Raw genomic sequence first — 52,616 nt, forward strand, 5'->3', positions numbered from 1 at the left:
AATACCTACGAATTCGAGAATATCTCCAAAGTGCCAAGACTCGCCATCACGATGGGCATCAGCACCATCATGCAGGCAAAAAAAATATTGCTGATGGCCTGGGGCTCCAAAGCCACTATCGTTGCACGCTCGGTGGAAGGGCATGTAACAGAACAGGTGCCCGCCAGTCTTTTGCAGCAGCATCCCGACTGCACATTCATTATCGACGAGCCGGCGTCTTCCGACCTTACCAGGGTAAAATCGCCCTGGCTTACCGGCGACTGTGTTTGGTTGCCAAAGATGATACGCCGTGCGGTGGTGCAGATGGCATTAAAACTCGGCAAACCCGTGCTGAGTCTTACCGCAGACGATTATGTTGAGCAGGGCTTATCAGACCTGCTGATCGAAAAAGGCGATGCCTACGAGATCAACCTGCAGGTATATTACATGCTGCGCGATTCCATCACGGGCTGGCCCGGTGGTAAACCCGGCGCCGTAATACCCGCGCATCCGGAACGCAGCGAGCCGCATCCCAAACGCTGCCTGATCTTCTCTCCTCACCCCGACGATGATATCATCAGCATGGGCGGCACTTTTATGCGCTTGCACGACCAGGGACATGAAGTGCATGTTGCCTACCAGACCAGCGGCAATATTGCCGTTACCGACGAATTCGTTACCCGTTTCATCGATTTTGCCGTTGGTTTCGAAGACATGTTCGGTATCGACAACCACAAAAGCCAGGAGATATTAAGCGCGGCGCGCAAATACATCGCCACCAAAAAGAAAGACCAGACGGATACAGCCGAGATCCGTTCCATCAAGGGACTGATCAGGAGATGCGAGGCAAAAGCCACCTGCCGGTATGTGGGGCTTACAGATGACCGGGCGCATTTTATGAACCTGCCCTTCTACGAAACGGGCACCATCGAGAAAAAACCGATGGGCGAAGAAGACGTGCTGATCACCATGGAACTGCTGCGCAGGATCCAGCCCCACCAGGTGTACTGTGCGGGCGACCTCGCCGATCCGCATGGCACACACAAGGTTTGCCTGGATATTGTTTTTGAAAGTCTGCGCAGACTCAAAGCAGAAGGCGAGCCCTGGATAAACGACTGCTGGGTTTGGCTCTACAAAGGCGCATGGCAGGAATGGGATATTTCCGAAATCGAAATGGCCATACCCATGAGTCCCGACCAGGTAATGAAAAAACGTTTCGGCATATTCATACACCAGTCGCAAAAAGACATGGTGCCTTTTCAGGGAAGCGACAGCCGCGAATTCTGGCAAAGGGCCGAGGACCGCAATGCCAACACTGCCGAATTATACGCTTCGCTCGGTATGACCAAATACGCCGCGATGGAAGCATTTGTAAGATGGCATTATTAGGAGCGAAAAATGAGCCGTGAAATGTGAAAGGATACCATGTCCTTTCTTCCCATTTTTCATCTCGCACTTTTCACTTTCCCCTTACATTTGCCGGATGCAAGGGGAAAAGTCTGCAATTGCTTTGGCATGGAAAGAGGCGTGGACCGATAAACGGTTCAGGCTGATCACCATCATTGGCAGTGTGCTGTTGTTTGTGATACTGGCCAGTTTTCCTTTTTTCTTTACCTATATTGAAACAAGACCGGGTACGCAGCTGCACGACCGTCTGCTGTTGTTGCTGCCGCCGCGCGATGTATCCGTTCCCACTTTTGTGATCATCTGGTCGATGACGGCATTGCTCTGGATCAGGTGTGTTCAGGATCCATCTGTTTTTATTGTTTTTCTTTGCAGCTTCATCCTGCTGTCGGTGACCCGGATGATCACCATCATGCTGGTGCCGCTTGATCCGCCGCAGGGACTGATCCCGCTGAAAGACCCGTTAAGCAGTATTTTTTACGGGGGAATGGACGTGTTTATCCAGAAAGACCTTTTTTACTCGGGCCACACTTCCATACAGTTGCTGATGTTTTTCACTTTCAAAAAGAAATCAGATAAATTCCTGGCTTTTTTTTCCTCACTCGCCATCGCATCGTTTGTATTGCTGCAGCATGTGCATTATACCATCGATGTGCTGGGCGCCCTGCTGTTCAGTTTTTTCGTTCACAGGGCCAGCAAAAAAATCACGGGGTATTAGCAGCCCAACGCCGAACGGGTACCGGCTCTCCGCATCTCCTGCTTTTGACTTTTAAATTTATCAAAACGCCTCTCCAATCTGCAGGTAAAGCCCATTGTTCTTTCCGCCGCCGGTGCCGTAATCGATACGGAGGTTGAGCTTTTCTTTTTTGTCGAGTGCCACCCGCAAACCCGCGCCCATGGAATGCCTGAGGTCATCGAGCGCATACTCCCGCCAGTTGGCGGCCACACTGCCTGTTCCGGCAAACAGGGCCAGTCCAAAACGTCCTTTTACATGCAGGCGGTATTCTCCCTGCAATACCAGTTGGTTTATATCGCGGTACCTGCCCTCGTAAAATCCGCGCATCCGGCTGGCGCCGCCAAGCGCTGCCAGGCTCCTGATAGGCACTTCCCTGCCCGTGTTATTAAAACTGTAGAGCTGGAAGGCAAGCACCTGCTTTTTTGTGAGCGACAGGTATTTGCGAAGGTCAACGAGTATATTGGTGTAATTATAATCCGATCCCCAAATGGCATCGAAATGATCTATGAACAGCTGTCCAAAAAATCCTTTATCGGGAGAGAAGGCATTGTTGCGGCTGTCGTAAGTGAAACTGCCGCCGAAACCGGCTATTTTGTATCCTTTTCTTCCCTGCACATCCTGTTTGTCAAATGCGCCCCCGCTGAGGTACTCGATATTCCATACTTTCTGGTTCTCGAATATGATACCGGCAAACAGGTGCCTGGCCACTTTCCGCATCAGGTGCGCGTATACATAGTACTGCTGGAACCGGTACGGCTCTTCTGCAGTAACAGGCGTTTGTTTACCGAGCCCCCAGAATTTATCGGGAAAGGAACTGTACGAAAACTGCTCGTTCAGTATATACTTTTCTTTCCGGAAATACTGGGCACCGTTAATGGCCATCACCAGTTGCTTCTTGGTGGAGTACAAAGCAAGGGCCTGCATGCTGGAGGTGCGCGAACCGGTATCATCCGGAAAAATGCGGAAAGTAAAGGAGCTTGCCGTTCCGAAGGCCCAGCCTGTTTCAACGGATTTGGATATGACAGGAAGGATCAGCAGTTTTGTTTTTTTTGCGGAATCCGGTTGCGCCATCGCGTAAGCAATACATCCGCAGACTGCCATAAAACAGTAAAAAAAACGAAGTGCGTATCTCTGATTGCGGCTCATAAAGCCTCGAAATTAACCGCTTATAACATATTGCCACAAAATCCTTAGATTAATTTGCTTAGATTTGCCTGTTTTTTGGACACATTGTCTTACTAATTTCATAATAATTAATTAACATTACATTCTAACGTATAGAGTAAGATGAAAAAATGGGAGAGCCACTTTCAGCTTGGTGATACAGTAACACAGGAGCAGGTTGATTTTTTTGACAAACACGGTGTAATCGTATTCCGCAACTTTATCAATAGGGAAAAGGTTGACCTTTATCTCAGCGAACTGAAGCGCCTGGAAACGGAATGGCTGAGCGAAAACAAGGATAAAGTCAACGGCATTCCGCTCAAACACGGCAAAGACGAACATGGCAACAGAACCATCCAGCGGCTTTGTTTTACTTCCTTATACAGCGATGCCCTGCACCAGCTTTTGGAAGAATCCAGGTTAAAAAACCTCATGGCCTTCCTGCATCCCTACGAAGGCAGAATCGGCGAAAATGAGAAAGACGGCCTGGTCATCAACAACTACATCAATACCCCCAACAGCACTTTTACCCAGATGGGCTGGCATACCGATGCGCCGCGCGACCTGTTCCTCGGCCAGAAGATCATGCCCATGCTGAACGTAGGTATCCATCTCGACGACTGCAAATTCGAGAACGGCGGTCTGCGGGTACTGCCCGGTACGCATAAACAAAGCGTGCTGAAACTGCTGTTTGGCAAAAAATATTTTATCGATAACAACGACGACGACCGCGAAGTGGGATTCGACCTGCATGCCGGTGATCTTTCCGTTCACGACGGCCGTTTATGGCACAGGGTGAAACAATCCCCGCTGTACGGCGAGGCCAGCCGCCGCCGGGTTATGTACATTCCGTTCATCACGGGCAAATACAAACCCAAAGACGAGAACAGCAAAACACCGTTCTATCACCGGTTCACTTCCAAAGTGCACCATTGATCAAATCATACAAAAAGGCCGGCCAAAGCCGGTTTTTTTATGCCCGCACGCTTCCCAAATGCCATCCATCCATTTCTAATCATTTTCCAATCTGCCGGTAGCCGCCCATTTCCTAATTTTAGGGCCGCAAAATGTATGTAAAAAAATTATATACGGTTATCAGGCCGGCATTGTTTTCCCTTATGCTGATTACGCTGGGGGTTTGCCTGCTGTCGTTTGCCAGTTGCGACAATACCCATAGCTACACCGGCTATTCCGTGCAGCAAGACGGGTGTTTTCATTTGATCGACAGACCCGGCGATACCGGTCAGCCCGAACTCACCAAAACAGATCCCGATCAGGAAGGCCATTCCCGGGTATTTATCCGCACCCGCGGCACATTGAAATCCTTTATCAGGAACCAGCCTGTATTTGCCGAAGCATATGCAGCCTTCCCTCCTGTTCTGTCAGATAACAACAAACCCAGCTATGGCACCCCGCTGATCAGACCGGCTTACTACCGGTTCCTGTTCCGTTACCAGTTGTTCTGACATCCTCTTTGCTTTCTTCCCTTTACCTGTTCGTATCAGCCGCCTGTTTGTTTACCCGGTAAACAGCGGCACATCATTGTATCACCTATAACACCAATTCATGCGCCTACCCATAGCTGTTTGCCTTTTTATGGCAACGACCTTTCTGTATTCCTGTTCGCAGAACAAGGCCTCAGACAATAACCCGCCCGATTACACCGTACCCGTGATCAGCATCGTTGAGAAAAACGTGAACCTCGATAAAATTTATGTATCCGATATCCAGGCCGTTCAGAACGTGGAACTGAGAAGCAGGATACCCGGTTTTCTCGACAGGATTTATGTTGATGAAGGACAGACCGTACAAAAAGGCCAGCTGCTTTTCAGCATCAGCAACGAAGAATACAGGGCCCAGGTGGCACAGGCCAAAGCCAGCCTGAACAGCGTGATCGCCGACGGCAAAACAGCAGAGCTGGAAATGGAACGGATCAGGCTGCTGGTGGATAAAAAAATATTATCCTCCACAGAACTTGCGCTGGCACAGGCAAAACTGCGTTTTGCAAAAGCCAAGATCGAAGAAGCGCAGGCCGCACTTGACCACGCGCATACCCGGTTATCGTATACCAGTGTGCGCGCGCCCTACGACGGCGTGCTGGACCGCATACCGCTGAAAGTGGGCAGCCTGCTGGAAGAAGGCACCCTGCTGACCAGTGTTTCCGATATCGGTTCCGTATACGCCTACTTCAATGTGTCGGAGAACGAATACCTGGACTACCTGCGCGAAAAACAGCAGAAAGGCACCACGGATAAGGAAGTGTCGCTGCTGCTGGCAGACGGGCAGGAATATCCGCTGCCGGGGAAAATCGAAACGGTGGTAAGCGAGTTTGAACAGGCCACCGGGTCTATCGCATTCAGGGCAAGGTTTCCCAATCCTCATCGTTTGCTGAAACACAAAGCCACCGGCAAGGTATGCCTGTCGCGCAACGTGGAAAAAGCGCTGATGCTGCCGCAGAAATCAGTGTTCGAGATACAGGACAGAAACTATGTATACGTGGTTGACGCCGGTAATACCGTTCGCATGAAAAGCTTTGTACCGCGCGCAAGGTTCGAAAAATTCTACGTGGTATCATCGGGACTAAGCAAGGGAGAAAAAGTGGTGTACGAAGGAATCCAGAATATCAAGGAAGGCATGCAGGTACGCCCTGCGGTTGTTGCGATCGACAGCCTGCTTACAAAAAACATTTTCTAAGGCTGTAAATCCCCAACATAACTATGTTCGATAAATTTATTAAGCGACCGGTATTGTCGCTTGTGATCTCATTACTGATCGTGCTGCTGGGTGTGCTTTCGCTGTTCTCGCTGCCCGTAACGCAGTTCCCTGATATTGTACCGCCTTCGGTTATCGTTACCGCCAATTATACGGGCGCCAACGCCGAAGTGTGTACCAAAGCGGTGGCAACACCGCTGGAACGCGCCATCAACGGCGTTCCGGGTATGACGTATATGTCCACCGTTACCAGCAACAACGGTCTTACCATCATCCAGATTTATTTTAAAGTGGGTACCGATCCCGATATCGCTGCGGTGAATGTGCAGAACAGGGTAACCACCGTACTCGATGAACTGCCCGAAGAAGTGATCAAGGCGGGCGTTACCACGGAGAAGGAAGTAAACAGCATGCTGATGTACCTGAACATCATCAGTTCGGATACCGCACTGGATGAAAAATTCATTTACAATTTCGCCGATATCAATGTACTCAAGGAACTGAAACGCATAGAAGGCGTAGGTTTTGCCGAGATCATGGGCGCAAGGGACTACGCGATGCGTGTATGGCTGAAGCCCGACAGGATGCATGCCTACCAGGTATCGGCCGACGAGGCCATCGCCGCCGTACGTGCGCAGAATGTGGAAGCCGCGCCCGGCAAAACAGGGGAAAGCTCGGGTAAACAGGTGCAGCCGCTGCAATATGTGCTGCGTTACAAAGGCAAATACACAAAACCGGAAGAATACGGCAACCTGGTATTGCGCGCCGAAAAAGACGGGTCTGTGCTGCGTCTGAAAGACATTGCCGATATCGAATTCGGATCGCTGGATTATGATATGACATCGATGACGAACGGACGTCCTTCTGCATCAATCATGCTGAAACAGCGACCGGGATCAAATGCCAAAGCGGTTATCGACAACATCAAAACACGTATGGCGGAACTGAAAGAATCCTCGTTCCCGCCAGGTATGACTTTCAATATCAGCTACGATGTATCCCGGTTTCTCGATGCCTCCATAGAGGAAGTATTGCGGACGCTGGTGGAGGCCTTCCTGCTGGTATTCGTGGTGGTGTTTATCTTTCTGCAGGATTTCCGGTCTACGCTCATACCCGCACTGGCTGTTCCCGTTGCACTGATAGGCACTTTGTTCTTTATGCAGGTGCTCGGGTTTTCGATCAACCTGCTAACACTCTTTGCGCTGGTGCTGGCCATCGGCATCGTGGTAGACAATGCCATCGTGGTGGTGGAAGCGGTGCATGCCAATATGGAGGAAAAACACCTGTCGCCTATGGATGCGACAATTTTCGCCATGAAGGATATCGGCAGCGCCATCATCGCCATTACACTGGTTATGTCTGCGGTATTTGTGCCCGTTGCGTTTATGTCGGGGCCGGTGGGTGTGTTCTACCGCCAGTTCTCGCTTACCCTGGCGATCGCCATCGTGATTTCGGGTATCAACGCGCTTACGCTTACACCGGCATTATGCGCCATCCTTCTCCGGCATACCGACAAGAACAAAAAGAAACGCTCGATACTGCAGAGATTCTTTGACGGGTTCAACAGACTATACAACCGGCTGGCCGGCCGCTATGCCGGTCTTATCTCCCGTATTGCCGGGAGAAAAACGATCACCTTCGCCATGCTGGGTCTGTTCTTTTTTGCCACCTGGGGATTCAATGCCATACTGCCCAGCGGATTTATTCCCACAGAAGACCAGGGTATGATCTACGTGAACGTAACAACGCCGCCCGGAGCCACGCTCGAGAGAACGGAGGAAGTGCTGAACGAAGTGGAGAAAGCCGCATCAAAAATGGGACCGGTGGAATCGGTGTCCACACTGGCGGGTTTCAGCCTGATGAGCGATATGGCCGGCGCCTCCTACGGCATGGGTATGATCAACCTGAAAAGCTGGGACAAACGAAAGGAATCGATAGCGGATGTTATCAAAGAACTCGACAAAGCCTCGCGGCAGATATCCGATGCAAGCATACAGTTCTTTCCGCCGCCCACGGTGCCCGGATTTGGCAACGCCAGCGGCTTTGAAGTAAGGCTGCTCGATAAGAGCGGCACCGACGATCTGCAGAAAACAGCGGAGGTAACCGCCAAATTCGTGAGCGCGCTGGGCAAAACGCCCGGTGTGGCCAATGTATTCACCGGGTTTGATCCCAATTTCCCGCAGTACCTGATCCATGTTGACCAGGAAATGGCGGCAAAAAAAGGCGTTACCATCGATAATGCACTGAGTACGCTGCAGACCCTGCTGGGCAGTTATTATACCACCAATTTTATCCGCTTCGGCCAGATGTACAAGGTGATGCTGCAGGCTGCCCCGCAGTACCGGGCCAAACCGGAAGACGTGCTCACGCTCTACGTTAAAAACAGGGAGGGCGAGATGGTGCCGTTCTCTACGTTCATCAGGCTCGAAAGGGTGTATGGCCCCGAACAGCTGATGCGTTACAACATGTACACTTCCGCAATGATCAACGGCGAGGCAGCCGAAGGTTACAGCAGCGGCGACGCCATCGAAGCCGTGGAGAAAACAGCGAAGGAAACGCTGCCAAAAGGGTATGGCATCGAATGGTCGGGTATGACACGCGAACAGATCCTGTCCGGCAACCAGGCGCTGTACATCTTCCTGGTCTGTCTTGTGTTTGTATACCTGCTGCTGGCCGCGCAGTATGAAAGCATGCTGCTGCCTCTGTCGGTGATCTTTTCCCTGCCAACCGGGATCTTTGGTTCGTTCCTGTTCCTGAAACTGGCCAGGCTGGAAAACAATATCTATGCGCAGGTGGCCCTTGTGATGCTGATCGGTTTGCTTGGCAAGAACGCGATACTGATTGTGGAATTTGCGATACAAAGAAACAAGGAAGGGCTTAGCATACTGCAATCGGCGGTGGCCGGTGCTGCGTCGAGACTGCGGCCGATACTGATGACTTCGTTTGCCTTTATCGCCGGACTGATACCCCTGTGCATCGCCAGCGGCGCGGGCGCCATGGGCAACCGCTCCATCGGCACTGCGGCGGCGGGCGGTATGCTGACAGGCACACTGTTCGGCATCATCATCGTTCCGGGGTTGTATGTATTGTTTGCCGGCATCGCGCAAAAAATGCGGAAACCCAAACACACCGCGCAGCATTTACCTGTTAACAACGATTCGTATCCATCTTAATGATTTCTGTTCATGAATAAATATATTCTTATCAACCGTAACCGTATCATCGTGGCCGCGATCGCCGCTGCGGTCTTATTCGGCTGCAAGGCCATACAGCCGGCAGCCTATACAAAACCCGCACTGGCCGTTCCCGATAGTTTTCAGACATCCGGGCCGGTTCACAGCGGTGAGCGCATCACCAAACAGCTGGTGTTTACCGATACCCTGCTTGTTGCACTGATCAATACCGCCATTGCCCAGAACCCCGACATACTGATCGCGATGCAAAGGATCGAAGCCATGCGGGGGCAACTGGCTGCGCGCAAAGGGGCCATGGCGCCTGTTGTTGGGGCAGACATCAGCGCTTCCGCGCAACGGTATGGCGATTATACGATGGAAGGCGTGGGAAATTTTGACACCAATCTTTCGGGCAATATCAAAGCCAGCCAGAAAGCGCCGGTGCCTGTTACGCCGAATTATTTCACAGGACTGAGAAGCAGCTGGGAAATCGATCTCTGGGGTAAACTGAAACAACAGAAACGATCGGCTTACCTGCAGCTGCTTGCCTCGGAACAGGGAAAGAAATTCGTGATCACCTCGCTTGTGTCCGAGATCGCCGGCAGGTATTATGCGCTGCAAGCGCTGGATGCAAAACTGGCGATCATACAATCCAATATTGCCCTGCAGGACAGTGTGGTGAGTATATCGCAGGTGCAGAAAGAAGCCGGCAGAACAACGGAGCTGGGCGTGCAGCAGTTTAAGGCCCAGGCACTGCGTACCAGGAGCATGACGGCCGAAATAGCAGCCGAACGTATCCGTATAGAAAACGAGCTCGCCTACCTGATGGGCGGTTACCCGCAAAAGATACAACCGCAGCCGGTGGCTCCCGAAATGCGGATGGTGACCAGGCTTTCGGGCGCACCGCAGGACCTGATCGACCTGCGGCCGGATGTGGCGGAAGCGGAATTGCTGTTACAGGCAAAAGGTGCGGACCTGGTTGCCGCAAGGGCCGAGATGCTGCCTTCGCTGAACCTGGGCGCCTTTCTTGGTTTCAATGCTTTCAGCGGCGCATTGCTTTTTCAGACGGGTTCGGTTGCATACGGACTGGCGGGCGGGCTGACGGCTCCCCTGCTGAACAAGCGGGCCATCAAAGGACAGATAACCCGTACCGAGGCGGAGAAACAGCAGGCGCTGCAGCAGTACCGCAAAACCGTTCTGCTTGCATTTGGTGAGATACAGACCTCATTGCAAACCATCGAACAGCTGGAGAAAATGTATGCACTGAACAAACAGGAAACAACGGTATTATCGGGCGCGATCAATATTTCGAACGAACTGTACAAAGCCGGCTATGCCTCGTACCTGGAAGTGATCACTGCGCAGAAGACGGCGCTGGAGGCGGAGCTCAATCTTATCGAAACCCAAAAACGCATGTACGGCTCATTGATCGGGCTGTACCGTGCCGTTGGCGGGGGATGGTGAGTGGAAACCTCAGTTATATGGTTGTATTGTTATATGGCTGTATTGTTGAATGGTTTGATCGTTGCAGCGCATGATGGGCAATAAAACAGTAAAACCATTTAACCATGCAGCCAATTATTCCTTTTAATCCCCTGCCAAAAGAGACAGCTTTGATTTTAGACCACAACGTATCTTCGCAGTCAATTCAAACAGAATAGTATGTCGTATGCATTGGTGACGGGCGCCAGTAAAGGGATCGGCAGGGCGATCGCCGAAGAACTGGCCGCAAGAAAAGTGGACCTGCTGCTGGTGGCCAGGAGTTCAGACGCACTGCAGCAGCTGGCACAGGAACTGGGAATCCGCTATTCGGTAAAGACGGCCTGGCTGGCCGCAGACCTGTCATCGGCCGATGCGCCCGAAAAGATCGGCGCATGGATCAGCCGGGAAAATTACCCGGTACATATCCTGGTGAACAATGCGGGTTACGGACTCAGCGGGCCATTTGACAAATACACGGCAAAAGACTATGCCGATATGCTGCGTGTGAACGTGCAGGCGCCGATGGAACTGACCGCCCTGCTGCTGCCGCTGCTCAAACAGCAGCCGCAGGCCTACCTGCTTAATATCGTCAGTTCTGCGGCTTACCAGGCGGTGCCCGGACTGGCTGCCTATTCGGCCAGCAAGGCTTTTATGCTGAATTTTACCCGGGGGTTACGGTTCGAGTTAAGGAATACGAATATTTCGGTGACGGCGGTGAGTCCGGGCGCAACTGATACGGGTTTTGCCAACAGGGCGCAGATCGTGAATGAAAAAGCGGTGAAGGCGGCGGAAAGATTCAATATGACACCCCGCAAAGTGGCCAGGCTCTCCGTAGACGCCATGTATGCGCGGAAAGCCGAGGTGATCACCGGTTTTGTAAATAAACTGGCTGCTTTTTTTGTATGGCTGCTTCCCAAATCCGTCAGCGAAAAAACGGCCGCCGGGCTATACGGACTGGATTAATTCAGTTTTCGTTTGGGTGGTAAAAAGGGATAGCTTATATTTGCACCCCCAAACGGGAATGGCTGCGTAGCTCAACTGAATAGAGCATCTGACTACGGATCAGAAGGTTTCAGGTTTGAATCCTGACGCGGTCACTTTGAAAATAAAGCTGTTACAACCTTGTGACAGCTTTTTCTTTTAATCCATCAAAAGCCATTAGTAAGATCCCTTTGGGCTGGCTTTTGGATAGATACCCACCAAAAGCCGCAAAAAAAACGGACTGCCGGGCCTTTGCAGCCTTTTTACTTATCAATCGCAGCTTGCTGACTGTCTTTAAAAAACCGTAACACCTGGAATTTGAACCTATGAAAATCGATCAGCAGTAATGCATTGTTAAGTATCTCATGTGCCAAAATGATTTTCAGGACAAGACTGCACATCAGGGTTCCGGCCATTCCGGGTACAATTCCAAGTACGCCATTGTCACTGCAGCTGGGTACATCCTCCGGCTTGGGTGGCTCTGGATAAAGATCTCGCAGGTTCTTACCGCCCTGGTAATTAAAAACTGCAACCTGGGCTTCGAAATTTAAAACACTACCGTATACCAATGGCTTACCCAGTAGCACACAGGCATCGTTCACAATATACCTTGTCCGAAAGTTATCCGTTCCATCCACCACAATATCAAATTGGCTGATGATGGCCCGCGCATTTTCTTCACACAATAATTTGTCAAAAACAAGCAGCTCGCAATGAGGGTTTTGCGCCCGAAGCCTTTCTGCTGCCACAACAGCTTTTTTTTTCCCTATATCATTCGTAGTGTATAACACCTGCCGGTGCAGGTTATGTATCTCCACCTGGTCAAAATCCAGGATACCAATGGAGCCTACACCCGCGCCTGCCAGGTATTGCAATACGGGGCATCCAAGCCCCCCGGCGCCAATCACCAATACTTTGGCAGTTTTTATTTTTAACTGCCCTTCGGGACCAATATCCGACTGGAACAACTGGCGGCTATACCGGTTTATTTCTTCGATTGTCAGCATAAGCATTTAATAAAATCTATCCCAATCCTTCCACACGGCTTCGTAACCTTTTGCACCGATGGCCGCTGCCACCTGCGCCGGTGAACGTTCATCACTGATCTCAAACTGTTCCAGCGTTTCAGGGTCAACGCTATACCCCCCGGGGTTGGTTTTTGAACCGGCACTCAATGTGGTTGCCCCCAGAGAAAGTATTTGATCACGGAATTTTTCCGTTTCCCGGGTAGAGATGGAAATTTCCAGCTCCTGGTTCCATAAACGGTAGGCACAGATCAGTTGCACCAGTTCAGCATCACTTACAGGATGCCTGGCCTGGTCTGCTCCTTCTGCCGGACGGATCCGTGGAAAGGAAACCGAATATTTGGTCTGCCAGTAATGCTTCTGGAGATAATCCAAATGAAGCGCACAGAAAAAACTATCCGTACGCCAGTCCACCAGCCCCAGTAATACACCTAAACCGATTTTGTGAATACCAGCCGCCCCGATACGATCCGGTGTATGTAAGCGGTAATGGAAATTGGTTTTTTTTCCCTTTGTATGGTATTCTTTGTACACCTCCGGATGGTAAGTTTCCTGGTAAACCAACACCGAATGGACGCCTGCGGCATGCAGGGTCTTGTATTCCTCTTCTTCAAGTGGCTGTACTTCGATCGAGATATTTGAAAACTGAGGCCTGAGAATTTGCAAAGCCTGTAAAAGATAGTCCACATGTACCGTGGCATTGGCTTCGCCTGTTACCAGCAGTATATGTTCAAAGCCATGCCTTTTGATTTCATTGGTTTCCTGCAGTATTTCCGCAGCCGATAATGTCTTCCGTTTGATCTTATGATCAAAGCTAAAACCACAATAGGTACAGATATTATTGCACTCATTACTCAAATACATCGGCGCAAACAGCTGGATCGTATGGCCAAATCTTTTTTGGGTAAGCTGCTGGCTTATATGTGCCATTTCTTCCAGGTAAGGTATGGCTGCAGGGGAAAGCAATGCCTTAAAATCTTCCAGGGAACGATGATCGGCGTGCAAAGCCGTTTCCACATCCGCTGTCGTCTTGGTACTGATAGATGCCTGTACCTCGGCCCAGGCATACCGGTTAAATACTTCTTTAAAATTGTTCATGTAAAAATGCAGTTAGCGGGCTGGAGGCATTGGCCCGGTTATTTTGTTTCGCGAGTTTTGCTTCATAGGCCATTCGCCCCGCTTCCGTGGCCAGCCTGCAGGCGGTTGCCATTCGGACCGGATCACCCGCCGCAGCAATGGCTGTATTCACCAGCACAGCATCCGCTCCCATCTCCATGGCCTTTGCTGCATCAGAAGGCGCGCCGATACCCGCATCAATAATGACAGGCACTTTACTTTGCGCCAGTATGATTTCCAAAAAGTCAAAAGTTCTTAACCCTTTATTACTGCCGATGGGTGCACCCAGCGGCATCACCGCCGCGGTACCTGCATCTTCCAGCCGTTTGCACAAAACGGGATCCGCATGTATATAAGGCAGTACAACAAAGCCCAGGCGGACCAGTTCTTCAGTGGCTTTGAGCGTTTCGACGGGATCCGGTAAAAGGTACCTGGGGTCTGGGTGAATTTCCAGTTTGATCCAATGCGTCTCTAAAGCTTCTCTTGCCAGTTGGGCTGCAAATACTGCTTCTTTGGCAGTGCGTGCACCCGAGGTATTAGGCAGTAAATGAATATGGGGATGGCAGAGATGGGATAATAAAGCATCCGTATCCGTTTCCCGGTCCACGCGCTTTAAAGCCACCGTTACCAGTTCAGTACCCGACGCCAGCACTGCGTCGCGCATTTGTGCAGGCGACCCGAATTTTCCCGTACCCATAAACAACCTCGACTGAAAACTTTTATCAGCGATGATCAGTGGCTCCATACAACAAATGGTTTAATTGTGTGATAATCTGATTTTTCCGGAAATGCCGGGAGATCACTCCCGATACTGCAATACCGTAAACGCCTGTTTGCAGAATGGCTGGTATGTCTGCAGGAAGAATGCCGCCAATTGCAAAAACAGGCACAGTCAATTGCTCTTGTTTCATCCGGGAAAGAATCCTTTCATAGCCTCCGGTACCCAGAATGGGACTTAACTTATCCTTTGTGGCAGTAAAACGGAAAGGGCCAACACCGATATACCGGCAACCTTCTTCACAGCGCTGCCTGACCTGTTCAAAAGTGTTGGCTGTTCCGCCAATGATCTTTGCATCTCCCAAAATAATTCTTGCCTTACTTACAGGCATATCCTCCAGCCCCAGATGAACGCCATCTGCATCGATCGCTTTGGCGATAGCAACATGATCGTTAATAATAAAAGTGGCACCATACGTAAGACACAGCCTCCTGGCTTTTTCAGCAGTGGCAAGAATTTCTTTTTCATTTGCCTTTTTAAGACGCAATTGTATCCATTGGCAGCCCCCGTCAAGTGCTTCCCTGATATTTTCCAGGTGTTCAATCAGATCTCTGCCCTGGGAAATGTATTGAAGTCTGTTATGCATGATAGCCTAATAAAGATGGATTGGTTACTAAAAAGGACTCTGTATATTTTTTTGCATTCCTGACGGCATTGGTCAGTTCATAGCCAATAGCGAGGTTAGCTGTAATAGAAGAAGCAAGTACACAACCTGATCCGTGTTTGGGAAATACCAACCCACTTATGGGCAAGAGCCTGGAGACACTGTTACGGGTAAACAGATAATCCACCCCGGGCTCGTCCGGATTATGCCCTCCTTTTAACAGGACATTGCAGTAATCAGCGATTTTTTTTGCTGCTTTCCGTGTATCAGGTTCATTCTCCAATTGAACCAGTTCCTGGCAATTGGGTGTGAGTAAATCAATTTTTTTAAATATTTCGCATAGGAGTTCCTGCCCGGCCTCTTTCTCCCAGAAAGGAAAACCCGTAGAAGAACGGATAACGGGATCCACAATAATTTTGGCGCCCGTGTGAAACCTGCGAATAGTGGTCACAATCTGAAATAGGCTTTTCAGGTTTTCAACAATGCCAATTTTTACCGCTTCCACCCGGTAATGGGTACACATCACTTCGATTGCCTGCAGTATGGCTTCCTGGTTCTCCCAGCGAATGACATGAAAACTTTCTTCTGTTTGCAGGGTAATGGCTGTAGGAACAGCTAATCCATATACCTTATGCTGCTCAAAGGTCTTGATGTCTGCAAACAGGCCGGCGCCGCCGCAGGGGTCTATTCCGCCAATGCTCATTACGATGGGGCGACTTAACTGCATGCCTCTCTGATTTGTTGGAAATTTTTAATCGGCATCCCGTTTTGCCAGATAAATCCCAGTGTCGCTACCCCGTCGAAACCCATATCCAGTGCAGCTTTTGCGTTAGCAGCATTGATCCCGCCAATGGCAATTAATTTTGTCCTTCCCCCGGGCAATACGGAATCTCCAGGCATTACAGAAATGTATCCCGGCTTGGAAATACTGTTAAAGACAGGGCCCAGGAAGCAGTATTCAAAACAAGGATCTATTTTTTTTGCTTCTTCTATCTTATGAATGGAAGTGGATAAACGGTACCCCAGTTCCTGCAGCACCGGCCATAAATCCGGAGCTGTGTTCATTTGCTTCGCTTCGGTATAATGTAACCTTCGCAACCCGAATAATCCAACCAGCCTGTGATGCGAATGCAAGGCAATTTTTGACAGATGCCGTGGGTGGATCGCTTCGAGAAACGACTGTAACTCTTCCATACCTGTTGCAGGCTTACGCAGATGAAAAATCTCCAGTCCTTCTTCGAACATCGCATTGACACAGGCGGCTTCCCCTTTGTAAAACCCGGTATCTGAAACTACAATGAGCATCCTACTGATAAATTTCCCTGCTTCCTGTAATAAATTCCTCCGCCTTATCCCGCATGCCCTGTTCTGCAAAATCCCTGATCTCCTGGCTGATCTGCATCGAGCAGAATTTCGGGCCGCACATCGAGCAGAAATGCGCCAGCTTAGCTCCTTCCGCAGGAAGTGTCTCGTCGTGAAAATCTTTTGCTGTATCAGGATCGAGAGATAGATGAAACTGGTCGTTCCATCGAAACTCAAACCTTGCCTTACTCAACGCATTATCGCGGTACTGTGCACCAGGATGGCCCTTGGCAAGATCGGCCGCATGTGCTGCAAGCTTGTACGTGATCACGCCTGCTTTAACATCATTTTTATTCGGCAATCCCAGGTGTTCTTTGGGTGTGACATAACAAAGCATGGCCGTACCATACCAGCCAATCATCGCCGCCCCGATCGCGGAGGTAATATGATCATATCCGGGAGCGATATCCGTAGTCAGCGGCCCAAGCGTATAAAAGGGCGCTTCCTTACAGTATTCGAGTTGCTTTTCCATATTCTCCCTGATCAGGTGCATGGGAACGTGGCCTGGTCCTTCATTCATTACCTGCACATCATGCTTCCAGGCAATTTGATTGAGTTCGCCTTGAGTCTTTAATTCAGCAAACTGTGCCGTATCATTGGCATCCGCAATGGATCCGGGTCGAAGGCCATCCCCCAGTGAAAAAGACACATCATAGGCTTTCATGATTTCGCAGATCTCCTCAAAATGTGTGTACAGGAAATTTTCCCGGTGATGGGCAAGGCACCATTTCGCCATAATGGATCCCCCGCGCGATACAATTCCGGTAATCCTGTTTGCAGTAAGCGGAATATAACGCAGAAGCACTCCTGCGTGAATGGTAAAATAATCCACCCCCTGCTCTGCCTGTTCGATAAGGGTATCTCTAAAAATCTGCCAGTTCAGTTCTTCCGCCTTTCCCCCCACTTTTTCGAGTGCCTGGTAGATCGGCACCGTTCCGATCGGAACCGGCGAATTACGCAGGATCCATTCACGGGTTTCGTGAATGTTCTTTCCTGTGGAAAGATCCATGATCGTATCGGCACCCCAGCGGCAGGCCCAGACAGCTTTTTCAACCTCTTCCTCGATACTGGAGCTTACTGCACTGTTCCCGATATTGGCATTGATCTTGACCAGAAAATTCCTCCCGATGATCATGGGCTCCGCTTCGGGATGATTGATATTACAGGGAATGATGGCCCGGCCCGCTGCCACTTCCTGCCGCACAAATTCCGGCGTAATAATACCCCTGGGTGTAGCTGCGCCAAAGCTTTCACCTGCATGCTGTTTGCCCAGCAGGGTTTTATGCGCTATATCGCTCTGGAGCAAGATTTCCTGGCACTGGTTTTCCCGTATTGAGATATATTCCATCTCGGGAGTAATCATTCCCTTCCTGGCATAATGCAGCTGTGTGACCGCATCGCCGTTTTTAGAACGCATTGGACGAGGAACAGGGCCAAATCGAAAATTATCCGGTAACGGGTCGTCCTTTCTTTGTTTTGCATAGGCCGAACCACTCTCAACCAGTTCGAGTACATCGTTCCGCTGGCGTACCCATGCATCGCGCAAACGTGGAAGCCCGTTTTTTATATCAATAGAAATCGCAGGATCGGTGTACGGACCACTGGTATCATATACCACTACGGGTTCATTTTGTTCTATTTTTCCATTGGTATGCCGGGTGGGTGAAACAGAGATTTCACGCATCGCAACCCGCACATTATGCATATGACCTTGTACATACATTTTTCTGGATGCAGGGAATGGCGTTGTAGAGATCAGGTTGCGCTCAGGTGTGGCTTCGGCTGTTTTCATAAAAAATATTTGCGTGATGGGCTATCCGCCCTGCGTTGCTTTAATGATTAAAATGGAGTCGTTGGCCTGGATCATATGGCTGTTCCAGGAGGATTTGGGAACTACGCTCTCGTTGACAGCAACCGCAATACCATTTTGCTTGTCGCCAATATGATCATTCAGTAATTGCCGGATGGAAGAGGGAGAAATAATTTCTCTTTTCTGATGATTAAGCAGGATTTCCATTCCCATTGAGGTTTAAAAGTGAAACTTCAGGAATGGACGAAATAGAAATAATTCGTGCGGATCGCTTTTCCCTTCGCTGGCATTATCCAGATCAGGTTCGAGGGTATCATCTCAGCCTTTCGGCACCCCTAAAGTCTGAGCAAACCTAATTGTAAAAAATGAAAAATAAAAAATCTTTTCTAAAAATTATTTCGCCACGGCAGCAATCGGGTGCTCTTCAAGGATATAGCAACTTGCACACCTACCCTGAAAAACCAACAGAGATTCACCTATATCAGGTCTCAGAGATAACCGAATTGTCTTTAGCTGCCGCTTAACCATCAAAAATCAGGTATTTTCAGATTAAATAGCAACTAACATAAATAATACACCGCGTGAAGTTGTTCCGATGTTATTTTTTCTGTTGCAATGAATCCTGTGTGTCGCTGATCCATTGTATGATCAGGTTCTTTTGCGCATCTTCTAATCTTGCCTTCGCATGCATCCATTTGTAAGACGTTAACGGCATCGTTCCTTTTTTGATTGATTTTGCCATTGAATTCAATTTGTTGTGCCGCCTTTTTGAGGTATACGCACCAAAGTTGCTGAAGTTCAGTTCTTCCTTTCCGTCTTGTATATGCAGGTCAAGCCAAAGCCTGAAAGGCTGGATATTGGAATACCAGGGATAACGGGTGTTGTTGCTGTGACAATCATAGCAGGCCTCCTGAAAAATGGATTGCACTTCAACAGGTATGGCGTAAATCTTTGCAAAATCGGTTGAAACTGCCTGGTCGCTTTTATTTACCGTCCGGGGAATGAATTGAAGCAACGCAAAAATGACCAGTAAGCCCATCAATATCCTGCGAAGTATCCGCATGCCATTTACATTTTCATATTACCCATATCATGACCAGCCATCGGGTTCGCCCCTTTTTTAAAAATATATTCGCTGTTTAACAGGTAAGCGCCGCTTATAGCCACTGCATCACCTTCTTTTAAACCGCTTTTTATTTCAATCCTGTCATCGCTTTCCAAACCGATATCCACCATAACGCTTTTAAAAGTGTTTTTATCGATCTGTATCCAAACCGTGTTCATCGTTCCATTTCGTATCACCGCGTCAATGGGCAATGTAAGTGATCTGCGCACACGGTTCTTTACAACAACATAGGCCTGCATTCCGGGTTTTAATTGGTTATTGAAGTTAGGAACAGAAATCCGTACGAGGCTGATCCGTGTTTCGGCGTTAATTTCAGGGTTAACAAACTGTATGTTACCGGTTATCTCCTTCCCTAACTGCGGTAACCGGACAGTTGCAGCGCCATTCCGGTCAATCTCTGACAGCCGGGAAGCATATACCTGTGCTTCCACCCATAAAGAAGACAGATCCCCCAATCGCACAATGGTTCCTCCTTCCGGTACATAATCGCCTTCCTGAATTTCCAGTGTTGTGATATATCCGCTGGCTGTGCTGTAAAAAGGTGTGAGTGCGGCGGCTTTCCTCGTTTTTGCCAGATCGCCTATCTGCCACTCGCTCATTCCCCATAGCAATAATTTATTTTTTGCCGACCGAACAAGCTGTGTAAGGTCTATAATTGAGTTGTCCAGCGTTTCCTGCTTTTCAAGGGCAAGAATATATTCCTGCTTTGCCGTATTCAACTGCTCACTATATAAGTCGTAAAGCCTCTCTCCTTTTCCGACATAATCGCCCGTGTTTTTAAAATAGAGCTTTTCCATTCTGCCGGAAATCCTGGCACTGACTGTCGAGGCTTTGGTTTCATCCATGTTTACGGTGGCGGTCAATACCGTTTCATCTCCAATGATTCCCCTGCCAACCGTATCCACCTGTATATTTCCCAGTTGCATTTGCTGATCACTGAGCATAATGGCATCGTCGTTTGTTCCTTTCCTTTTTTCGACCCGTATCAGATCCATTCCGCAAATCGGGCATTTGCCCGGCCTGTCCTGCATAATCTGCGGATGCATAGAACAGGTATAAAAAACATCTGATGGCTGTATGGCAACTGTTTTTTTATCCTTACAGGCCAACAGAACCAATGATAGCGTTATTGCGATAAGGTATCTCATGGCCGATCTTTTGTTTTTATAAAACTTTCGCTGTCTGTCAGAAACTGGGCGTTTGCCGCTACAGAGTCGGTTGCGGCCAATCCTGCCATAATCTGTATTTTATTTTGATAGCTAAGTCCGGTCTCTATTTTATGCGCCTTGAACCCACCCATCGTTTTGACGAATACCACTTTATTGATGCCCAGCGACAGAACGGCATCTTTCGGCAACCAGTTTGCCTGCTCGCTGTTTACAAAAATGGTGGCCCTGACCTGGCTGCCAACGGGTATCTGAAGCTGTGCATTATTAAAATACACCCTTGCCGTGAGGGTTTTATTTTCCTTTCTGTAAAAGGGTTCTATCAAATCAATTTTCGCCCGGAAATTTTTAGCAGGCTGGGTTTCGGGAACGACTCGTACCGCATCACCGGTTTTGATCATCCGCTCATACTCGGGAAATATATTTAACAATACCCAACTCCTGCTGATATCGTATACCTGGAAAATGGCCTGCCCCTTCTCCACATACATCCCCTCTTTTATGGGCAACTCTTCCGTTGTTCCCGGAACATTCATTTTTTGTTCTTTCGCCCCTACTCCCGGCATTGTTCCCGCATCATGGATATGTCCGCTGTAATTACTGTATACAGCAATTGACAGGGATGGCTTGCCGGTTTTTATTATTTGCGCCAACTGTCCCTCGCTCACTCCCAGTAAGCGCAATTTTTGTCTGGCAGCATTAATCAGCGCCGTATTGGCCTGGTCATTTTTGATAAGAAACAAAAGCTCCTCTTCGGCAGTCAGCAGTTCAGGACTATACACATCCAGTATTCGCTGGCCTTTTGTTACCTGTTGATACCGGTACCTGACATAGAGCTTTTCAATTCTTCCTGAGATTCGGGCTGAGATCGTATTAACCAGCCGGGTGTCATAAGCTATCGATCCCAGTGCCTCCACCTCAATGGTTTCCGAAGAGCGACTCATTGTCGTCACCGGAACAGACGAAACAACAAACCGGTCTGTCGGCTGCAACAGGTCATCGAGCTGAATATCATTGAGCGCAGTTGCATTGTCAATCTTTTTGATCAGATCCATTCCGCAAATCGGACAGGTGCCGGGGTGATCTCTTATGATCTCGGGGTGCATGGAACAGGTCCACAATTCTTTTTTGCCATTTTCAGCCGGATTGGCCGTTTTGCTCCTGCAGGAGAACAACAGCACGCCGGCAAACAGCACTAAAATGACAGCACTATTTTTTAATCGGATTTTCATCGCTTTATTTTACTTCCAATATTCTCTCCAGTTCCGCCTGCATAATCAGCAACTGCTGCAGCTGGTCAAGGTATTGGAGTTGTGTCATGTTTACTGTTTCCCATGCATCATATAACGCAAACAATTCCTCTGTATTATTCTGATACGCCAGTTGCATTGTTTGAAAATTCTTACGCAGGGCCGGAATGATATTGCTTTCGTACATGGCTATTTGCTTTTTTCTCGAAGCGATCTCATTTTTCATCCCTTCCGCCATACCGGCAGCCTCATTTATCAAACCCAGCTTTTGCTGATTCAAAGACTCTGTTTTCCACTTAAGACCTTCAATATTTGCTTTTGACGCCCGGGTTGATTTTCCGATTGGCAGCTTTACCATTCCCATAAGCGAATATTGCATCGGTAAACCCCCGAACCCAAACATGTGATCAAATCGAACGCCGTATTCCGGTTTTTGCTTTGCCTTTTCCACGTCCTGCTGAAGAGCTGTCAGCTGTATTTCCCGGTCAATTGCCTTGATATCACTTCTGGCAGTAGCCAATGTGGCGCTATCGAACTGAACGGAAGGATATTCCCGTATGGTATAGCTTGTGTCTATATCAAATACCAGATTTTTGTCGCGGTTAATCAATGTGTTTAAGGATATCCTTTTCTGGATGATGTCATTTTCCAGCATGATCCGCATTGTCTGAATATTGCCCAGGGAGGCTTTGGCCTTATAATAAGCGCTTATCTTCCCCAGATTATTCCTGTACCTGAGTTCCGCGTCTTTGATCATGAAATCCAGCACCTTTTCATCCTGCGCCAGCACTTTCAACTTTTTTTTGATGACCACCCATTGATAGAAGTTCTTCCTGGCCTGGGCGTACAGTTCATTGATCGCTGCATTTTTTCTTTCTTTTTCCACTGCTGACATACCCTGCATATACTTCAGTGCAGCATTTTGCATGCTTGTATTGGGAAGCATTTGTTCGGCTGAAATCATGTATTGACCCATACCCGGAGCGCCATCAGCCTGTTTTTTCCACATGGCCGGGTTGTATGGCGTCATCCAAAGACCGGTGCTCAGCAAGGGCCGTTCCCAGTTCTTTGCTCCTTTGGCCACTTCGTCCAGTGACCGTATCTGGGCATCGAAACCCTTCAGATCGGGATGATTGGCTGTGATAGCGGACAATACATCCGACAGGCTTAGCTTGTCCTGAGACCTGACAGCAGTTACCGATAACAAGGCGGACAATATAAAAATCAGCTTCCGTTTCATTTCGTTAATGTTTTGTGTCGAGGACGTCGATCTTCCCGAATTTTTTAAGTTCATATTCTTTTTGCATAAGAAATAGTAAGGGAGTGACAAGCAGAATATGTGTAGCCGAGGTGATTACCCCACCCACCATCGGCAATACGATCGGTTTCATTACATCGCTTCCAACACCACTGCTCCAAAGGATCGGTATCAACGCAAAAAGTGAAACGGAAACGGTCATAATTTTTGGCCGAAGTCTTTTTGCCGCGCCCGCAATTACATACGCCCGCAGATCTTCTTTTGTAATGGTTTTCCCGGAATTTCCTTTTTCGGCAACAAGCTGCCGCATGGCATCATTCAGATAAATCACCATAACGATCCCCGTTTCAACCGCCAATCCAAATAAGGCAATAAAGCCAACTGCCACGGAAACGGATAAGTTAACACCCCAGAAATAGACCATAAAGGCACCCCCTATCAGGGCAAAAGGAATGGAGATAAGGCTGAAAAACGCCTCTCTTGCAGAATGGAAAGCAAAATACATGGATATGAAAATGATAAGCAACACCACCGGCAGGATCATTTTCAGGGTCTTTTCGCTCCGTATCAGGTTCTCATACTGACCGCTCCATTCAAGAAAATATCCCCGGGGAAGTTTCGATATCATTTTATCCAGCCTGTCCTGCGCCTCTTTCACCGTACTGCCCAGGTCTCTGTCCCGCACATTGAATAACACAGTTCCCCTTAGTAAGGCGTTTTCAGAATTTATCATCGGCGGGCCTTCGTTGATTTTTATCTCTGCAACAGCCTCCAGCGGAATAGGCCCGAAGTTCATGGTCTGCACCTGCAGTCTTTTCAGGGCCGTAAGATTGTTCCTGAAATCCTGCCCAAATCTGGCATTGACGGAAAACCGCTGACGCCCCTCCACTGTGGTCGTTAATCGCATTCCACCCAGTGCGCTTTCGATAACATCGTTAAGGTCATCCACGCTCAGGCCATAACGTCCGATCTCCTCTCTTTTCAGGATGATGTCCACATACTTGCCGCCGGTGATCGGCTCTACATAAAGATCCTTTACGCCATCAATTCCGTTTAATGCATTTCTGACCTGCTGCGCGAAATGGTTGATCGAATCAATATCCTGCCCATACACTTTTACCCCAACATCGGTACGAATACCGGTTGAAAGCATATTTATCCGGTTAATGATCGGCTGTGTCCATCCGTTTGTAACGCCGGGTATCTGTAATTTGGAATTCAGTTCGTTGATAATGTCGTTTTTTGTCAGACTGGCTCTCCATTGAGACCTGGGCTTCAGCAAAATGATGGTCTCAATCATACTGACGGGAGAATTATCCGTGGCCGTATTGGCCCTGCCGGCCTTACCCAACACGTTCTCCACTTCGGGAACGGATTTGATGATCTTATCCTGCACCTGCAATATCCTTTTCACCTCCGAGTTTGAAACATCCGGCAGCGTAACGGGCATAAATAAAATAGATCCTTCATCCAGGGGTGGCATAAATTCACGACCCAGGCTCAATACCAGGGGAATACTTATCAGCAGGGCAGCTATATTAATCCCAAGGGTGGTTTTTCTCCATTTGATACAGGCTCTGATCAACGGTTCGTAGATTCTTTCCAGCCCCCTGTTAATCGGATTCGCCGATTCAGGTCTGAATCTTCCCTTCATAAAGATCGAGATCAGCACCGGCGCAAGTGTTATCACCAGTATTGCATCCACGATCATGATGAAGGTTTTGGTAAAGGCAAGCGGGTGAAATAGCTTTCCCTCCTGGCCTGTCAACAGGAACACGGGCAGAAACGAGGTGATGATAATGATGGTAGAGAAAAACACACCCCTCGATACCTGCTTGCATGCTCTCTCAATCAGATTCATGCGAACATCTTCCGGTATCTTTTTATACCCTGAACTCCCAAGCCAGTTCCTTTTCTTAAATAATGCCATAGTCTACGTATTAGGTGGTGGGTTATTCTGCCATTCCGATAAATGCCGGTAAGCGTTCTCCGACATGATAATGCCGTTATCGACAATAACGCCGATCGCAAGGGCGATGCCCGTTAAAGACATGATATTGGAAGAAATACCAAATGCGTTCAGTAAAATAAAACTGGCTGCTATGGTTATCGGGATCTGGATAATAATGCTCAATGCACTTCGCCAGTGAAGAAGGAATACAATCACGATTAAGGAAACCACGATCATTTCCTCTATAAGCTTTGTTTTTACATTCTCCACCGATGCTTTGATCAGTTCTGTTCTGTCGTAGGCAACTTTGAATTTTACACCTTCCGGCAAACCTTTCTGCACGTCGGCCATTTTCTTTTTTACATCTTCAATTACTTTGTCTGCGTTTTGCCCGTATCGCATGACCACAATTCCGCCAACCACTTCTCCCTCCCCATTTTCGTCAAAAATGCCCAGCCGCAGGTCACCGCCCATCTGAACGCTGCCCAGGTCCTTAACCCGAATGGGAATGCCGTTGCTATTGCCCACTGCAATATTCTCCAGGTCTTCCTTATTCCTGACATACCCCAATCCGCGAATGATATAAGCCATATTGCTCATTTCAAATTTTCTTCCGCCCACATCGTTGTTATTGGCTTTTACCTTATTCATCACATCCCCCATGGAGATGTTGTAAAACTGCAGTTTAACCGGATCGATGACCAACTGGTATTGCTTTTCAAACCCGCCAAACGAGGCCACTTCCGCCACCCCGGGTACGGTCTGCAGAGCAAATTTGACGTACCAATCCTGTATGGCCCTTTGTTCCCCAAGATCCATCTGCCTGGCATCGAATGTGTACCAGAACACATGACCAACACCTGTTCCATCGGGGCCAAGAGTGGGCGTTACATTCTGCGGCAATAACCGCTGGGCGTAGTTTAATCGTTCCAGCACCCTTGTTCTCGCCCAGTAGATATCTACATCGTCTTCAAAAATCAGGTACACGAAACTCATTCCAAACATAGAGGCGCCGCGGATATTCCTGACTTTGGGAACCCCCTGAAGATTACTGACCAATGGATAGGTAACCTGGTCCTCGATGATCTGCGGGCTTCGCCCCATCCATTCCGTAAAGACGATCACCTGGTTTTCCGACAGATCCGGAATGGCGTCAATCGGGTTTTTCTGAATGGAAAAGATTCCCCACGCAAACAGGCCGGCCGCCATAAGCAGCACAATAAGCCTGTTGCGCAGGGAAATCTCAATTAATTTTTGAACCATGCTATCTGATTAAGAACTATTGTATTTTCTCCTCTACGGTACCACAGGTGGGCATTTTACTTCCCATGTAAGGGTTTTTGATTTCCTTCAGTTCACTCAGCCACATGGCGCCCTTGCCGTCGTTTGCCATCGGGCAATGATCATGGTACAGGGCCTGACCGCCGCCAAACGCTTTTACCAGCGAATACACATCCTCACTCATCATAGAAAAATGCTCCCGCTGGTGGTCTATTTTGCTTTTGCCGATGTGTTCAGCATGCTCTTTTAGATCGCCTTCGCTTTCATCGTACACTTTTTTCTGCTCAGGCGTAAAAAATGATTTATCAACCTTTGCCAAAGCTGCTGACACCGCTTTTGCGCCGCTTGCGGCCTCATCGGCATTATCGTTGGCCAATGCATTCTTTATATGCAGGTAATGGCTGACAACCTCTTTAACCGAGGCAGCTATCTTCGGGTCAACATTGGTAAAGGTTACCGACACCGATTTTATGTCTTTGTCGCCCGTTGCCGAAGGCGGAGCGGCAGAATCGGATTTCATTTTGCTCATGTCGTGATCGGCAGCTTTATCAGTGCCATTATTGCATGCTGATAAAGCCAGCAGGGAGATCGCTATCACTGCCAAAAGTGTGTTTTTCATGTTATTGTTTTTTTGGGTTAATGTATTAATGAAAATCGAAGTGATTGTTCCCGGTTTGTTTTTTCTTTCTGTCGTACCAACAACAGTCCAGGAAATGAACCGGATTGATTTCATACAAATTGATTTTTTATGATGATAAATAAAAGATGTGGGGGATGGCAACCATAATGCCAACAGCCCGACAGTTATTTGCCAGGCTTAATCAGGTAAGATTAACTCAAATAAGAAAAACGCAATTGCGAATGTAAACGGAGGTCTTTGCACATCGGGGCGGTGCATGACTTATCGGATATTGCTCCGTTACAGAGGGAACAGGCGCAGCCGCCGGCAAAACAAAACAGGCAGGAGCAACAGCCAGTAAACTCAATTGCTGCAACTGAAAATTTTCTGCGGCTTTATGATCGATCTGCAGTTTAACCTGCTTATGTTCATCTTTACAGCAACCCTTCTTATTTTCATGGGTCTTCTCCATACCACATTCGCTGCATTTTTTTGAAGTGGTATGCCATGGTCGCCAGTCTACCAACTTATCCATGCAATAATGCATATGGATCGTTGCGCCAACGGTTGTATTGAGATAGACAATGGATAATATGAGAATAATAAGTTTCCTCACCCCACAAAAATAGGTGGAATTTCAGGCATTGTGTTATATAATTTTGGCATCGACTTGTATTTTGTCACCCTGCCATTTGAGAATCAATGTTTTTACACCGGTTCGGTTTCTGAAGTTCGGGGCAGTTGATGCTGCCACCCATTCATGCCGGTGAATATAAAACAGCCCGAGGGTGTGAAGGGTTTAAAGCGCTGCATAAGAAAACCGAGGATTAGCGGCTTACATCCCCGGCTCCATCAGCAGCACGTTAAATTTGTGTCCGTCGGGGTCTGCAAAACCAACGCCGAAATAACCGGCCTTGTCCCTCCCGGCTTCCTGGAAAACGGTACCGCCGGCGGCTTTTACGTTCGCTTCCCAGTCCCTTACCTCCTGTTCGGTTTCGGCAGACAGCGTGAATATGATTTCACTGGCGCTTGTTGCGTCGGCCGTCAGGTATCCGTCAATCTGCGATCCTTTCTCAAAAAAATGAATCACAAATGCGTCGTCACCAAAAAGAAAACTGGCGAGTTTGGGGTAATTGCCGGTGTTGTTGGGTGTAAAGCCCAGTTGCGTATAGAACCGGCTGGTGCGGCCCACATCGCTTACGCTGAAATTGGCCCAGATTTTTTTTGTTTTCATAGTGGCTGGTTTATCACCAATCGGCAATCGTTATGCCGATCGGCAGATGGCAGGTTGTTTAATATACGATATGTCCGTTATTGATCAGCGATTTCACCGGCGATACCCTTGATACCGCTTCTGCAGAGCATCTGGCATCAACCAGCACCATGCTGGCCGCATCGCCGGGTTTGGGCCATTGCTGTATGCCTTTATCGTCTAAAGGAAGCAGGTTGCCGGTTGCCAGCCGCAGGCTTCTCGACAGTAAAAATTCGGTGTTGTATCCGTACAGCTGCGCCATCAGGTTGGCTTTCTGCAATACGCTTCCCGATCCAAAGGTATTCCAGTGGTCTATGATGCTGTCGTTGCCGGTAAGCACGGTAACCCTGTGTTTGTACAGAACGGGAATGGGCATCACCAGGTTACCGATGGGTATCGTGGATACAATTCCAATTCCCGCTGCCGCCAGCTGTTCGGCTATCGCTTCCTGTTTTACCTGTTCCAGTTTTCCGAGAACAAAACAATGGCTGATAAAGGTCCTGTTTTTCAATGCGGGGTTCTCGTTCACTTTTTTGATCAGGTATTCCACCGTCTTCAGACCCGATTCGCCCGTTTCATGGAGATGGATATCGATCCCTTTGTCATGATCCAGCGCCAGCTGTACGGTAAAATCCATTGTTTTTTCGATGGCCCCGTCGATGCTGAAAGGGTCCAGGCCGCCGATAAAATCGATATCCATCCGGGCGGCTTCCTTCAGGTAGGGCACCGATTCCGTGTAGAAAACGCCATGCTGCGGAAAAGCCACCAGTTCCGCACCAAAGCCGGGCTTTTTGTTTGCCAGCGCTTTTTGCAGGTTTAGCAGCGATTGCAGTTTTGAAGTGGGTTCTATGTTTACATGACTTCTTGCATAAGACGAACCTTTTGACTGCAGCAGCCCGATCAGTTTTTCGGCGCGCGATGTGGAAGTGGTCAGCATGCCCGGAAGGATCTGCTGTTCCAGTGCGATCATTCCTTTTACACCGTTGGTTCTTCGCCTCGCCGCCTGCCATTGACCGCCGTAAAACGTCTTGTCGAGGTGGATATGCATATCCCTGAACGCCGGCAACAGCAATAAATCCTTTGCATCGATACCCGACCCGCCTGCAGGGTTGCCGGTCCGCAGGGCTGCGATCTTTCCGTTGCTGACGCTTACTTCAAACAATTCGGTTCTGGTACGGATCACTTCTCCGTCTTCATAGTCAAATCCCGTTTCAAGCCGTACGTTTTTCAGCACATAGTCCGCTCCCGCAGCTGTATTTTTTCTATCCGTTCCGCTCGCCGGATTTTTTTCGGACGGCAGTACGCGTGGCGCAAATGCCATGCCTGCAAGACCCAGTCCGGATTTTTTCAAAAAATCCTTGCGGGGCATCCCTGATCTTTTCATCGTGTAAGGGTTTTGGCAAAGTTAGCTTACTGTTTACGGAAAACGCAGTTTACCACACACTCCGCTATCTTTCCCTGCGCCAAACAAAGCAAGAACCGGATTTACCGGATGGCCGGGCAATGGTAATTTTGATTCAAATTAACGGCAATGGAAACCCAGCAGCAACTTGATTATAACCGGATCGCATCCGCCATCGGCTTCTTCAGGCAACACCACAGATCGCAGCCCCGACTCGAAGACGCGGCGGCACATGTGCATCTCAGCACCTTTCATTTTCAAAGAATGTTTACGAGCTGGGCCGGTGTCAGCCCCAAACAGTTCCTGCAATACCTTACTGCAGACTATGCCAGGGGCATGCTGAAAAACACAGCAGCCAGCCTGGCCGATACAGCCTGGGAATCCGGGCTCTCGGGTGCCGGCAGACTGCATGATCTCTTTATCAAAATGGAAGGGATGACCCCGGGGGAATACAAAAACGGCGGCGCATCGCTGACCATTCAGTATTCCTTTGCCGACAGTCCATTTGGTAAGATACTGGTGGCCGCCACTTCCCGTGGCATCTGCCATATGTCGTTTGCTGACCAGGACCCGCAACAGGCGCTGGATGCGTTGCGGGCAGACTTTCCCAATGCCGCTTACCTGCAGGTGGTTGACCGGATACAGCAAAATGCACTGTTTATTTTTTCACAGGACTGGCGCAGGCTGGATACGATCAGGCTTCACCTGAAGGGAACCGATTTCCAGATAAGGATATGGGAAACCCTGCTGAAAATCCCCGCGGGCGGTTTGACCACCTATGGAAACCTGGCCACCCTTGCCGGTAATCCGGGCGCATCAAGGGCCGTGGGCAGCGCTGTTGCTGCTAACCCCGTGGCTTTTCTTATTCCCTGCCATCGCGTGATCAGGTCTACCGGTGACACGGGGCAATACCATTGGGGAAGCACACGCAAGCATGCCATGATCGGGTGGGAAGCCGCACGCAGCTAAACCTGCGCCGGGAGCTGACAACTTTCAGGTAACCCGTTTCCCGATACCGCATTTACGGCAACTCATCCAGTTTTTTAAATGCATATCCCTTTTCTTTCAGGTAAGCGATCAGGGAGTCGAGTTGATCGTATAATTTATCTTTTCGTCTCGGATCGGTGCCTGCATGTACCAGCAGGATCATACCATTCAGACCGCTGCCCGGTGCCTGCGCGATTTTTTTGATACGTGTAACGATCTCTTCGCTCGTCCTGTAAGATGCGCCGAGTTCGGGATAGGTATAGTCGGCATTACTGCCGGTGCCGGGCGTAAAACTGATTGTTAGCATACCCGCTTCGCGCAGCCAGCCTGCCACTTCCCTGTTCCACCACTCGTAAGGCGGTATGTAAAAAGGAGTGATAGCCGCGCGGGGAATACCGGCGGAACGCATCGCTTCTTTGCCGTGTGCAAGATCGGCCAGCAGCGAATCTTTTGTAACCAGTGTTTTGCTGCGATCGGTCCAGTCGCTGTACAGCAGGTGCCTGTCTGAATGCGAGCCCATCAAATGACCGGACGCATACAACCGCCTTACGTCTTTGAGAAAAGTAGCGTTGCGGTAAAACCGGCCGGTAAAAAAGAAAGATGCTTTTACCTGTTGTTTCTGCAGTGTTTGGGCGATCGGCTGCAGGCCCTCTCCGAATTCGTCGCCGGTAAACACAAGCGCGATATTTTTTTGTGTGGAATCGCCTCTGACAACTGCGCCTTCTGCATAGCTGACATGCGGCTTCGCGGTAAGGGAAGTTGTTTGCATACCGTCAGCTTCCTGTTCTTTGGCCGCAAGTAAATAAATGAGTGAAGCGGTGCCATCCATCGTGGGTTCGTTGGTGCTGTAATCGCCATAGTCATCGTGGTAAACCGCCAGATCGCTTTGCAGCGATTCGTATTCATCGGGATCTTTGAGTGTGATGCCGATCAGGCTTTTGTAGATGGAGGTGTACACCGGCCCGTCAACCAGCCCGCCGTCGATGGGATAATTTTTGAGATGCGTGAATGCCGAATGCGGGTCTGCCGGTGTATCGCCCCAGGAAGGCAGTCCGTACACCATACCGGTTCCCCATGGATTGCAGCCGAACAGCCAGTCGAAACAGGCCTGTTCCAGTTCCGCATACACGCTGTTACCCGAGACAGCGCGGTACCAGTAACATTGTATCGCAAAAGAAACCGTGAGGTTATTGCTGCACCAGATAAACGGTATGCCCCGGTTGAATGCATTGTGCCTTGCTTTTTCCTGCACCTTCCGTAACCCGTCTGCATAACGATCCATCAAACCCGCTGCTGCATTTTTGCGCTCACGCGCCATTGCATATACCCCCAGGTTATTGAAAGGATAGAACTGGTAATGATGGGCTGTATCCTTTCCCATCCATTTAGAGACCGAATCTTTTTGCAGGTACTGATCGAATGCGTTGCGATAGCTTTCCTGACCGGTGAGCGAATACAACTGCGCGGCTGCCAGCTCCATATCATCCATCCAGTCGCCTTCCGCATAGATATAGGGCGATCTTACAGAGGCCGTCTGCGCCACGCCCGGCTGCTTCAATCCATAATTCCAGGCGGCTACCGCTTTTTTTGAGAGCATCGATGCATAGGCTTTATCAACCGGTGCATATAACTGCGAAGCAAGGGCAAACGCGCCTGCGAGCTTACCGGCTGTAGAGGCGGTGCCCGTGGTGGCATTCATAAACCTGCCGCGCTGCTGTGGCCTGCCCGAATTGAAATATACCGGTCGTTCAAACCCCCTTCCATAGAAACTGTCTTCTTTCGGAATGCGCATACCCATATGATCTCGGTCATCTCCCAACTGGTTGAACATCCAGTCGTCGCGGGGATTCATTTTCACCAGCCAGTCAAGTCCCCAGCGCGCTTCATCCAATACATCTTTGGTACCGTTTCGGCCATCCAGTCCGCTGGCAAGCTTTTCATCACCAAACACAGCCGGAAAATCGCGATAAGCCGCCAGCAGGTGAAAACCGGCGTTCGCCGAGGTGGTGCTGTACTGCAGGTAATCGCTGGCATCGTGCCAACCGCCGCTTACATTGATATGCGTGCTGTCCGGCATAGGACCGTACAAGGTGTATCCGTCGTGTGTATGACAGCTGTCTTTCAGAAACGGGTTAAAACCGCTGCGCTGCTGCCGCATATAGCGCAGGCAGAAATCGGCGGCGCCCTTGTACACGCTGTCGTTGATGGCAAACACCGGCGACTGCACGCCGCCCGCTCTCAGGAAATAGGATCCTTTGCTGCGGAATGCGGAGAAATTCAACCGGTAGGTGGCAGCAAAAGGTCCGTACGCGCCGAATGGTTTGCCGGCGGTATTTTTATATACTGTCTTTCCGGAAGCCGCTTCCACCAGTTCAAAAACATCGATGGCGACCTGGGATCTGGCACACCATACGGCCACTTTAACGGATGCTGTGGGGTAACCCAGCTGGTTGATACGGATATAGCTTTGCGCGGAAAGACCGGTGAGCCAGCAAAGCAGGCAAAAAAGCAGGCTTGTCTTTTTCATAAGGCAGTGATAAAGGCTGGGTAAAGATAAGCGGTAAACATGCTGTCACCGCGAACGGCCAGTCTGCAGCAATAACAAAGGAGACACTTAAGCATCTCCTTTGTAAACGGCATCGCCTGCCGGAAGCGTTTTGCATGAATTTTCTGTATCAGACCCTGGGTTCCCAGCCTTTTTCATAGTCCCTTCTCCAGAGCTGCGCGGCTTTGCTGTCGTCCAGAATATGCCCGTTGCGTTGGTCGATGTTCAGCGTATGACCAACACGATGGGAAATATTACCCAGCTGCACCCATAGCGTGCTCTTATAGCCTGTTTCCACATCGGCATTCGGAAGGGTATTGTTTTTGATGGCGTCGAGAAAATTGGCAAAGTGCACGATGTCCAGTCCCTCGCTCGGACTTGCGGTGTTACGTCCGTCAACAGCGATATTGGATTTGATTTCCTTGACCAGTTTGTTTTTCTTATCGTACACTGTATAGCTGTTACCACCCGTACTCAGGCTGCCGCCTTCACCGTAGAAAATAACGCCGCGGTCCTCTCCTTCCACATAACGGCCATTGCAGCTGCGGCCTTCCCATACCACGGCGGTATCTCCGGGACAGTCGTAGGTAATGATCTGCGTATCGGGTGTTTCCCAGTCGTCTTTGAAATGATACCTGCCGCCTGCTGAATTTACACGCAGCGGGTAGTCGATACCGAGCCCCCATCTGACCACATCTATTTCGTGCGTACCGTTGTTCAGCGCCTCTCCTGTGCCCCAATGCCAGAACCAGTGCCAATTGTAATGTATCAGGTTGCTGCGGTATGGCCTGCGGGGTGCAGGACCCTGCCACAGTTCGTAATCGAGTCCTTCGGGCACGGGGATATTTTTTCCGGTACCGATGCTTTCGCGGTTATTGGTATACCAGGCTTTGGCCATATGCACTTTGCCGATCACACCACCGTGCAGCTCCTGGATGCCCTGTGTGAGTATGGGCCATGAACGGCGCTGGCTGCCCATCTGCACCACCCTTTTGTATTTTCTTGCCGCCTGTACCGCCAGTTCGCCTTCATGCGGGTTATGGCTTAATGGTTTTTCAACATACACATGTTTTCCTGCCTGGCAGGCCAGTATGGTTGCGGGTGCATGCCAGTGATCGGGTGCGGCAATAGAGATTGCATCCACTTCTTTATTGGCCAGTATCCTGCGGATATCTTTTTCGACAGCCGGTTTTTTTAGGTTTTTTTTCTCTGCAAAGTCCAGGCCTTTTGCAAGCGCCTTGTCATCCGCATCGCAAAGAAAGGCAAGCTCGGCATTTTCCAGTTTGCCGAATGCGGCAATATGCGCCAGTCCGCGGCTGTTGGTGCCCATCACCGCCACCCTTACCCTTTCGTTTGCGCCAACGATATTGGCATAGCTTTTTGCGCCAAAACCCATTCCGCCGATGGCAAGACCCGCCGAGCCCATGCCGATATGTTTCAGGAATGTTCTTCTTGATTTTTTCATGAGCAGTCTTTTTAGTGGTTATATTTTTCTGATCCGGATATTACGGAAGGAAACCGTATTGCCATGATCCTGCAGGAGGATAGGCGACTGAACAGTCTCACCAAACCCTTTGTTGTTTTTGTATTTGCTGGCGGCCACCAGTGCTTTGAAGGCAGGCGTATCACGGTCGTATTCCACTGTTTTCTTCCCGTTCAGCCAGTGTTCCACATGGTTGCCCTTTGCCAGTATCCGCGCCTGGTTCCATTCTCCCGGCGGGTTTTCTTTTTTGCCGGCATCGGGTGCGATCAGGTCGTATAAACCGCCGAGTTTTCTGTTGCCGTTAACCCCCAGTTTGGCATCGGGATGGCGTTCATCGTCGAGTACCTGAAACTCGCATCCCAGCGAAGTGTTGGGAAGAAGGAAATATTTGATACCGCTGTTGGCACCCGGCACGGTTTTAAAATCGAGCACCAGTTCAAAATCGGTAAACTGTTCATCGGTTATGATATCGCCGCCTCTGCCTGCTGCGGTATCCAGGCGCAATACACCGTTTTCAACGGTCCATCCTTTTTCGGGAAAGGGCTGGCCGTTTGCTTTTTTCCAGCCTTTTGTCGTAACGCCGTCGAACAGGAGTTTCCAGCCTTCCTGCTGTTCCCTGTCTGTGAGCTGCTGCGTTTGCGCCGCTATATCCTGTGCGAAAAAACAGCAGGCAAGCGCGAGAAAATAAACATGAATTCGTTTCTGCATGGTCATAGGTAATTTATTACTTGCGTCAATATACCTATTTTCCTTTTCTTATCAGAAACAAATGCGGAACAGGTTAACCCATTCCCAATCGCCGGCATCCCATAGGCTTACAACCCCACCCGCCGCTGTTCACTGTCCGAACTGCCTGTTTCGCGTTTTTTCTTCGCATTCGCATCGGAACCAAAATTGTAGGTGAAGCCCAGCGACAGGGTGCGGTTGGCAAAATCGTTCCGGTAGGTTGCCGCCACATTGGTGATATTGGTAATGTCGCCGCCTGTAATATTGGTCCTGAGCAGATCGCGGACGCCGATCTTCAGCGTCGCTTTATTGCCGAACATTTTTTTCTGAACACCGGCGTTCAGCTGTCCAAAGGCGCGGCGCACAAATTGTCCGTAACGCCCGGGGGTTAAATAAAAGCCACCCAGTTCGGCACTCCATCCGTTTTTAAAATTGAGTTGGTTATTGATATTGGTATAACAGTAGGTCATATCGGCTTTCAGTGTTACACCCGGAACGGCTCCTTCGTAAGCGTTGTTGATCAGTTCGCCATTCAGGTTGAAGGTCCACCACCTGGTAAACGGAATGGCCGTGAACACCGTGATGCCCCTGTTGACTGCGCGGTCAAAATTGTAGGTATGCGCCACAAACTTGTCTCCTTCCTGCAGGTCCACCTCCGACTGAAAATCCTTGGTGTAAGCGTATTGCAATGAGATGGAAAAAATACTTTTAAAACTATAGGTCAGCTGCAGGTTGGTGGCATACTGCGGCCGCAGAAAAGGGTTACCCACCCAGGTACTGTATTTATCAACAAGGGTAACAAAAGGATTCAGCTGCCGGTAGCCGGGTCTGTCGATACGCCGGCCATAAGAAAGATTTAGGGTATGGTTACCCGTGGTATCGAGTTTGTAAGATGCATAGGCCGTTGGGAACAGATCGGTATACGCTTTTGTAAAAGCGGAATCAGCACGCATGGGATTGCCTAACTGGTGCGCATCGATGCGGCTGTTCTCTGCACGTAATCCCAGCTTCAGCGATATCCGCCTGTGCTCGTGCGAATAGGTTAGGTAAGCTGCGTTAATGTTCTCTTTGTACAGGAAGCGGTTTGTTTTATCGTAGTCGGGGTACTTATTGTTGCTTACCACATTGAAATAATTTGCTTCGTTATCCGTATCCACAAAACTTGTCTTTACACCCGCTTCTATTTTTCCGCCGTTGGCGAATGGGTGCACGTAGTCCGACTTGGCTGCGTAAATATGTACCACCGTGGGCAGGTTATCCGTGATCACCTGCTGATACGTTAGGTTGCCAGATGCATGGTAGGTATTGTTGGTAAATTCCTGTTCCTGCCTGGAATGGTACTGCACATAATCAAGATCAACCGTAAGTACCTGTGATGGCCGTTTCAGCTGCCGCAAAAAATTCAGGTTGATGCCTTCGTTGGAGAAACGGCTGTCCGTATGGTTATCCGCAAGAATAACAGAGTCGGCAGCGCCGTTGCGGTTGCCGATCGTACTGCTGGTGCTGGCCGGGGATTTTCCTTTGGTCAGCGCACCGGTAAGCGCAATGCCAGCCGTGGTTCTGCTGTTAACAGAATAGTCCATCCCCAGTTTCAGGTTATAGTTGTGGTTGAGCGGATGAAAGAAAGCGGTTTCACGGTAGGTAGATAATAACTGAGCGTTGTTATCGAAATAACTGCGGTGCAGGTCCAGCCGGCGGTAATTGTTCTGCAGACCATACCCTGCATTTGCAAAAAGATTGATTTTGTTGACACGGTAATTCAGTACAAGACTTTCGAGCGTGCGCCAGTATCCCTGGTTGTTCACCGCCGTGCTAAGTGCGGTATTGCCGTTGAAGCCCCGTGTTTTTATTTTTTTTGTCCTGATATTGATCACGCCCGAATTGCCCGAGGCATCGTACCTGGCCGGCGGCGTTGCCATCAGTTCTATCTGTTCCAGCTGCGAAGCGGGCAGGGAACGCAGGTAACTCACCAGGTTATCGCCGGATAGATAGGTGGGTTTGTCGTCTATCATCACCATAACACCTGTTTTGCCTTTGAAACTGATGTTGCCGTTCTCATCAACGATAATGCCCGGTGATTTCTCCAGCACTTCCAGTGCATTGGCTCCGGTATTGGAGATCATGGCATTCACATTCACCACTGTGCGGTCCACTTTCTGCTCCACAAAATTTTTCTGTGCCGTAACGGTTACCTCCTGCAAAACCCCGCCTGCCGGCTGCAGTATGATCAGGGGCAGTGCAATAGCTGAGGACTGGATCGTAACCGGGCCTGCTGTCTGCGTTGCAAAACCTACCAGCGAAACGGATAACCGGTACCGGCCCGACTGCACAGCCGCATACCTGAACGCCCCGGTGCTGTCAGCGATCGCAGATGCCACCAGCGCAGTGTCTTTCCAGCTCTTCAGCAGTATGGCTGCGCCCGAACCGGGCTTGCCATCGGCACATTGCACACGGCCTGATAAAGACTGTTGCGCTTTTGCGTTCAGCCATAAAAACATACAACATAAACTCATGGTCGCCATGACCATTCTGCAGTTGCTCAGCATGTAGGATCGTTTGCGGAGAGAACGCAGGAATACAGAAATGGTTACAGACCGATACACGGGCGGTCGTACGCTTATACGGCGTATCCGCCCGAGCCATCGGGCGCGTATGATTTCTTTGTGATAAAATCAGAAATGCGGAACGTGAGGTTGATCCTGGGCCCTACCGCCCTGGTGGTTTTGGGAACATGGTGTTCGTAAAAATATTGCATGTTCTCTCCCATCAGTAAAAAACTGCCATGCACCAGCGGTATCTCAGCCTGCAGCGAGCTGTCGGCCGGGTATTTCCTGTGGCGCACTTTAAAGATCCTGGTATCGCCAAAACTAACAGAGGCAATCGGATGGTGTTTGCCATCGGCAGGCAGGGTATCGCTGTGCCAGGCAACAGAATCCCTGCCGTTGCGGTAATAGCTGAGCAGTACCCGGTTAAAAGCAATACCGCACTGCGCCTCCACCCTGGTCTTGATCGCGAGCAGGGTATCCGTCCATACATGACCGCGTTCGCCGCCGTAATAAGCCGTCAGCCGCGGATCCGGCACCATTTTATCATACATGGGTCTGCTGCGTTGTATCCAGGGACTGGTACTGAGCAAGCAATGGTAATATGCATCGGCCAATTCCAGGTCGAAGAACTGTTCCCAGAGAACCAGTCCGGCATCGGGCAGCGCAAAATCCAGTCGCTGTTTTTTTCCGGTGGGAAATAATGCCGTATCGGAAAACAGACCTGCCATCCCCCAAAATTAAGAATTTTTATTTCCGAATACTAATTTTTTTAGTATTTTGGATGCTACAAAATATAGCACTATGCATACAACCCCTGCCGGTCATACGCCGGCATCCGCAGCGCAGGTTAAGGTATTTGAGCTGCAGCTGGTAGACGGACACTGCCTGATACCCTATGCCATCTACCATGTGGTACTGCCCAATGGCATCAGCTATGTAAGGGCGGTGGCTTTCCCGGGCACGGAGCGTGCTTACGCGGTACTGATCGACAAAACGATCTCCCGCAAAAACAATACAACGGCTGCGGTGTGGATAGACATTGACCTGCAGGAACCCACCCCCTTATCGCGCAACCTGGGTGCGGCGATCGAATATGCATGCAGGGTAAGAAAAGGAAATGGCTGAGCGCGTATCGCTAAACGCACAAAAAAACGCGATGGAATCAGTCCGGTCGTTCAGGATAGCTTGGAAGTGCCCGGATTTTTTTTGACGAAACTGATCTTGCCGTTGCGTTCCAGGTATACTTTGTCAATGGTTTCGAGGTCTTCTTCCAGCGCGTTCTGCCGAAGGGCCTCATGAATATCTTCTTCCGATGTCAATGCGCGGATCATATTGTTTCTGAGGAATGCGCCATCGCTGAACAACAGAATTTTTCTGCCCTGCACCCAGCGGGATATACGGGGATGTTTTACCTGCAGATAGCCCATCAGCCTGTGCAATGCCACCACCGCGGTGGCAGCGGCGATGGTGGGAATAAACGGCGAGGCGCCCACCACTCCCCTGCTTAGAATAGCGCCCAGCAATATCACAATGATGTTATCCAGCGGCAGCCGCATCCCGAATGAACGGCGGCCCGATAGCCGGATCAGCGCCAGCGAGATAAAAAAAACCAGTACGGCACGGTTCACCATCTGCCATACGGTCAGCTCCATATCATGTGCTCCAAACAGCAGGTCGATCGTTCTCATAACATCTGTTTCAATCAAAGTTATCCATTTCATTCACCGACTCAAACAGCCATTTCACCGGTGATTCAAGGCACAGGCAGCTGTACCGGTATATGAAGATAGTTCTCCGGTTACTTATTCTGAATAATTCCCGATTGGGTGTTTGATGATTCTTCCCTTGGCTTATTTTTATTCCATCAGACAGCATTCCCTCCATAAAACTGTTGCCGCCCTTTGGCTGCTGTGTCTTTTCCTTCCGGGATGCAGACCGTCTGTGCGTACCCTGCCCCTGGGATCACATGCCATGTCGGACAGCACGCTTACGCCGCCGGCGCAGTATTTTGAAAGGGGCGAGGTGGACAAGGCAAAAAACCATGTGGATTCCATTTTCTACCAGCTGGCCAATCCCACCGTATACGATCATCTCTCGCATTTTGCCACCAATGCTTATTACCAGGGCACAAAAGGCAATACCGCCCTTCAGATCGTTTACCTCGATTCGGGGATTGCACTCATCCAGGCTTACCTGCCGGATAAAGGGCTCTCCATTGAACTGTCGAATTTTCTGACCGGCCGGGCGGGCGCAAATTTCAACCGCAATAATTTCCAGGCATCCTATACCGATTTTTTTGCTGCGGGCGAAATGGCCCGCAAGAATGCCGACAGCTGCAGCACCATGCGTGTTTTCTACAGTATCGCGATGATATTGTACAAACAGCAGCAGTACGCCAATGCCGCGCGCTATTTTTTACAAACACTCGATTACAGCAGGAACTGCGACCCGCTGGTATACCGCAACAACAAAACACAGGAACTGCTGGATAATATCGGGCTTTGCTATACCAAGATAAAACGATACGACAGCGCCATGTATTTTTACCGCAGGGCGCAGGACCTTGTTCTGAAGAACCGATACCTGCTGGCGGTAGACAGTGCAAACAGCATCGGCCGCTACCGTGCGGCACTGCAGGTGATCACCGGCAATATCGCGAAAGTATACCTGGGCACCGGACAGGTTGATTCAGCCATTGCCTTATACAAACAGGCGATTTCGTATCATGCAGACCTGCACGACATGCAGCTGTCCATGATCCAGCTGGCGGATATCTATGTGTCGCGGAACGATATACCGCTGCTGCAGCAATTGCTTGTGCGGCTGGGAAATTCGATCGACAGTTTTCCGGCGCCCGATCTGGGTATGGACCACGACCGGCTACGGTACCTCTTCCATAAAAAAACAGGCAACCCAGAAACCGCGCTCAGCTATTTTACGCAGTATGTGCAGAAAAAAGATGCCAACGAAAAACAACAAGATAAACTTGCCAGCCTTGATATCAGCAACGAGATACAGCGAAAAGCGCAGGAACTGGAGATACAGCTGCTGCAAAAAAACAACGAGCTCAACAAAACCTATCTGTGGGTGTTTGTGAGTCTGTCCTGCATGGCGATCATCATCCTTTCCCTGATTTATGCCTCGTATCGCACCAGCCGCAGAAACGTGGCCAAACTGACCGAGTTGAACGAAGCGATCACAAGAACCAACCAGGAAAAAGACAAGATACTCCGAATGGTAGCGCACGATCTCCGCAACCCGATCGGCGCCATTGCATCGCTGAGCGGCCTTATACTCCAGGCGCCGCTGAATAAAGAAGAAATACTGGATTTGGTCGGGAAGATACAGGGTGTTTCCGCCAACTCGATCGAACTGATCAACGAACTGCTTCCCGTTCATGCAAGTCCTGCCGGCAGCCTGAAGAAAAGAAGAACGGATATGGTGCGGCTCCTGAATAATATGGCAGAACTGATGCAGTTCCGCGCCACGGAAAAAAAACAGCGGATCGCACTGCAGTTGCCACAGACCCCTGTTTACTGCACGGTCAATGAAATAAAGATCGAACGCGTGATCAATAACCTGCTGGGAAATGCCATCAAGTTCAGTCCTGTAGGCGGCGAGGTAGTGCTTCGGTTAGCCGTGCAGGAAAAAAACATCACTGTATCGGTAAGCGACAACGGTATCGGCATCGATACAACGGAGCTCGAACATATTTTTGACGAATTCACTTCTCTCAAACGAAAAGGAACCTCCGGCGAAACCAGTTTCGGACTGGGCCTGTCTATCTCACGCCAGATCGTTGAAGAAGAGGGTGGCATCATCTGGGCCGAAAGCCAGAAAAACAGCGGCAGCACGTTTTATGTACGCCTGAACCGTTCCTGACCGTATACAGATCGCTGTTTTCATACCAACTGGTTTGTGACAAGCTACCCGATTCATACCGCGGATTGCTACACGCCCAGTGCATCGTACACCACCACCCTGGCCCAGAGATGGCTGTATTTTTCAACAAAAGCCAGGTGCGCGGGATGTGTCTGGTAAGTTGCCTGTCCGGCAAGATCATCAAAGAACATCAGTTCCGACACCTGCCAACTGGTATCTACCACATCTCTTTTTTCTGTGCTGGCCAGTACGCCGATATGCAGTTTTTTGATCGTGGGTATCTGAGCAAGCGTGCGTAACCCCTCAACCAGTTTATCACGGTCCTGCACGGAATCGGGATTCTTTAACCAGAAGAATACATGGTGAACCAGCTGTTTTTTTTCCGGTTCGGCGGAAGGCATGGCCGATACGGCCGCGCCGGTGCCCAGTGTGGCGGCCATGGCAATAAATTTTCTGCGGGAGGAAGATTTCATGTCTGTGTTTTGATGGGAAGGGTTGCTTATCCTTTGCCGCTGTTTCTGCCGCGGGTGCTCATAATATCCCTGTCGAACAGGTAAAGACCGCTCTTGTCTTCGCCGATCAGTTCCAGTTTATCGTTCAGGATCCGGGCGGAACGTTCTTCCTCTATCTGTTCATTCACATACCACTGCAGGAAGTTGTGCGTGGCATAGTCTTTCTCGCGCAGCGCCAGGTCAACCAGTTCGTTGATGCTGTTCGAGACGATGATCTCATGCTGCAGAAATTCTTCGAACATATTTTTCAGGCTCTTGTAGGTAACGATCGGCTGCTCCAGGGTTGGCACCAGTGCAAATCCGCCGCGTTCGTTGATAAAACGCATCAGCTTCAGCATATGCACGCGTTCTTCATCGCTCTGCTGAAAAAAATAATCGGCCACACTGTCAAGACCCGGTTGTATTTCGCACCAGCTGGCCATGGCCAGGTAAGCATGGGAAGAAGCCGCCTCCAGTTTAACCTGGTTGTTCAAAGCTTCCTGCATCGATTTGGATAACATAGCAGTTTTTGTTTAAAGATAAGAAACAACCGCCGATCGGATCTGTTTACCGGCCTGCTGCCGCGAATCAGCCGTTCCGCACACCGTCTTACGCCAGTTATCCACAAAAATGCAACCGATTGCATTTTTGCCCAAAAAACGATACATTAGGCAAAAAAAACGATGCGGCCGCTTGTCTTTTGGGTATCCCTGTTCCTCTGCCTGGACGCTTTTTCCCAGGTAAAACTGCCGGTGCTTATCAGCGACGGCATGGTATTGCAACGCGATGTTCCGCTGACCTTCTGGGGCTGGGCCGCGCCCGGTGAAAAACTGACCCTTTCGTTTCAGCAAAAATCATATCACGCCGCTGCCGATGCATCGGGTAAATGGTCTGTTCTGCTTCCGAAAATGAAAGCGGGCGGGCCCTATACCCTGTCTGTTTCGGCCAGCAACCGCATAGATATAAAAGACATACTGGTGGGAGATGTCTGGTTCTGTTCGGGCCAGTCGAATATGGTACTTACCATGGAGCGGGTAAAAGAAAAATACCCCGACGATATCGCGGCAGCCAACTTCCCCGAGATCAGGAATTTCTTTATACCCACCGTATCCGATGCCGCCAAAGTGCACGATGACCTGCCACCCGGCAAATGGAAAGCAGCCAGCCCGAAAGAGGTGCTGGACTTTGGTGCCGCGGCTTATTTTTTTGCCAGGCAGATCTACCAGCGGCAGCATGTTCCGATCGGCATCATCAACGCCAGCGTGGGTGGCACGCCTATCGAAGCATGGATCAGCGAGCAGGGACTTGCCGGTTTCCCGCAGGAGCTGCAATCCGCGGCCCGGTTCAGGGACACCGGTTTTGTGAATGGTATGGCAAGGGCGCAAAGCAATATGGCTCCGCGGTCTTCGATGGTTACCGATAAAGGACTCACCGGCGCCATCAAATGGTTCGACACAGCATACCAGCCGAAAGCCTGGAAAGACATCATTGTTCCGGGTTACTGGGCCGACCAGGGTATCAGGGGACTGAACGGCGTGGTATGGTATAGGAAAGAGATCGATCTGCCAGCCTCTTTTGACGGGGCGGCCGCCAAACTGTTTCTTGGCCGTATCGTGGACGCAGACCAGGCCTATGTGAACGGAAAGCTGGTGGGCAATATCACCTACCAGTATCCGCCCAGAAGGTACGAGGTGCCCGCCGGTGTGCTGAAAGCGGGAAAGAACATCATCGTGGTTCGGGTAACCAATACTGCGGGCAAGGGCGGGTTTGTGCCCGACAAGCCCTATTACCTAAGCGCGAACGGGCAGAACATAGACCTGAAAGGGGCCTGGCAATACAAGGTGGGTGATGTGTTCGTACCCGGCACCGGTGGCGGCAGCCCGGTGATAGCGCAGCAGAATATCCCCACAGGTTTGTACAATACGATGGTGGCCCCGGTTATCTCCTACCAGGTCAAAGGATTTGCGTGGTACCAGGGAGAAGCCAATTCCGGCCGGCCCGAAGCCTACCGGAAATTGCTGCCCGCGCTGATCAGCGACTGGCGAAAAAAATGGAACGGGGAACAGCTTCCCTTCCTGTTTGTGCAGCTGCCCAATTTTATGGAGATGCAATACCTTCCTTCGGAAAGCCAGTGGGCGCTGCTGCGCGAAGCGCAGTTGCTGACCCTTTCCGTTCCCAACACCGCCATGGCGGTAACCATCGACGCCGGGGAATGGAACGATATTCACCCGCTGAATAAAAAAGAGGTGGGCGAGCGACTGGCGCTGGCCGCAAGAAAACTGGTATACGGAGAGAACGAACTGGTTGGATGGGGTCCTTTGTTGCAATCGGCAACGGTGGAGAATAACAGGATCCGCTTGCATTTTACCGGCACCGGTTCGGGACTGATGGCAAAGGATGACGACGAATTGCATTATTTCGCCGTGGCCGGGGCCGATAAAAAATTCGTGTGGGCCAAAGCCGTCATCGAGAACAATACCGTGGTGGTATGGAATGACCGTATCAAAGAGCCGACGTATGTGCGGTATGCATGGGCCGACAATCCGGACGGAGCCAATCTGTACAACAAAGAAGGGCTGCCCGCTTCGCCGTTCAGAACAGACCGGTAAACAGCGTTGCCGTATTCAGTAAAGCTTACCTAACTTCCCCGATACAAAGATGCAGCTATGACAAAATCGATGGTTCCGGTTCTTTGCCTGTTCTTATCCCTGCACACCGCCCATGCGCAGACAGGCGGTGCATGGAAGGGCAGAACATGCGCAGTGGCGCTGACCTACGACGATGCGATTGATATTGACCTGGATATTGCAGCGCCTGCGCTGGACTCGCTGGGTCTGAAAGGAACTTTTTACCTGATCGGCTCCTCACCCGCCGTTGCGAAAAGAATACCGGAATGGCGCAGGATCGCCGCCAAAGGACATGAACTGGGCAACCACACTTCTTTTCATCCCTGCGACGGACGCCCTGCGGGCAGGGGTTTTGTGAGACCGGATAACGACCTGAGCCGTTATACCCTGAGCCGCATGACGGCCGAAACAAAGTTCACCAATACCTTACTGCACGCAATAGACGGCAGGACCGAACGCACATTTGCTTTTCCCTGCGGCGATAAAATGATCGGCGATACGCCTTATTACGATGCGGTAAAAAACGATTTTATCGCTGCACGCGGCGTAACCGGCGGCTTACAAACAGCAAAGCAGGTTGACCTGGCGGATATACGCTGTTATTCCATCAACGGACAGAATGCAGACTATATGATCGGTCTGGTAAAAAAGGCGCAGCAAACCGGCACGCTGCTCGTTTTTCTGTTTCACGGCGTTGGCGGAGGTCATAACCTCAACGTAGCCCGCGGCGAACATTCGAAGCTTATCCGCTACCTCAAGGAAAACGAAAAAACGATCTGGAATGCAACAATGGTGGATATTGCGCGGTTTGTGAAGGATGGCAGCAAGCATTAGGTGGGATGTATATTGGTATTGTTATATGGTTACATGGTTAAATGGCTATCTTAGCGTGATCGCATATCCAATTTGACAATTTAGGCATTTGACAATTTAACAATTTAGCCATTTAACCCTTTAGCCATCCCAACCTCCGACAACGCTTCCCCATGAAAATCCAGCTTTGGTCTATTGGTAAACCGCATGAGTCCTATGTAAAAACGGGAACGGAAGACTTCACCAAACGGATCAACAATTATTTCAGCGTGGAATGGCATATTATTTCATCCCCTAAAAATGCCGGCGTCTTATCTGAATCAGAACTGAAGAAGGCAGAAGCCGCTGTTATACTGCAGCAGCTGCAGAAAGAAGATTACCTGGTATTGCTGGATGAACGGGGCAAAGCACTGAATTCGCCGGAACTGGCGCAGCTGGTACAGCAGCGCGCCAATGAAAGCACCCGCCGGCTGGTATTTCTCATAGGCGGGGCTTTTGGGGTGGACGAAACGGTGATGAAACGGGCGGGGTTTACCTGGAGTCTGTCCAGGCTGGTATTTCCCCATATGCTGGTACGATTGATCCTTGCCGAACAGGTTTACCGCGCCTGCACCATATTACGCAACGAAAAATACCATCACAACTGAGAAATAATTAAATTGCTGCATGATCTCAGTCACCCTTGTTATCCTGCTGCTGACCTGTGTGATATCTTTCACCGCATTTTCCAACGAGAAGATCATTAACGACCTGATCTTCGATCCCGTGGCCATTACCAACCGCAACCAGTGGTATCGTTTTATTACCTGCGGTTTTATTCATGCCGATTTCCTGCACCTGGCCTTCAATATGTATACTTTCTATCTGTTCGGCGGTATCGTGGAAGGCGCATTTGAGGATATCTTTCTTGAAAAAGGCAGGGCGCTGTATGCGGTGGGATATGTGCTGGCGCTGATCGTATGCCTGCTGCCCACCTATTTCCAGCACAAAGACAATTACCATTACCGCAGCCTCGGCGCATCGGGTGCCGTATCGGCGGTGATCTTTATGGGCATTTTCCTGCATCCCACTATGGGTATGGGCATCTTCCCGATACCGTTTCGCATGCCGGCATTTATTTTCGGGCCGCTGTACCTGATCATATCCGCTTATCTCGCCAAAAAAGGACATGGCAACATCAACCATTCCGCCCATATCTGGGGAGCGGTCTTCGGCGTGGTATACCTGGTCATCATCAGCCGGTTCCTGAGCGATTACAACCTGGTGCAGCATTTTATGAATGCGATCAACGGCTACCTGAACAAGTAAGGGTGTTCCTGCTGCGCCGGCGCGATACCCTCTGAGGAATCACCGGGCAGTTACCGTGATATGCAGCAGGGTTTGGGTACGGTCGCTTAAGCGAAAACGGTTATCGATGCGCCGGCCAACAATCCAGAGTATCTTTTTATCGCTCTCCAGCACCCATGTTTTTTCCTTCTCGGTCTTCGACAATTTCAGGTCGATCAGGAAACGGCTGATTTTTTTCTTTTTCTGCATGCCCAGGGGATAAAAATAATCGCCCTGTTTCCATTTGCGCAGTACCAGCGGATAAACGATATCGCGCTCATCGATAAACGCCTCCGAAGCATCTGCGGAAACAACGGCGGGCAGAGAGGAAAGATGCCGTATCCGTAGCAGGCCGTTATCAAAACGGACGGTATCCGCAGTGTCGCCGATCGGTATATGCCCCGCGGTTTCGGTGGCAAGCGTGGTAATGATCATCCAGCTGCGGTTGCGGATGATGCGATGGGTGGACGACTGGATATACGACCCGTTTGCCGCATCCAGCAACCGGATCACTTCGGGTGTTTGGGTGGCGTGAAAACCGTAGGGCTTGATGATCTCCCAGGTAAGGGTGGGCAGGTGCAGTACTTTCTTCCATTTCAGCACCGGTATATGCCACTCGCCGTTACGCTGCTCCACCATTTTTTTCAGCTGCTGCGCAATGGCCGCCTGGTAGATCACCGCCACACCCGAAAACCGTTCCATATCGTGCAGCAGGTTAGATTCCACCTGCGGAAACACCTGCCGCAGCTGCGGCAATAGCTGGTTGCGGAAAAAATTGCGTGTATAATCGTCCTTTGCATTGGAAGAATCTTCCACAAATGCGATCCGGTGCTCTCCCGCATAGGCCAGCAGCTCCGTTTTGCGGAATGCCAGCAAGGGCCGGATAATCTGCCGTTCTTTCTGGAATGCGGGAATACCGGTCATACCCGCAATACCGGTGCCCCTGAAGAAATGCATGAGCATGGTTTCGATCGCATCATCCGCATGGTGTGCGGTAACCAGGTAATGGTTTAACCCGGGATGCTGCACCTTCCATGCATCCAGTATTTCGCGAAACCAGTTGTACCGCAGCATTCGCGCCGCTTCCTGTATGGACAGTCCGTTCGCTTCCGCAAACCCGGCAGAATCAACCTGCTTTACCAATGCCTCGCAGCCGTATGAACCGGCGAGTGTGCGTACAAAGATCTCATCGCGTTCGCTCTCTTGGCCGCGCAGCCTGAAATTCATGTGCGCGATCGAAAAAGCAAAACCGGCGGACCGTACCAGGTCAACCAGCACCGAGCTGTCCACACCCCCGCTGACGGCCAGTAACAGCCTGGTATCCGCCTTATTTACCTGCGGAAACTGCTGCTGCCAGTGACGGATAAAATGAGTTGATAACGGCAAGGGAGCAATTGGTATTTAGTAATGAACAATCAGGAATCAACCCCTTTATCCCTTCTTCACTTCCTTGGCCCAGGTATCCTTTAGGGTTACCGTTCTGTTGAAGACCAGGTTACCGGGATTGCTGTCTTTGTCTACATGGAAATACCCTTTGCGGAGAAACTGGAAACGCGCAGCGGCATCGTCCTGCAACAGGGCGGGTTCGGCATATACTTTTTCGATCACCTGCAAAGAATCCGGGTTGAGATGGTCTGTAAATTCGCCTTCTGCATTCGCAACATCTTCCACTTTGAACAAACGATCGTACAAACGGAGCTCCGCCGTTATGGCGTGCCGTACGCTCACCCAGTGCAGGGTGCCTTTTACCTGGATGCCCGAAGTGTCTGCACCACTCCTGCTTTCAGGCAGGTAACTGCAATGCAGTTCGGTGATATGGCCATCGGCATCCCTGATCACTTCGTCACACCTGATGATATAGGCGCTTTTGAGACGCACCATCTGGCCGGGGGCCAGGCGAAAATATTTTTTTGGCGGGTTTTCCATGAAATCCTCGCGCTCGATATACAGTTCACGGCTGAAAGGCACCTGTCTTTCTCCCGCGGCGGGATCTTCGGGATTGTTATCGGTGGTTACATACTCCTCTCCTTCGGGATAATTGGTCAGCACCAGTTTGAGCGGATCAAACACCACCATCCTCCGCAGCGCCAGTTTGTTGAGCTGCTCCCGCACACAGAACTCGAGCAGCCCCACATCGATCAGGTTCTCGCGTTTGGCCACCCCGATCCTGTCGCAGAAATCGCGTATCGCTTCTGCGGGGTATCCCCTTCTGCGCATGCCGCTGATGGTAGACATGCGCGGATCGTCCCAGCCGCTCACATGGCCTTCGTTCACCAGCTGCAGCAATTTGCGTTTGCTCATGATGGTATAGGTCATATTCAGTCTGGCAAACTCATACTGGTGCGAAGGAAATATTTCCAGGTTGCTGATACACCAGTCGTATAATTCGCGATGGGGTATAAACTCAAGCGTGCAGATGGAATGCGTGATGTTTTCGATCGAGTCGCTCTGGCCATGCGCAAAATCGTACATGGGGTAAATACACCAGGCATCCCCGGTACGGTGGTGATGCGCATGTTTGATGCGGTACAGGATCGGATCGCGCATAAGCATATTGGAAGATGCCATATCGATCCGGGCACGCAGCACTTTGCTTCCATCGGGGTATTTGCCTTCGCGCATTTCGGCAAAAAGCTGTCTGTTCTCTTCCGCCGTTCTGTCGGCATACCGGTTTCTTCTTCCCGGCGATGTGGGCGTTCCTTTCTGTTCCGCAATCTCATCGCTGGCACTGTCGTCCACATAGGCCAGCCCTTTATCGATCAGTTTATGCGCAAAAGCATACAACCGGTCAAAATAATCGGATGCATACAACTCATTGGCCCATTCAAAACCCAGCCAGCGAACATCGTCTTTGATGCTCTCCACGTATTCGGTGTCCTCCGTAACAGGATTGGTATCATCAAAACGCAGGTTGGTGCTGCCACCGTATTTTTTAGCCAGTCCGAAATTGAGACAGATGCTTTTGGCATGACCGATATGCAGGTAGCCGTTCGGCTCGGGCGGAAAGCGGGTAACAACCGTGGTATATTTCCCTGCCGACAGATCCGCTTCCACGATCTCCTCGATAAAATTCAGACTTTTTTCTTCACTCATTGCTTGCGATATAAGGCCGACAAAGGTAAGCAAGGAAAGCGAAGAAGAGAAACCGCTCAGGTGAGACGTGAGACGTCAGACCTGAGACGTGAGGATGGCAGGCCAGTCTGCGATAAACCCGATCGCTGCTTTCATGTCTGTATGCAGCAGCCTGTCGGATTCATTGAAGCTTACCTTTTGGCGGAAGGCGGTGAGCAGCTCTTCCAGCACGGGTGAAGAAACCGCGGGTCTGCGGAATTCCATTGCCTGCGCCGCGCTGAGGAGTTCGATGGCCAGCACTTTTTCCACGTTGCTGATCACGCGCAGGCATTTGGTGGCCGCATTGGCGCCCATACTTACATGGTCTTCCTGGTTGTTGGAAGAGGAAATACTGTCTACCGATGCCGGCGTGCACAATTGTTTATTCTCGCTTACGATGCCTGCCGCCGTATACTGCGGTATCATGAACCCCGAATTGAGTCCTGCATCTTTTACCAGGAACAGCGGCAATCCTCTTTGTCCGCTGATCAGCTGGTAGGTTCTTCTCTCCGAAATATTGGCCAGTTCGCTCATGGCAATGGCAAAATAATCGAGTACCAGCGCCAATGGCTGTCCGTGAAAATTACCGCCGCTCACCACCAGGTCGTCCTCGGGAAAAATATTCGGGTTATCGGTTACCGAATTGATCTCGCGCAGCATCACAGCCAGCACATGGTCAAAAGCATCTTTGGTGGCGCCGTGTACCTGGGGTACGCAACGGAAGGAATACGGATCCTGCACCTGTTTTTTAGGTTGGGATGCGATGCCGCTTCCGGAGAGATGCCGCCGCAGCTGTGCAGCCGTATCCACCTGGCCCTTGTGCTGTCGTATGGCATGGATATGTTCGTCAAAAGGTTCGGTGATCCCGTCAAATGCATCAAAGGAAAGCGCGGCCACCAGGTCGGCCATAGCGATCAGGTGCTCGGCTTTTTTGAGACAGTACATGCCATACGCGCTCATAAACTGCGTGCCGTTGATCAGGGCCAGTCCTTCCTTGCTCTGCAGGTGAATGGGTTCCCAGCCAAACTTTGCCAGCACTTCCGAAGAAGGCATTTTCTTCCCGTCATGGTGCACTTCGCCCAGACCCAGCAGGGGCAGACTCAGGTGACTGAGCGGCGCAAGATCGCCCGAAGCGCCCAGGGAACCCTGTGTGTATATAACAGGCAGCACATCGTGGTTATACATGTACATCAGCCTGATCACGGTGGCGATCTGCACACCGCTGTTGCCATAGCTGAGCGATTTGATCTTGAGCATCAGCATCAGTTTCACAATATCCCGGGGCACTTCCTCGCCGAGGCCGCAGGCATGCGATACGATCAGGTTGTACTGCAGCTGTTCTATCTGGCTGGCATCGATCTTCACGTTCTGCAAAAAGCCGAAGCCGGTATTGATGCCATAATACTGCCGGTCTTTTTCCTCCATTTTACGGTCCAGGTACCCGCGGCAGGCCAGTATCCGCTCATGCGCATCGAAAGTGATCGATACCAGCTGCTCGTAATCCAGCAGGTTCTTTACCTGTTGAAAATTGAGCCATTTACGGTCGAGCGGCAGATAGTTGTAGCTCATGAGGAATCGTTTGGGCAAATGTAGGGGAAACTTGAAAACGTGAGGGGTGAGACCTGAGTTGGCGTGAGGGACGTTATGAATGGCATTGCTTATGATTCAGTTAGTAAAAAGCTTTTTGTTACTGGAAAACTTTGGCCATTTATATTCCAAATTGCAGTTCATTAATATCAATAATGGCCTATAATGAGATGATTAAATTATATTAAACATTTTTAGGAGAGGATACTAAAGAACTCTTTAGTATCCTCTCATGATTTTACTCGAATTTAGTTGCAGGTGATACAGTATCCAAGTGTAATTCCATTAGAATTGCAACAAACTTCATTGTTACCCCATATAGCACACTCACCATCAAAATAGCAAGTGTGATTTTTTGGGGGAGGTGGCGGAAGTTCCGAGCCTCCAATCAACATTTTCAACTCATCATTCGATAAGACAATTGCTGAATTGTCTAAGTTGAATTTTTGACTTTTCATTTTTGATTATTTGAAAGTTACGCCTACTATTTCGGGTTTCGGCTTTCCCTTTTTTTGTTAGTAAGTGCAAGAATGTTTACCTATAGTTTACCCCAAAAACAAAAAAGCCTCACAAGTATTTGACTTGTAAAGCTTTTTATTCTGTATCTGTGAACCGGATTGGATTCGAACCAATGACCTGCTGCTTAGAAGGCAGCTGCTCTATCCAACTGAGCTACCGGTCCAATAATTTGTTTTATTTCAGAGCCTTTGACCTCCCCGCTTCAGCGGGATGCTCTATCCAACTGAGCTACCGGTCCAATAATTTGTTTTATTTCAGAGCCTTTGACCTCCCCGCTTCAGCGGGATGCGCTATCCAGCTGAGCTACCGGTCCAATAATTTGTTTTATTTCAGAGCCTTTGA

General features: G+C 50.0%; 44 protein-coding genes, 2 tRNA genes, 1 pseudogene and 1 riboswitch (1 of these 48 running past the window's edge). Of the genes and pseudogenes, 17 read left to right on the top strand and 30 right to left on the bottom strand.

Features of this window, described 5'->3' with window-relative positions; all coding sequences use genetic code 11:
* Both nagB and GWC94_RS07055 read left to right on the top strand, forming a co-directional pair.
* Positions 1 to 1,368, top strand: partial view of a glucosamine-6-phosphate deaminase gene (gene nagB, locus GWC94_RS07050; RefSeq protein WP_161834323.1) — the 3' portion only. The gene continues 531 nt to the left of window position 1, outside the view; 1,368 of the gene's 1,899 nt are visible here — the last part of the coding sequence; its start codon lies off the left edge, out of view; its stop codon occupies positions 1,366 to 1,368.
* Between the two features lie 121 nt (positions 1,369 to 1,489).
* Positions 1,490 to 2,101: a phosphatase PAP2-related protein gene (locus tag GWC94_RS07055; protein WP_161834324.1), complete on the top strand. Its 612-nt coding sequence runs from the start codon at positions 1,490 to 1,492 to the stop codon at positions 2,099 to 2,101.
* 60 nt (positions 2,102 to 2,161) lie between these two features.
* On the opposite strand, the gene GWC94_RS07060 is transcribed toward GWC94_RS07055, so the two are convergent.
* Positions 2,162 to 3,265, bottom strand: coding sequence for a BamA/TamA family outer membrane protein (locus GWC94_RS07060; protein WP_202628652.1), 1,104 nt, complete (start codon positions 3,263 to 3,265; stop codon positions 2,162 to 2,164).
* A gap of 141 nt (positions 3,266 to 3,406) precedes the next feature.
* Between GWC94_RS07060 and GWC94_RS07065 the strand changes: the two genes are divergently transcribed.
* From GWC94_RS07065 to GWC94_RS07095, 7 genes are all read left to right on the top strand, one after another.
* A complete protein-coding gene (locus GWC94_RS07065) occupies positions 3,407 to 4,219 on the top strand; it encodes a phytanoyl-CoA dioxygenase family protein (RefSeq protein WP_161834325.1) in 813 nt (270 codons plus the stop codon).
* 182 nt (positions 4,220 to 4,401) lie between these two features.
* Complete coding sequence (locus GWC94_RS07070; protein WP_161834326.1) at positions 4,402 to 4,749, top strand: hypothetical protein; 348 nt, start codon at positions 4,402 to 4,404, stop codon at positions 4,747 to 4,749.
* A gap of 130 nt (positions 4,750 to 4,879) precedes the next feature.
* Positions 4,880 to 5,977, top strand: coding sequence for an efflux RND transporter periplasmic adaptor subunit (locus GWC94_RS07075; RefSeq protein WP_202628653.1), 1,098 nt, complete (start codon positions 4,880 to 4,882; stop codon positions 5,975 to 5,977).
* 23 nt (positions 5,978 to 6,000) lie between these two features.
* Positions 6,001 to 9,168 carry an efflux RND transporter permease subunit gene (locus tag GWC94_RS07080; RefSeq protein ID WP_161834328.1) on the top strand — a complete coding sequence of 1,056 codons (3,168 nt, stop codon included), beginning with the start codon at positions 6,001 to 6,003 and terminating at the stop codon, positions 9,166 to 9,168.
* 12 nt (positions 9,169 to 9,180) lie between these two features.
* Positions 9,181 to 10,632, top strand: a complete 1,452-nt coding sequence (locus GWC94_RS07085) for a TolC family protein (protein WP_161834329.1) — start codon at positions 9,181 to 9,183, stop codon at positions 10,630 to 10,632.
* A gap of 198 nt (positions 10,633 to 10,830) precedes the next feature.
* Entirely contained in the window at positions 10,831 to 11,613 is a 783-nt protein-coding gene (locus tag GWC94_RS07090) for an SDR family NAD(P)-dependent oxidoreductase (RefSeq protein WP_161834330.1), read from the top strand.
* A 60-nt stretch (positions 11,614 to 11,673) separates the two neighbouring features.
* Positions 11,674 to 11,747 (top strand) — tRNA-Arg (locus GWC94_RS07095).
* Positions 11,748 to 11,894: 147 nt separating this feature from the next.
* Here GWC94_RS07095 and GWC94_RS07100 read toward each other — a convergent pair.
* From GWC94_RS07100 to GWC94_RS07180, 17 genes and pseudogenes are all read right to left on the bottom strand, one after another.
* Positions 11,895 to 12,638 (bottom strand): HesA/MoeB/ThiF family protein, encoded by a 744-nt coding sequence (locus GWC94_RS07100; protein ID WP_161834331.1) that lies wholly within the window; start codon positions 12,636 to 12,638, stop codon positions 11,895 to 11,897.
* A gap of 6 nt (positions 12,639 to 12,644) precedes the next feature.
* A complete protein-coding gene (gene thiH, locus GWC94_RS07105) occupies positions 12,645 to 13,754 on the bottom strand; it encodes a 2-iminoacetate synthase ThiH (RefSeq protein WP_161834332.1) in 1,110 nt (369 codons plus the stop codon).
* On the bottom strand, positions 13,741 to 14,517 hold the full coding sequence (locus tag GWC94_RS07110; protein WP_161834333.1) for a thiazole synthase: 777 nt from the start codon (positions 14,515 to 14,517) through the stop codon (positions 13,741 to 13,743). The genes thiH and GWC94_RS07110 overlap by 14 nt, the downstream gene beginning before the upstream one ends.
* Complete coding sequence (locus tag GWC94_RS07115) at positions 14,495 to 15,136, bottom strand: thiamine phosphate synthase (protein ID WP_161834334.1); 642 nt, start codon at positions 15,134 to 15,136, stop codon at positions 14,495 to 14,497. Before GWC94_RS07115 ends, GWC94_RS07110 begins: the two co-directional genes overlap by 23 nt.
* Positions 15,129 to 15,857, bottom strand: a complete 729-nt coding sequence (locus tag GWC94_RS07120) for a hydroxymethylpyrimidine/phosphomethylpyrimidine kinase (protein WP_161834335.1) — start codon at positions 15,855 to 15,857, stop codon at positions 15,129 to 15,131. Before GWC94_RS07120 ends, GWC94_RS07115 begins: the two co-directional genes overlap by 8 nt.
* 14 nt (positions 15,858 to 15,871) lie before the next feature.
* Positions 15,872 to 16,459, bottom strand: coding sequence for a thiamine phosphate synthase (locus tag GWC94_RS07125; protein WP_161834336.1), 588 nt, complete (start codon positions 16,457 to 16,459; stop codon positions 15,872 to 15,874).
* A gap of 1 nt (position 16,460) precedes the next feature.
* The gene (gene thiC / locus GWC94_RS07130; RefSeq protein WP_161834337.1) at positions 16,461 to 18,308 is read right to left on the bottom strand and encodes a phosphomethylpyrimidine synthase ThiC; all 1,848 of its coding nucleotides are present in this window, start codon (positions 18,306 to 18,308) and stop codon (positions 16,461 to 16,463) included.
* Between the two features lie 21 nt (positions 18,309 to 18,329).
* Complete coding sequence (thiS, locus tag GWC94_RS07135) at positions 18,330 to 18,533, bottom strand: sulfur carrier protein ThiS (protein ID WP_161834338.1); 204 nt, start codon at positions 18,531 to 18,533, stop codon at positions 18,330 to 18,332.
* Positions 18,534 to 18,584: 51 nt separating this feature from the next.
* Positions 18,585 to 18,673, bottom strand: a riboswitch (TPP riboswitch).
* A gap of 251 nt (positions 18,674 to 18,924) precedes the next feature.
* Positions 18,925 to 19,389 carry a heme-binding domain-containing protein gene (locus GWC94_RS07140; RefSeq protein ID WP_161834339.1) on the bottom strand — a complete coding sequence of 155 codons (465 nt, stop codon included), beginning with the start codon at positions 19,387 to 19,389 and terminating at the stop codon, positions 18,925 to 18,927.
* Between the two features lie 5 nt (positions 19,390 to 19,394).
* A complete protein-coding gene (locus tag GWC94_RS07145; RefSeq protein WP_161834340.1) occupies positions 19,395 to 20,600 on the bottom strand; it encodes an efflux RND transporter periplasmic adaptor subunit in 1,206 nt (401 codons plus the stop codon).
* On the bottom strand, positions 20,597 to 21,850 hold the full coding sequence (locus GWC94_RS07150; protein WP_202628654.1) for an efflux RND transporter periplasmic adaptor subunit: 1,254 nt from the start codon (positions 21,848 to 21,850) through the stop codon (positions 20,597 to 20,599). The genes GWC94_RS07145 and GWC94_RS07150 overlap by 4 nt, the downstream gene beginning before the upstream one ends.
* 4 nt (positions 21,851 to 21,854) lie before the next feature.
* Positions 21,855 to 23,162, bottom strand: a complete 1,308-nt coding sequence (locus GWC94_RS07155; RefSeq protein ID WP_235918476.1) for a TolC family protein — start codon at positions 23,160 to 23,162, stop codon at positions 21,855 to 21,857.
* Positions 23,113 to 26,340 (bottom strand): annotated as a pseudogene (locus GWC94_RS16800) (efflux RND transporter permease subunit). Before GWC94_RS16800 ends, GWC94_RS07155 begins: the two are co-directional and overlap by 50 nt.
* Before the next feature lie 16 nt (positions 26,341 to 26,356).
* Complete coding sequence (locus tag GWC94_RS07170) at positions 26,357 to 26,977, bottom strand: DUF3347 domain-containing protein (RefSeq protein WP_161834343.1); 621 nt, start codon at positions 26,975 to 26,977, stop codon at positions 26,357 to 26,359.
* A gap of 217 nt (positions 26,978 to 27,194) precedes the next feature.
* On the bottom strand, positions 27,195 to 27,593 hold the full coding sequence (locus GWC94_RS17145) for an HYC_CC_PP family protein (protein WP_449619043.1): 399 nt from the start codon (positions 27,591 to 27,593) through the stop codon (positions 27,195 to 27,197).
* Between the two features lie 219 nt (positions 27,594 to 27,812).
* On the bottom strand, positions 27,813 to 28,211 hold the full coding sequence (locus tag GWC94_RS07175; RefSeq protein ID WP_161834344.1) for a VOC family protein: 399 nt from the start codon (positions 28,209 to 28,211) through the stop codon (positions 27,813 to 27,815).
* 58 nt (positions 28,212 to 28,269) lie between these two features.
* Positions 28,270 to 29,613 (bottom strand): amidohydrolase, encoded by a 1,344-nt coding sequence (locus tag GWC94_RS07180; RefSeq protein ID WP_161834345.1) that lies wholly within the window; start codon positions 29,611 to 29,613, stop codon positions 28,270 to 28,272.
* A gap of 147 nt (positions 29,614 to 29,760) precedes the next feature.
* Between GWC94_RS07180 and GWC94_RS07185 the strand changes: the two genes are divergently transcribed.
* Positions 29,761 to 30,600: a methylated-DNA--[protein]-cysteine S-methyltransferase gene (locus GWC94_RS07185; RefSeq protein ID WP_161834346.1), complete on the top strand. Its 840-nt coding sequence runs from the start codon at positions 29,761 to 29,763 to the stop codon at positions 30,598 to 30,600.
* Positions 30,601 to 30,652: 52 nt separating this feature from the next.
* Here GWC94_RS07185 and GWC94_RS07190 read toward each other — a convergent pair whose 3' ends face one another.
* The 5 genes from GWC94_RS07190 to GWC94_RS07210 all read right to left on the bottom strand — a co-directional run bounded on the left by GWC94_RS07190 (position 30,653) and on the right by GWC94_RS07210 (position 38,646).
* The gene (locus GWC94_RS07190) at positions 30,653 to 33,145 is read right to left on the bottom strand and encodes a glycoside hydrolase family 9 protein (protein WP_161834347.1); all 2,493 of its coding nucleotides are present in this window, start codon (positions 33,143 to 33,145) and stop codon (positions 30,653 to 30,655) included.
* Positions 33,146 to 33,293: 148 nt separating this feature from the next.
* Positions 33,294 to 34,628: a Gfo/Idh/MocA family protein gene (locus GWC94_RS07195; RefSeq protein WP_161834348.1), complete on the bottom strand. Its 1,335-nt coding sequence runs from the start codon at positions 34,626 to 34,628 to the stop codon at positions 33,294 to 33,296.
* A gap of 18 nt (positions 34,629 to 34,646) precedes the next feature.
* A complete protein-coding gene (locus tag GWC94_RS07200; RefSeq protein ID WP_161834349.1) occupies positions 34,647 to 35,354 on the bottom strand; it encodes a 3-keto-disaccharide hydrolase in 708 nt (235 codons plus the stop codon).
* A gap of 107 nt (positions 35,355 to 35,461) precedes the next feature.
* Positions 35,462 to 37,870: an outer membrane beta-barrel protein gene (locus tag GWC94_RS07205; RefSeq protein WP_161834350.1), complete on the bottom strand. Its 2,409-nt coding sequence runs from the start codon at positions 37,868 to 37,870 to the stop codon at positions 35,462 to 35,464.
* Positions 37,871 to 37,989: 119 nt separating this feature from the next.
* Positions 37,990 to 38,646 (bottom strand): alpha-ketoglutarate-dependent dioxygenase AlkB family protein, encoded by a 657-nt coding sequence (locus GWC94_RS07210; protein WP_161834351.1) that lies wholly within the window; start codon positions 38,644 to 38,646, stop codon positions 37,990 to 37,992.
* A gap of 73 nt (positions 38,647 to 38,719) precedes the next feature.
* On the opposite strand from GWC94_RS07210, the gene GWC94_RS07215 reads away from it, so the two are divergent.
* Positions 38,720 to 39,043 (top strand): hypothetical protein, encoded by a 324-nt coding sequence (locus GWC94_RS07215; RefSeq protein ID WP_161834352.1) that lies wholly within the window; start codon positions 38,720 to 38,722, stop codon positions 39,041 to 39,043.
* A gap of 50 nt (positions 39,044 to 39,093) precedes the next feature.
* On the opposite strand, the gene GWC94_RS07220 is transcribed toward GWC94_RS07215, so the two are convergent.
* Positions 39,094 to 39,606, bottom strand: coding sequence for a DUF421 domain-containing protein (locus GWC94_RS07220; RefSeq protein ID WP_161834353.1), 513 nt, complete (start codon positions 39,604 to 39,606; stop codon positions 39,094 to 39,096).
* A gap of 145 nt (positions 39,607 to 39,751) precedes the next feature.
* Here GWC94_RS07220 and GWC94_RS07225 point away from each other — a divergent pair, with 145 nt between their 5' ends.
* The gene (locus GWC94_RS07225) at positions 39,752 to 41,800 is read left to right on the top strand and encodes a tetratricopeptide repeat-containing sensor histidine kinase (protein WP_161834354.1); all 2,049 of its coding nucleotides are present in this window, start codon (positions 39,752 to 39,754) and stop codon (positions 41,798 to 41,800) included.
* 68 nt (positions 41,801 to 41,868) lie between these two features.
* On the opposite strand, the gene GWC94_RS07230 is transcribed toward GWC94_RS07225, so the two are convergent.
* Together GWC94_RS07230 and GWC94_RS07235 are read right to left on the bottom strand one after the other, a co-directional pair.
* Positions 41,869 to 42,273 carry a Dabb family protein gene (locus GWC94_RS07230; RefSeq protein ID WP_161834355.1) on the bottom strand — a complete coding sequence of 135 codons (405 nt, stop codon included), beginning with the start codon at positions 42,271 to 42,273 and terminating at the stop codon, positions 41,869 to 41,871.
* 26 nt (positions 42,274 to 42,299) lie between these two features.
* Positions 42,300 to 42,812 carry a ferritin gene (locus GWC94_RS07235; RefSeq protein ID WP_161834356.1) on the bottom strand — a complete coding sequence of 171 codons (513 nt, stop codon included), beginning with the start codon at positions 42,810 to 42,812 and terminating at the stop codon, positions 42,300 to 42,302.
* Between the two features lie 162 nt (positions 42,813 to 42,974).
* On the opposite strand from GWC94_RS07235, the gene GWC94_RS07240 reads away from it, so the two are divergent.
* The 4 genes from GWC94_RS07240 to GWC94_RS07255 all read left to right on the top strand — a co-directional run bounded on the left by GWC94_RS07240 (position 42,975) and on the right by GWC94_RS07255 (position 47,039).
* The gene (locus GWC94_RS07240) at positions 42,975 to 44,900 is read left to right on the top strand and encodes a sialate O-acetylesterase (RefSeq protein WP_161834357.1); all 1,926 of its coding nucleotides are present in this window, start codon (positions 42,975 to 42,977) and stop codon (positions 44,898 to 44,900) included.
* A 57-nt stretch (positions 44,901 to 44,957) separates the two neighbouring features.
* On the top strand, positions 44,958 to 45,752 hold the full coding sequence (locus GWC94_RS07245; RefSeq protein ID WP_161834358.1) for a polysaccharide deacetylase family protein: 795 nt from the start codon (positions 44,958 to 44,960) through the stop codon (positions 45,750 to 45,752).
* Positions 45,753 to 45,904: 152 nt separating this feature from the next.
* The gene (locus GWC94_RS07250) at positions 45,905 to 46,378 is read left to right on the top strand and encodes a 23S rRNA (pseudouridine(1915)-N(3))-methyltransferase RlmH (RefSeq protein ID WP_161834359.1); all 474 of its coding nucleotides are present in this window, start codon (positions 45,905 to 45,907) and stop codon (positions 46,376 to 46,378) included.
* Positions 46,379 to 46,397: 19 nt separating this feature from the next.
* Positions 46,398 to 47,039 carry a rhomboid family intramembrane serine protease gene (locus tag GWC94_RS07255; protein ID WP_202628655.1) on the top strand — a complete coding sequence of 214 codons (642 nt, stop codon included), beginning with the start codon at positions 46,398 to 46,400 and terminating at the stop codon, positions 47,037 to 47,039.
* 39 nt (positions 47,040 to 47,078) lie between these two features.
* Here GWC94_RS07255 and tilS read toward each other — a convergent pair whose 3' ends face one another.
* The 3 genes from tilS to hutH form a co-directional block, all read right to left on the bottom strand.
* Positions 47,079 to 48,443, bottom strand: coding sequence for a tRNA lysidine(34) synthetase TilS (gene tilS / locus GWC94_RS07260; RefSeq protein WP_161834360.1), 1,365 nt, complete (start codon positions 48,441 to 48,443; stop codon positions 47,079 to 47,081).
* Positions 48,444 to 48,488: 45 nt separating this feature from the next.
* Positions 48,489 to 50,150: a glutamine--tRNA ligase/YqeY domain fusion protein gene (locus GWC94_RS07265; RefSeq protein ID WP_161834361.1), complete on the bottom strand. Its 1,662-nt coding sequence runs from the start codon at positions 50,148 to 50,150 to the stop codon at positions 48,489 to 48,491.
* A 75-nt stretch (positions 50,151 to 50,225) separates the two neighbouring features.
* Positions 50,226 to 51,737 carry a histidine ammonia-lyase gene (hutH, locus tag GWC94_RS07270; RefSeq protein ID WP_161834362.1) on the bottom strand — a complete coding sequence of 504 codons (1,512 nt, stop codon included), beginning with the start codon at positions 51,735 to 51,737 and terminating at the stop codon, positions 50,226 to 50,228.
* Between the two features lie 75 nt (positions 51,738 to 51,812).
* On the opposite strand from hutH, the gene GWC94_RS17090 reads away from it, so the two are divergent.
* On the top strand, positions 51,813 to 51,902 hold the full coding sequence (locus GWC94_RS17090) for a glutaminyl-peptide cyclotransferase (protein WP_161834363.1): 90 nt from the start codon (positions 51,813 to 51,815) through the stop codon (positions 51,900 to 51,902).
* A gap of 461 nt (positions 51,903 to 52,363) precedes the next feature.
* Here GWC94_RS17090 and GWC94_RS07280 read toward each other — a convergent pair.
* Positions 52,364 to 52,437 (bottom strand) — tRNA-Arg (locus GWC94_RS07280).
* Positions 52,438 to 52,616 lie beyond the last annotated feature (179 nt).

This window comes from Sediminibacterium soli, assembly GCF_009939225.1.
GTDB lineage: Bacteria > Bacteroidota > Bacteroidia > Chitinophagales > Chitinophagaceae > Sediminibacterium > Sediminibacterium soli.

What these genes read in the sequence shown, in the direction of transcription:
- GWC94_RS07060 (WP_202628652.1), bottom strand. Translation starts at nt 3,265, where the DNA reads ATGAGCCGCAATCAGAGATACGCACTTCGTTTTTTTTACTGTTTTATG.
- GWC94_RS07065 (WP_161834325.1), top strand. Translation starts at nt 3,407, where the DNA reads ATGAAAAAATGGGAGAGCCACTTTCAGCTTGGTGATACAGTAACACAG.
- GWC94_RS07070 (WP_161834326.1), top strand. Translation starts at nt 4,402, where the DNA reads ATGCTGATTACGCTGGGGGTTTGCCTGCTGTCGTTTGCCAGTTGCGAC.
- GWC94_RS07075 (WP_202628653.1), top strand. Translation starts at nt 4,880, where the DNA reads ATGGCAACGACCTTTCTGTATTCCTGTTCGCAGAACAAGGCCTCAGAC.
- GWC94_RS07080 (WP_161834328.1), top strand. Translation starts at nt 6,001, where the DNA reads ATGTTCGATAAATTTATTAAGCGACCGGTATTGTCGCTTGTGATCTCA.
- GWC94_RS07085 (WP_161834329.1), top strand. Translation starts at nt 9,181, where the DNA reads ATGAATAAATATATTCTTATCAACCGTAACCGTATCATCGTGGCCGCG.
- GWC94_RS07090 (WP_161834330.1), top strand. Translation starts at nt 10,831, where the DNA reads ATGTCGTATGCATTGGTGACGGGCGCCAGTAAAGGGATCGGCAGGGCG.
- GWC94_RS07100 (WP_161834331.1), bottom strand. Translation starts at nt 12,638, where the DNA reads ATGCTGACAATCGAAGAAATAAACCGGTATAGCCGCCAGTTGTTCCAG.
- thiH (WP_161834332.1), bottom strand. Translation starts at nt 13,754, where the DNA reads ATGAACAATTTTAAAGAAGTATTTAACCGGTATGCCTGGGCCGAGGTA.
- GWC94_RS07110 (WP_161834333.1), bottom strand. Translation starts at nt 14,517, where the DNA reads ATGGAGCCACTGATCATCGCTGATAAAAGTTTTCAGTCGAGGTTGTTT.
- GWC94_RS07115 (WP_161834334.1), bottom strand. Translation starts at nt 15,136, where the DNA reads ATGCATAACAGACTTCAATACATTTCCCAGGGCAGAGATCTGATTGAA.
- GWC94_RS07120 (WP_161834335.1), bottom strand. Translation starts at nt 15,857, where the DNA reads ATGAGCATTGGCGGAATAGACCCCTGCGGCGGCGCCGGCCTGTTTGCA.
- GWC94_RS07125 (WP_161834336.1), bottom strand. Translation starts at nt 16,459, where the DNA reads ATGCTCATTGTAGTTTCAGATACCGGGTTTTACAAAGGGGAAGCCGCC.
- thiC (WP_161834337.1), bottom strand. Translation starts at nt 18,308, where the DNA reads ATGAAAACAGCCGAAGCCACACCTGAGCGCAACCTGATCTCTACAACG.
- thiS (WP_161834338.1), bottom strand. Translation starts at nt 18,533, where the DNA reads ATGGAAATCCTGCTTAATCATCAGAAAAGAGAAATTATTTCTCCCTCT.
- GWC94_RS07140 (WP_161834339.1), bottom strand. Translation starts at nt 19,389, where the DNA reads ATGCGGATACTTCGCAGGATATTGATGGGCTTACTGGTCATTTTTGCG.
- GWC94_RS07145 (WP_161834340.1), bottom strand. Translation starts at nt 20,600, where the DNA reads ATGAGATACCTTATCGCAATAACGCTATCATTGGTTCTGTTGGCCTGT.
- GWC94_RS07150 (WP_202628654.1), bottom strand. Translation starts at nt 21,850, where the DNA reads ATGAAAATCCGATTAAAAAATAGTGCTGTCATTTTAGTGCTGTTTGCC.
- GWC94_RS07155 (WP_235918476.1), bottom strand. Translation starts at nt 23,162, where the DNA reads ATGAACTTAAAAAATTCGGGAAGATCGACGTCCTCGACACAAAACATT.
- GWC94_RS07170 (WP_161834343.1), bottom strand. Translation starts at nt 26,977, where the DNA reads ATGAAAAACACACTTTTGGCAGTGATAGCGATCTCCCTGCTGGCTTTA.
- GWC94_RS07175 (WP_161834344.1), bottom strand. Translation starts at nt 28,211, where the DNA reads ATGAAAACAAAAAAAATCTGGGCCAATTTCAGCGTAAGCGATGTGGGC.
- GWC94_RS07180 (WP_161834345.1), bottom strand. Translation starts at nt 29,613, where the DNA reads ATGAAAAGATCAGGGATGCCCCGCAAGGATTTTTTGAAAAAATCCGGA.
- GWC94_RS07185 (WP_161834346.1), top strand. Translation starts at nt 29,761, where the DNA reads ATGGAAACCCAGCAGCAACTTGATTATAACCGGATCGCATCCGCCATC.
- GWC94_RS07190 (WP_161834347.1), bottom strand. Translation starts at nt 33,145, where the DNA reads ATGAAAAAGACAAGCCTGCTTTTTTGCCTGCTTTGCTGGCTCACCGGT.
- GWC94_RS07195 (WP_161834348.1), bottom strand. Translation starts at nt 34,628, where the DNA reads ATGAAAAAATCAAGAAGAACATTCCTGAAACATATCGGCATGGGCTCG.
- GWC94_RS07200 (WP_161834349.1), bottom strand. Translation starts at nt 35,354, where the DNA reads ATGCAGAAACGAATTCATGTTTATTTTCTCGCGCTTGCCTGCTGTTTT.
- GWC94_RS07205 (WP_161834350.1), bottom strand. Translation starts at nt 37,870, where the DNA reads ATGTTTTTATGGCTGAACGCAAAAGCGCAACAGTCTTTATCAGGCCGT.
- GWC94_RS07210 (WP_161834351.1), bottom strand. Translation starts at nt 38,646, where the DNA reads ATGGCAGGTCTGTTTTCCGATACGGCATTATTTCCCACCGGAAAAAAA.
- GWC94_RS07215 (WP_161834352.1), top strand. Translation starts at nt 38,720, where the DNA reads ATGCATACAACCCCTGCCGGTCATACGCCGGCATCCGCAGCGCAGGTT.
- GWC94_RS07220 (WP_161834353.1), bottom strand. Translation starts at nt 39,606, where the DNA reads ATGAGAACGATCGACCTGCTGTTTGGAGCACATGATATGGAGCTGACC.
- GWC94_RS07225 (WP_161834354.1), top strand. Translation starts at nt 39,752, where the DNA reads ATGATTCTTCCCTTGGCTTATTTTTATTCCATCAGACAGCATTCCCTC.
- GWC94_RS07230 (WP_161834355.1), bottom strand. Translation starts at nt 42,273, where the DNA reads ATGAAATCTTCCTCCCGCAGAAAATTTATTGCCATGGCCGCCACACTG.
- GWC94_RS07235 (WP_161834356.1), bottom strand. Translation starts at nt 42,812, where the DNA reads ATGTTATCCAAATCGATGCAGGAAGCTTTGAACAACCAGGTTAAACTG.
- GWC94_RS07240 (WP_161834357.1), top strand. Translation starts at nt 42,975, where the DNA reads ATGCGGCCGCTTGTCTTTTGGGTATCCCTGTTCCTCTGCCTGGACGCT.
- GWC94_RS07245 (WP_161834358.1), top strand. Translation starts at nt 44,958, where the DNA reads ATGACAAAATCGATGGTTCCGGTTCTTTGCCTGTTCTTATCCCTGCAC.
- GWC94_RS07250 (WP_161834359.1), top strand. Translation starts at nt 45,905, where the DNA reads ATGAAAATCCAGCTTTGGTCTATTGGTAAACCGCATGAGTCCTATGTA.
- GWC94_RS07255 (WP_202628655.1), top strand. Translation starts at nt 46,398, where the DNA reads ATGATCTCAGTCACCCTTGTTATCCTGCTGCTGACCTGTGTGATATCT.
- GWC94_RS07265 (WP_161834361.1), bottom strand. Translation starts at nt 50,150, where the DNA reads ATGAGTGAAGAAAAAAGTCTGAATTTTATCGAGGAGATCGTGGAAGCG.
- hutH (WP_161834362.1), bottom strand. Translation starts at nt 51,737, where the DNA reads ATGAGCTACAACTATCTGCCGCTCGACCGTAAATGGCTCAATTTTCAA.
- GWC94_RS17090 (WP_161834363.1), top strand. Translation starts at nt 51,813, where the DNA reads ATGAATGGCATTGCTTATGATTCAGTTAGTAAAAAGCTTTTTGTTACT.